This window comes from Pedobacter cryoconitis (assembly GCF_014207135.1).
Taxonomy (GTDB): Bacteria; Bacteroidota; Bacteroidia; order Sphingobacteriales; family Sphingobacteriaceae; genus Pedobacter; species Pedobacter cryoconitis_D.
On the sequence record NZ_JACHCC010000007.1, the window covers coordinates 230,687 to 288,357 of the forward strand.

The following is a 57,671-nucleotide window of genomic DNA, read 5'->3' on the forward strand; positions in this document are numbered from 1 at the left end:
GTACTGATCGCGATCTGGCTTAATGCATTTTTTAATTTAAAGCCTGAACCTACCCTGGTGGTATCTTCTTTTCTTAACCAGATATTTCCGGCATCAGCAAAAACGGCACCATATAATACACTGACAATTTTAAAGCGTAATTCGGTATTGATCATGGCTTTGATATCACCGCTCTGATCGGCAAACTGGACGCTATCAGGTACTTTGTAAGAGCCTGGCCCTAATGATCTTGCTGCAAATCCACGGATATCATTGGTCCCTCCTGCAAAGAATTGCTTAACGTATGGCATAGAAGTGGAGTTGCCATAAGCATAACCATAACCCAGATCCAGACGGTTGGCCCATATCAGGTTCTTGCCGATTTTATAGAAATCACGAAGATCTGTTTCTACCCTGACAAATTGGGTTAAAGGAACATTTAATATGGATTTGTCTCCATGACTGTCTTTGGGGACAAACAGGCCCCATACATTTCCGCCTGTTTGTAAGTTCCCGTTGAAATAGATATTATTTCTCCTGGCTTCTTCCATCTGATTGGTATAAGTGAAGTTATAACTACTACCAATAATGAATTGTTTTTCCAGGATGTTTCTTAAACCTGGGGTCGTGGCAAATAAAGTAGTCGAGTCACCTGTAATCTTTGGACGCACATAAGTGACCGAGATCGGGTTAAACGTATGCTCTTTATACTGATTTTCTTTCCACTGATAGCCATATTCTGCTTTAAATGAACTTAAATCATAATAAGATCCCCTGCTTATCAATTCGTAGGAAAGGGAAGCAATGGTCTTTGGAATAAAGGCATTGGTACTTTGGGGTTTGATGAAAGGGACGATAAACCTTGGAAAAGTTAATTTACCCTGAGCAGTAAACGAATAAGAATTCAGACCTTGTGATTGTCCGCTGACCTGGCTTTCAAATCCGCCACTCAAACTCACATCAAGCTGTTCAGCTCCTCTGAATAAATTCCGGGTGGTTTGGGTAATTTTAACCTCCGAACCGACGAAGTTGTTTGATTTACTGGTTCCTGTTACTGAAAAGGATAATGAGTTTTTCTTGAGCGGAGTCAGGTAGATATTGAGGTTCAGTTCATTGTTTTTAAAGCTGTCTATAGGTAAGAACTCGGCTTTGACAGCCTGAAAAGCATTGATGTTTACCATCCTGTTTAGCGACTGATTGTGATCCTTTCTGTTATAGGTTTCGCCTTTTTTAAAGAAAACCAGCCTGTCAAATAAACGGGGTTTAAAAGTTTTCTTGTCATCATAAATATTGAAATCACTGTACTCGATGGGTGTTAGTTTTCTCAATACAGAATCCCTTCTCAGGGAATAATTAGGGTAGATGTTAATGTTCTTGATGGTATAAGGTTTCAAACCTGCATCGGGCGCAATATCTTTTACTTTGACCGTGATATTAACGAGGTTCTTTCCGATAGTACTGTCTACCTGTAATATCAGATAATCAGGACTGAAATAGAAATAACCATTCTCTTTTAAATCATTGTCTATGCGGACGCGTTCATTTTTAAAGACTTCAAGATTGTAGAAGTTTCCTTTTTTCAGCAGGCTCTTTTCTTTATTCAGGTTGATCACATGTGTCAGATTTCCTGAATCCTTAGGGAAGGTAATGTTATTGATTTTGTACCTGCTTCCGGTTCTTGCGGTGTAAATAGCTTTGCCCACGCGGTTTTTAACTACAGTATCACCCACAACCACAGACTGAAGATATCCCTGGCTAATCAGATAACTGGTTAAAACGGCATTGTTATATTTTAATTTAACATCACTTAATAATACGGGTGGTTCACCAACCTTTGTTTTTAACCAGTGGCGTATCCCTTTTGATTTCTTAGGCTGCCCCGCCAGATTATAGATATATAATTTTGGTCTTAAGCCAATGATTTTTTTATTTGGTGCAGGCCTGGTTTTGCTTTCCAGATCACTTTTAATGTTTTTTTCATTGGCAATTTTTGTCGCGGAATCGGGATTGATTTTTACTTCAGCCCCAGCATATAGGGTCTGTCCCGGTTTCAGGTATTTAGTATTACTGCAGGCAGTGTACACTAAACATGAAAATATGAATAAGGCAGGTTTAATTAGTCTTTTCATCTTTAGGTTTCTGTTCTGTTTTTATTTGATTTCTCTTTTTTCTTTTCTGGAATATCTCTCTGAACTTATTATAGTCCACAACAAGGGCAAATCCAAGTCCCGTCTCGACGATCTGTCCTTCAATGACTCCTTCATTCTGATTTCGTCTGTAGGCTCTTAAACGATATCTGCCATCAGCAGAAAGGGCATATTCAACATTGACATTACCGGCAATATTAGTCGAATTCTGACCTGGGGCCTGTGGACCTTCCAAACCAAATGAACTTCCAACAGTAACCGTTAGTCTGTCATTGAGCAGTTTTTTAGAGAGTCCTACTTCCAGGTCTGTCTTTTGCTGCATAGAACCAGTAGAGTAATCTTCAGATGAATTCAGCCCAAAATTGACATCTACTCCCTTAATCAGATCCGAAGCCAGGTTGTTCAGCTGATCTGTTAACAGATTACTTACACTTGAACGGGCAAGGGTAGATACACTACCTCCGCCAGCCAGACTTTCAAAAGGATTATTGGCAATGAATCTTCCCAGAGCAAGTAAGGCGAATACCTGTTTGTTCAATTGTCCTTCATCTCTGTTTACGTTCTGTATCTGGGTGTAAACTATTCCGCCTAAAGCCCCCTGTTCATTTGCCGGCATATCTAATTTGAAAGAAATGCTTGGTTTCATCAGCTGGTCTTTCATCATCAGATAAACCTGGAATGGTAATTTTGTCTTGGCCTGAACATTATCAGGCTGATTAATAAGGTCAATAGGAGCGGCCGAAACTTCGTACATTGCTGTCAGGTCAACATTAGCTTCTGTAGGCTCGCCGGTCCAGATAATACTGCTTCCTTTAACCAGTTTAAAGGATTTTTTAGCCAATCCTCCGATAGATAAATTGTATGATCCTTCGTTCAGGTCATAACGTCCGGTTAAACTGGTTTTTCCGCTGGGGTCCATCGTCGCAATCAGGTTAGCAGTACCTTTTACTTTTAAAGCATCGCCATTGGCAGGGTCTACAATGACATTTAATTCTGCATCCGGATCAATTTTAATATTGGCACTCAGGTTAAAACCACTAATGGGTGCCTTACTGATACTGTCGGCCTTTAATGTCTTGTGGCTGCTAGCTGCACTGGCATCAATAAACTGCACTATTCCTTCCTGGCTAATGACTGAAGGATCATCAGGGGGCATTGCAAAGAAGAATTTAGTGCCTTTATCTACATTGACAGTCATGTTTACATCAGGCTGGTTCAGGTCTCCTCTTACCTTAATCAGACTGGTCAGGAAAACGGTTCCGTAAATCATTTCATTATCGGCCGCAGTAGAGTGTATGGCCCTGAAATTAGTAGTCTTGATATCCATGTTGAACTTAAAGTTCCTGTAATCTTTAGTCAGGATGCCACCATTAATGATAGCTTTTTTATCGAGCGAATCAACGATAGTGAAATCATTGAATTTAAGGCCTTCTTCTGTAAAACTGATAGTTTCATCAGGCATTCTGAAATAAGAATTGACATAGGTCGCATTGAATGCTGCCTGATTAAATTTAACGTCTCCCAGGATTTTTGGTGCAGCTATAGCCCCTTTAATGGAAAGTTGTCCACTAATTGTTCCTGAACCTTGTTTGATCTGACCCATAGAAAGATTATTTAAGGATTTAAGGTCGATTTTGTCAATGTTCAGGGTAAGGTCCAGTGCATTGTCTGAATTGGTATAGTAGAAGCCGTTTACTCTTAGTTCATGGACTCCTGTGAGTGCAATATTTGTTTCATAGGCATTCTCAGTATTGTTATTTACAGCAATACGTAAAGTTCCTAACGGATCTTTCTGGTAACGCAGATGTTCGACAGTCAGGTTTGCTTCAAATTTAGGGTTGGTCAACAGCTCTTTGGCATCTATAGTACCATTAATGGAGCCACCAACTAGTGAACTATCTTGTTCAGCAAATTTGGTCAGTGTCTCGATTTTGAAATCTTTAAACTCTACTTTAAGCGGTGAGTTAGGGGTTGCATTCAGACTGTTAATGCTCAGTAACTGGCTACCCCTGCTCAGGTTAAACTGGTTAGCCAGGATACCTGACTCTCCAAACTGGATAAAGTTCTCAGGTGAAATAGCCCATTTTTCGTAGTTTAATAAGACTTTAGCAGGATCAAAACTAAACTGGAAGTTCTTGTTAATCGACTTGAAAGTCCCTCCAAGCATATATTTGTCTTTCAGTTTACTGTCCCTCAGAAAAATGTTAACGCCGAGTATGTTATTGGCTGCCTCACCACTCAGTTCCGTATTATATAATGCAATCGATTTGCTTTGTACGCTTCTGACAAGCAATTTGTAATTAAGTTTCTGGTTGGTATTGTCAATGGTGAGACGGGTGCTATCAACCTTATAATCACCATATACAACCCGTGGAACCCATGCATTCATCACCAAGCTGTCTTTTTGTGTATCCAGCAGGCCACTTATCCTGGAAGGGGAAAAGGTGGTTAATGCGGGTACAAAGTTTTTGATAAACTTTGGATTATAAATATTCATGCTGAACCTGAAACGCTGATCGGGGATTTTAGTAACCTGTCCGAATGCATAATATTTATTAATCTGATTAATGACTGCGGCCCCAAGGTTGGTCAATTGGTATTTACCATCTACACGCGCACTCAGCAATTCTGATTTCAGGGTAAGCAACGTATGTGCCGCGGTGGCTTCAGCATGCAGGTTAATGGTATCTACATTAAATTTCTGGCCATCTTTAACTACCTGTAATGACCTGATGTTTACATCCCCATTCAGGTAATCAGGGTCGGCGGTTTGAATATCCGCTTTAACTAATCCTGCCATTGTTAATGGGGTAGCCATAAAATTCAGTTTTTGCAGATCAACCTGTTTCAGGTCAAGGTCGGCTTTGATGGCTGGGTATTTACCGGCGATATTGATAAGGGCGGTCAGATTGAAGTTGACATTGGTATCGGCCATCTGACTTTTAATACTCATTTTCTGTCCGGAATAGGTGCCGCTCAGTAACAGGTTTTTGTAAGTGTATTTATTATAGTAAGCACTCAGTAGTTGTGCATTAATCTTTGCATTTGCTGTTTTGGCATCCAGACCGGTACCATCGACTGTTGCTTTCACACTGATGCGGCCTAACTGAGGCTGCATTTTGATCAGTTTCCCAACATTGAAGTTGTTCAGGCTGAGGTTAGCGGTATAACTTTCTTTTCCTTTAGGACCTTTCATACCAGCCAGTAGTTTCGCAGACCCCATATCGGTATTGATATTCAGATCGGTATTAAAGCTGTTCATTGAACCCTTGAATTTACCATTGGCTACAATCGTATTAGGCAGCTCAATATTGGCAGGCAACGATTTTTTAGGGATCACAACCAGCAGGTCACTTTTTGTTAAAGAGAAGCGCTTAATGTTCAAATCGGCAAACAGCTTATTGACATCAGGCAATCCTTTTATCGTACCGTTTACATCTATGTGTGTATTCTTCAATCCGTCTGCCTGGAATTGCGGGATAGTCAGGTTATTCAGGTAACCATTTACCTTTGCGTTCACCTTAATTTTTTCATTACGATAATTTGCAGGAATGGCATCACTGAAATAGGCCGCATCTTTTAAACCTAAAACGGAATTTCTGAATTGCAGTGCGAGTTTAACTCTTTCCGGATGTTTGGTCAGGTCGTCAAGAGAAGTGTAATTCAGGGTTGTATTATTCTCAATATTAGTATTAGGGGTTTTCAGGATAAGGTTTTTAAGATTGATCATCCGGTCACTGTAAACAGCATCGCCCTGTAACCGGGTAAGTTCAAAGCCACTTTTCTCTTTAAATACCCCACTTTTAACATTTACCTTAATCCCTGTATTGTTATAGGTCAGAGCCTGAGCAGCAAGGCCAAGTCCGCTGATTTTTAAATGGTTATAATCCAGACCTTTTGGTGCTGGTTTCACAGCCAGGTTATCATACTGGATATTGTTCCCCGTCAGATTAAGCTTGTTGACCAAAACGGCCATTGCAGAGGGCTTCGACTGTACTGTATCTGTTGTTTTTGTACCTTTCGCTACCGATGCAGGTTTAAATGCAAATAAGACATTGGATTTATTTAATGTGGCTTCATCCAGCTTATAATTGCTTTTTGTCAGATCGGCAAAAAGCTTTTTCAGGTTCAGTTCGTTGATATTCAGATCTGCACGGGTGTCAGATAACATATCGTCGAAATTGATTTTTACGTTATTGAGCGCAGCATCCTGTACTTCTACCAGGGGAAGTTTTCCGGTAGCTGTGTTGGCAGTATCTATGCTTTTTTCGAGATGAGCAGCGAGTTGGGTTAGTGGTTTCTGCTGCAGATATTTTACAGTTGTGTTTTTTAAGATCAGGTTTTTAATCACATAGTGTTGATTATCCAGGTCAAAATTTTTGATATCTGTCCGGAATTCTCCAAGATTTAAACTGACGTCGTTCCCGGCAACATCATCCCGGTAAGTAATACCTATATCCTTTAAGCTAATTTGACTAACCGAAAACTTCATGGTAGAAGCAGTATCTTTTTTGACTTCTGCTTCCGGTTTTTTTTGTTCGGACATAAAAGCATCGACGAGAAAAGAAAAGTTGAAAGTAGAATCCGGATTGATACGTTTTACATTGGCCCTGACTTTTTCGAGCTCAATATTATTGATTTCGACTTTTTTATCGAGCAATTTAAAAAGACTGATGTCGACGGCCAGTTTCCCGGCATAGAGTAAAGTGTCCCCTTTTTTATCTTCTAAATAGAATTTGTTGAGTACGATGTCTTTTGGAAAAGCAATGCTGATACTTTCGAGGCTTACCTCAGTATGGGTTTTGTCTTTCAGATAGGCTATAGCTTTATCTTTGACAAAGTTCTGAACACCAGGGATGTTTAAGGAGACTGCAATTCCGACCACCAGTAAAATGATACTGGCGATTACCCAAAGAACAACCTTTAAACTTTTACGTACGTATTTATTCAATTCAAATGGATTTTGAGAGATTTATAATTGCTGATTTTTAACTAAAACCATGCCATGGCGATGGTTTTGGTTACAGTATACTACAAATAAACCAAAACTTTGTTTAAATAAAGATTATAAGAGATTGACAAAATCTGTTTCAGCCTCTGATTTTACAGCGTGTTATAAATTGCAGGTTTTACAATAGTTTAAAATTATATAGGATCTGTTGAAATTAACAACGTATATTGTAAGCCCTTAATTTTTGGGGGACAGGGACTATCAGAAATATGGTCCGTCATTTTTAATTTTCTTGAACTCTTTATGAATAAATTAAATTTTTCCATTGCTTATGAATCCTATGATCAGTTAGAGGAACTCAATACGGCCGATCAGTCCTTGTGTATTCAGGCAAAGGATGCCTTGAATACTTCTTACTCACCTTATTCCAATTTTAAAGTAGCCACTGCAGTAAGACTAAGTGATGGTGTGGTTGTTTCGGGAAGTAACCAGGAAAATCTGGCTTATCCTTCAGGACTTTGTGCTGAACGGGTAGCACTTTTTACTATCGGGGCAGCTTACCCGGATGCGATCATTGAAAGTATGGCTATTACTGCACATACAGAGAATTTTAAAATTGAACAGCCTATTACTTGTTGCGGAGCTTGTTTACAGGTAATGGCCGAGTTTGAACGTAAACAGAAAAAAGAGATAGAAGTGCTTTTTTACTGTCTTGGAGGCCGGATATTGAAAGTAAAAGGGATAAAAAGTTTAATGCCTTTTGTGTTTGTGGAAGACCGTCTGATCGGATAACCGGAGAAAACCTGATCTAAATAAAGATATTTTAAAACTGTTGGGAAATTGTGTTCCCGAAATTTGACGGGATGCCTTATCTTTACGCCATCCAAACCCTTTTTTAATGAGCGACGAGTTAGATAATAACGTAAACGAAGAGACAAAACATACCGTAATACCTATTAACGGACTTTACGAAAACTGGTTTCTCGATTATGCCTCTTATGTAATTTTAGACCGGGCTGTACCCCATATCAATGATGGTTTAAAGCCAGTTCAGCGCAGGATTATGCACTCGCTGAAAGAGATGGATGACGGACGTTTTAATAAAGCAGCCAATGTAATCGGAAATACGATGAAGTATCACCCTCATGGTGACGCTTCTATCGGTGATGCGATGGTTCAGATCGGGCAGAAAGACCTGCTGATTGATTGTCAGGGTAACTGGGGTGACCCGATTACCGGAGACAGTGCTGCTGCACCGCGTTATATTGAGGCGCGTTTATCCAAATTTGCCAATGAAGTAGTGTTTAATGCGGATACTACGATCTGGCAGTTAAGTTATGATGGCAGAAATAATGAACCACTTACTTTACCTGTAAAATTCCCTTTATTGTTAGCGCAGGGTGCCGAAGGTATCGCTGTAGGTCTGGCAACGAAAGTCATGCCGCATAATTTTATTGAGCTGCTGGATGCTTCTATCTCCATTTTACAGGGAGAGAAACCTAATATCCTTCCTGATTTCTTTACCGGTGGTATGGCAGATTTCTCTGCTTATAATGAAGGAATGCGTGGTGGTAAAATACGTGTGCGCGCCAAAATCACTGAAAAAGATAAGAAGACTTTGGTCATTACGGAGATTCCTTACAGTACGACAACGGGATCAGTGATCGACAGTATTCTGTCTGCCAATGACAAAGGAAAGATCAAGATCAAGAAGATTGAAGACAATACAGCCGCGCATGTGGAAATTGTTATTCAGCTTGCGCCGGGGATCTCACCGGATGTAACGATAGATGCCTTATATGCGTTTACTTCGTGTGAAGTTTCTATTTCACCGAATACCTGTATCATTAAGGATGATAAACCTCAGTTCCTGAGTGTAAATGATATTCTGGAAGAGAATACACAGAATACCAAAAACCTGTTAAAACAGGAGCTGGAGATCAAATTGCATGAGCTTCAGGAGAAAATTTTCTTTAGTTCATTATTGAAGATCTTCATTCAGGAAGGAATGTACAAACATCCTGACTACGAGAACTCGAATAATTTTGATACTGTCGTAGGTGTATTGAATACTTTGTTTGCTCCTTTCCGCGAACAGTTATACAGGGATATTTTACCAGAGGATTTCAAGAAGCTGATTGATAAACCAATGAGCAGTATTACCCGCTTTGATGTGAAGAAAGCGGATGATCAGATGAAAGCACTTTCGGATGAAATCAAGGTCGTAAAAAACCACCTGCGTCATCTGACGGATTATGCAATTGCCTGGTATCAGCGGTTAAAAGATAAATATGGCAAAGGCAGGGAACGTAAAACAGAAATCCGCCTGTTCGACAGGGTAGAGGCTTCTAAAGTAGCGCTGGCCAATGTGAAATTATATATGAACCGGGAAGATGGTTTTATCGGAACGGGACTGAAAAAAGACGAATTTATTGCTGACTGTTCGGATCTGGACGAGATTATTGTCTTTAGGGAAGATGGTAAATGCACAATCACGAAAGTTGCCGATAAAACGTTTGTAGGAAAAGGGATCATTTATGCTCAGGTATTCAAAAAGAATGATGACCGTACAATTTATAACCTGATCTATAAAGACGGGGCAAGCGGGATCTCTTATATCAAGCGTTTTGCAGTGATGGGGGTTACCCGTGATAAGGAATACGACCTGACTAAGGGTAGCAAAGGCTCAAAAATGTTATATTTCACGCCTAATCCTAATGGGGAAGCTGAAATTGTTACAGTCATGCTGAAACCACATACCAAACTGAAAAAGTTACAGTTTGATATTGATTTCGCTGATATCGCGATCAAAGGACGTGCTTCTCAGGGAAATATTGTTTCCAAGTATCCGATTAAAAAAGTATTACTGAAAAGTAAAGGAGTATCTACCTTATCAGGACTGAAAATCTGGTATGATGATTTACTGAGAAGACTGAATGTCGATGGCAGAGGTAAATATCTTGGTGAATTTGATGGTGATGACAGAATTCTGCAGGTACACAAAGAGGGCTGGTATGAACTGAGTTCTTTTGAACTGAGTAATCATTTTGATGCTGATCTTTTACTGATCCAGAAGTTTGATCCGGAGCGCGCTTTCGCAGTTGTACAATATGAAGGCAAAGCCAAAAATTATTTTATCAAACGTTTTGTCTTTGAATCTATCGCTATTGGTAAAAAACAAAGCCTGATCAGTGAAGAAACAGGATCGAAATTCCTGCATCTGACCAGTAACCCGGAAGCTGTTTTAACTGTAGATGTGCTAAAAGGTAAAACGCAGATTCCTGAAACACTGGAAATTGTGCTGGCAGATTTCATAGACTTAAAAGGTATTAAAGCTAATGGTAACCGTTTAACGCAGCACGAGGTGAAACATATCAGCATCAGTAATGATGAAGAAAATGAACCTGTACTGGAGGAAGAGGTTAAAGAGGAAGTCACTGTAGTTGCTGAAGAGGGGGAGGATACAACGGAGAAGCCGGAGACTGAAGCAGTGATTGCTGAAGAAGAAACTACTGAGTTTGAAGAAACTGAAGAAGAAGTGGTTGAAGAATCTCCTGTTGAAGAGGTACTCGTTGAGGAACCAGTTATTGAAGTTGTTGCACCCGTAAAGGAAGTCAAAGCTAAAAAGGCAGAAGTAGTTGAAGAAAAACCTGTTGACGAACCTGTCGTTGAAGCTATTGTACCTGTAAAGGAAGTCAAAGCTGAAAAGGTGGAAGTAGTTGAGGAAAAACCTGCAGATGAACCTGTCGTTGAAGCTGTTGCACCTGTAAAGGAGGTCAAGGCTAAAAAGGTGGAAGTAGTTGAAGAGAAGCCTGCTGAGGAGACGCTACTGCCTGCGCCTGAGCCATTGGTATTGATTTCGGAGTCTGATCGGCCTAAAACTGAGAAGCCAGCTCAGAAAGCCGTAAAACCAAAGAAGTCCTTAGATGCAAAAAGTAAAGTGACGAGAGAAGGAACAATCAATAAGAACGTCAGACTGGAGATTACTAACCCTGATGATCTGGATATAGATGATAAAGGACAGCTAGGCTTATTCTAACGGAATAAGCCAGGCCATCTTTCTGCTGCCATAATAAAGGAAATTCCAAATATCGCAGAAGAAAGAAAGAAGTTCCAGTCCCACTTTTTGACTTTAAATATATTCACCAGGATAAATGAAATCAGTAGTATACCGGTTACAATAATAACCTGGCCAAATTCTAGCCCAATATTGAAAGCAAACAACTCTGCTACAATATTGGTGCTTTTTCCCAGCAGACTGTTCAGATAATTGGAAAAACCCATTCCATGGATCAGGCCGAAAAATAAAGCTAGCAGATATTTTAACCTTACGCCTTTAGGTCTTGATGATTTCCCGGAAAGAATATTGGAGGCTGCGGTAATCAGTATGGTTACAGGAATCAGAAACTCGATCAGGTCGGTTCTGATCGTAATGATCTTCAGTACGCTTAATGCCAGTGTAATGCTATGGCCTATGGTGAAAGCAGTAACCAGAAATAATACTCTTTTCCAGTCGGTCAGGGTATAAGCTCCGCATAATACGATGACGAAAAGTATATGGTCATAGCCTTTCCAGTTTAAGATGTGTTGCCAGCCCAGTTCAAAGTATAGAGAGAAATCCTGCATGCACCAAACTTATCAATTTTTAATTAGGTATGAAAATATAATCCAGGCCCAATAATAATTTTACAGTATGATCGTTTTAGCCGCCGTTTCAGGCTATAAACAAAAAGCGCGCTGTCATTTCTTGACAGCGCGCTTTTTGTTTATGATTGATACCTGTTATTGGTACTGGATGTAAACAGGTATAGGTGTAAGTTTCATTAACTCATCAGGAGTCATCATTCTGTTTGGTGCTTTCTTGATGTCATTTTTATAGAATAATTTGAAACCCGTGAATTCTACAGGCTCACTATAGATAAAGTGACGATAAGTACCTTTTTTTAATTCTGGTTCACCCCATCCGTCCATGTGCATAACCAGTTGAACTTCGGGACGCAATTTGATGTTTTTGTAATTCGTTACCATCCTGTTGGTGAAACGGTGAACAGTAAATACCTTTGGAGGCAGGTTATATTTTTTAACAAGGTTAGCCAGGTACTGTGAGCAGTAATTGATATCAGCAGCATCATATGTACCTATTTTTTTACCTGGTTTTACCCCATTTTTCATCGAGAACTCAGGGTCAATACCTAAATGTACATTTGGCATTTTCAGGTATTTCTCCAATAATGGTAATTCAGTTCTGATGTCACTTAATGATACCTGGATATCAAGAAATACGATCATATCTTTACGCATTCTTGAGATTGCCAGTACCGAGTCAATCTGTTTGTCCGGCATTCTGAACCTGTATTTACCATCTTTACCACCATCGCCCTGCGCAACAACAGCTATATAGTGAAGTGCAGGCTGTACAGGAGTGGAGGGATCAGCTTTTTCCCATTTCTTAACTTCTGCATCCAGTTTAGACAGCATTACTTTAGGTGCAAACTCTCCTAATACACCCATTCTTTTGGAATAGATATTTCCATAATAAGCTACAATCCTTTTGAAAGGTAAAATAGCACCTGGCAATGGATAAGGCTGTGGTTTAACCGGCCATTTTCCAGTAGTATCTCCATGTGCAAGTTTCAGCATTAAAGCATTATATTTTGCAGTATCAATAGGTTTACGTGTGGTATCGGTAATAGCAACTTTGGAAGAATCCCCTGTTGCATTTAAAGTCATTTTTGTTTTTCCGTCTTTCTGGGTTGTGCTTGAGGTACAGTTAGCAAATAGGGCAACGGTTGTAAATGCAATTAGTATAGTTCCTGCGAATTGGGGTAATTTCATAGATGATAGAATGATTTTAAATATGAATTGGCTTAAGCTGCAAAACTACACATTAAGACGACAAAAAGCTAATCTGCCTGGTTTGGTTTGAATTTATATCAAATTCAGGTACAGGAGTATTATCTTTACGATTCTTAGCGTTTTAGAGAATAACAAATCATTTGTATGAATAAATTTCAATTAATCATTGTTTGCTGCACCGCAGTTGTTGCTTTTGCCAGTTGTAAAAAAGATCAGGTTGTCTACAGGTTTCCTCAACCAAATACAGGTCAGGTGGTTGGTTTACCTGGAATTGCTGGAAGTGAACTCGGAATTAATGCAGCTAATAGTGTATTTGTTGATTTTAGTAGGGGCACAGTAGTTACTGCAGGCAGGACAGGCTGGGACCTTGGATTTTATCCGGGGGATGATTTTAAAGTTATTTTGAACCATTCGACAGGTGCTACAGCTATTCAGCTGAATAAAACGGATCTCACCCAGGTGGGAACACAGGATTCGATAGCAAACACTTCGGTATTACAATTGGGAACAGCTGGGAGTTCTGCACTGATTGATCCTGTTACAGGGAACGCAACGACTTATCTGGCAAATATATTAATCAAAAATATAGCTGCAACAGAAGCAGAGGCAAAGGTATATCTGGTAAACCCCGGTGTTGCGGGTGTACAGGGAGTTATCCCGACAGGTGGTACCATAGTAGCTCCTCCTATACGACCATGGTACAAGGTGAAGATTTTTAAAGGAGTAAATTCATATCAGGTACAAGCTGGCAGGTTGGGGGCCACTCAGTTTAACACCGTTACCATTCAGAAAAATACCTCTTTCAATTTTAACTTCTTTAGTTTCGTGACACTGGCATCATCAGCTGAGCCAGCAAAACCATTATGGGATATAGAATGGACCTGGACAACCTATCAAAATGCGGCAGGTCTGCCTGTAGGTGTAAATGATTTTGTACTGATTAATTTTCTGAGTGGGGTAACCGTCGCGCAAGTTAAGTTTGATCCGAATGGTGATCAGAAAGTGGTGAAAAACTATGTTAATTTTGCTGCGGCTGATCTGAATTCAATTCCGGCTGCTAGTTATCTGGCTACCCGTGACGCTATTGGGGTGAACTGGAGAAATATTGATCCAACAACGAGTTTAACAAGCGTATACAATGATCGTTTTTATATCATTAAGGATACCGACGGGAATATTTATAAACTGAGATTTAACAATTCAAGTAATAATGATGGCGGGAGTCAGGGGAGACCTGTTATTGAGTATAGCCTGTTGCAGGCAACAGTACCGGTTGTTCCAACTTCTTAAGAATACTTTCTCTTCTTAAGAAGAGAAAGTATTGAATTTTCCAAATACACCCAGGGGTAGTTTTATCCCTGAAGTTGCCTGAAGATATAATTCACCTGTTTCGAGGTTTTGTACCTGTGGAAATGAGGTTTTAATCAGGTTCTCTACGATTACGGAAGAAAAACCTAATGAATAAGTATTTAAGATCAGGAAGTGTTCCTTTTCGTCAAGTAATTTTACTACATCCTGCATCATTTCCTGGATGTGATCTTCCAGTTTCCATTTTTCGCCATTTGGACCATGTCCGAATGCTGGCGGATCTAAAATGATACCATTGTATTTTTTACCGCGTTTTAACTCACGCTGAACAAACTTTAAAGCATCTTCTACAACCCATCTTACATCTTTCAACTGAGAAAGCTCCTGGTTTTCGTTAGCCCAGTTAACCACTTGTTTGATCGAATCTACGTGTGTGGTATCAGCACCGGCTGCTTTTGCAATTAAGGAAGCTGCCCCTGTATAAGCAAACAGATTAAGTACTTTAGGTGTCGGGGTTTTGAATTTTCTGATTGAAGAAGAGATATAATCCCAGTTTACGGCTTGTTCAGGAAAAACCCCTACGTGCTTGAATGAGGTTAAACCCAGGCGAAGATTGATTTTTACATCATCATTCCTGTATTCTACATTCCATCGGTCAGGTATATTTCCTGCGGCTTTTACCCATTCGCCGGATGTTGCCGAGCGTCCTTTAAACCTGATATTGGTTAGTTTTTTCCATTCTTGCTCAGAAAGCATTTTTTTCCATACCGCCTGAGGTTCAGGTCTGCAAAGGATAAGATTGCCAAAGCGCTCTAGTTTTTCAAAATCTCCACAGTCAATCAACTCATAATCTTTCCAGTGCGTGGGGGTTAGTAGGCTTATCATAAAATATTTTTGTACGTTGTTATTAAAAGTTTTTCTTGGCAGCTTTCATAAAACGGCTGGCAAAAACGAAGTCATTTAGCTCTTCGATATCAGTATGGGCGATTTCTTTATTGGAACCTTCCCAGAATTTTTTTCCTTCATGAAGGAAGAGGATATAATCGCCGATTCCCATTACTGAGTTCATATCATGGGTAACTACAATAGTGGTCGTATTATATTCTTCAGTAATTTCCTTAATCAGTTCATCGATTACAATGGATGTCTTTGGATCAAGTCCTGAATTGGGCTCATCGACAAAAAGATATTTCGGGTTCATGGCTATAGCACGGGCAATCCCTACCCGTTTTTTCATCCCACCTGAAAGTTCTGCAGGAAAGAGTTTATTTTTACCTTCCAGGTTGACCCTTTCCAGACAAAAGTTTACGCGTTCCAGTTTTTCTTTGAAAGAATGATCTGTAAACATATTCAGAGGGAACATAATATTTTCTTCCACAGTCATGGAGTCGAAAAGAGCAGAACCCTGAAAAAGCATACCAATCTCTTTACGGATCTCGATACGCTGCTCAAAATTCATATCAATGAATTCCCGGCCATCATAAAGTACACTTCCCTTTTCAGGAGTATGTAAACCAATCATACATTTCAGTAAGGTGGTTTTTCCTGAGCCGGAACCTCCGATAATCAAATTAGTCAGACCTTCTTTAAATATACCTGAGATACCTTTCAGGACAGTATTGGACCCGAAAGATTTTTCAATGTCTTTGATTTCGATCATAATAATAATTGGGTTACAATGTAATCACAGGCCAGGATACTGATACAGCTTACGACTACTGCTCTTGTACTTGCCTGGGCTACTTCTAATGCACCACCTTTGACATAAAATCCTTCATATGCAGGAACGGTAGTTATAATAAAGCCAAATACAAATGCTTTAACGAGAGCTACAGTTATCGTATAAGGGTTGAAATCTGTTGTAATACCCTGGATATATTCGGCAGGGGTAACTGCTCCGGATAAAGTACCGCCTAAATATCCACCAGCTATACTTAGTACCATTGCGAAAACAACCAGAACAGGTACCATGGTAACCCCGGCAATCAGTTTAGGGAGAATAAGGTAACCAGGTGAGTTGATCCCCATGATCTCGAGTGCATCAATCTGCTCACTAACCCTCATGGTACCGATTTCGGATGAAATGGCCGAGCCAATTTTACCAGCAAGTACTATAGCTGTAATAGTTGGGCTTAATTCCAATATACTTGAATCGCGGGTTACCGAACCAATAATTGTTTTAGGAATAAAATCACTCACTAGCTGGAAAGCAATCTGTAAAGTCATAACAGCCCCGATAAAAGTCGAGATGATAGCAATCAGACCCAGAGAGCCAACACCAACAAAGTCCATTTGCTGAAAGATAGCCTTAAGGTATATTTTAAATTTTTCGGGCTTTCTGAAAACTGCTTTCAGCAGCAACAGGTATTTACCAAAATTGGTGAAATTCATTCTTTAGAAATTAGCTAACGTATTATACTATAAGAGTCTGCTTGGATTTTTAAACAGAACTAATTAATACAAAGAAACAATAAAAAATGTTGAGGCCTTCTTTATTTCTTAAAAATATTCTGCTATTTAATGAATAATTCGGTTTTTTGCAGGTCGTTTAAGACGGTAACATGAGTTGGCGCAGACAGGCTAGGTTTTAATAAATAGCCATTTAACGGTTTTTAAAGTGGGATTTGTTAGCTTGCGGAAAAATGCTTTTTCAGTTTTGTAACTAAACCGGCATTGTTAAGTCTTAATTGTGTATTAGCGGTTACGCTTAAGGTTCTTGAAGATTTAAACTTGTAAAGACCGCTGATAATTTATATTTAATATAGGAGAGTGATTTATGGAAAACAGATTATTAAGAAACGAGCATGACAAAGTAATTGCCGGCGTTTCATCAGGTTTAGCAGCATATATGCAGGTGGATGTGACCATCATCAGATTGTTATTCGTACTGTCAACCATATTTTTGGTAGGAACCGGTATACTGGTTTACCTGGTAATGTGGATTGTAGTACCTGTCAATAATGATCCGGCAGTGAAATTTTCAAAATTTAATGATTATTTTAAAAAACAAAGTGGTTTTCAGGGGTTCAATACTCCACCGCCATTTGGTCAGCAAGGCCCTTTTACCACCCCGGAAAATCCGGAAGTTAAAAGTACCACTGGTACCGACTGGCAGAATCCGGTAGATTTTAAATCGTTGCCGAAAAATAATGATACAGGAAGAACAATTGGTGGGTTATTCCTGCTGGTTATTGGTTTGTACTTTCTGATGAACGAGTTTAACATTATACCTTACTGGTTCAGATTAGGCAAATTATGGCCATTGGTTTTTGTAGCTATCGGTTTGAGTTTCATTCTGAAATCAAAACGTAAGGATAAATGGGAAGACTGGAAAAACCAGCAGCAGGAGGAAGAGGTGAAAACTGCCGAACCAAAACCTGCGGGTACTGAAGAAACTGATTCATCGGGTCAGACCCCGGATCATCAGGCGTAAGTTCAGGTTTTTAGACTGAGCTCAATATTTAAGGAAACAGGCTGCCTGTAAGGTATTACCTTCATCCGGCCACTAAAAAATAAACATATGAAACTGAATAGAGTAATGTGGGGTGTTGTACTCCTGTTTGTAGGTATAGTCATTCTGTTACAGAATTTTAATGTAATTGATTTTTACTGGAGAAATGTATGGAGTTTCTGGCCAGTATTCCTGATCATTGCAGGAGTAAACATCCTTTTCAACAAGAATAAATCCCAGGTCGGAAATATGATTTCGCTTGGTGTCCTGGTCCTGATGTTAGGTTTTATGTTCTATAGAGGGCAGCAACCGCCGGCTGACAGGAACTGGATAGGAGATAACATTTCGAAAAGTCTGGACATGGATCTGGATAGTGTAGAAGACGGAGATACTCAGAAATTGAATTTCACTGAACCGTTCATCGCTGCTGACAGTGCAAAAAAGACAGTGCTGAATATTTCTGGTGGTGGTACATCCTTCAATCTGAAAGGAGAAACTGCTGAACTGATTACAGCTGAGGTAGAACGTAGAAATGGTAATTTTATCCTGCAAAAAGAAAGTACTGATTCTGTGAATACAGTTACTTTTAAAATGAAAGATAAAAAAGGCAAATGGTCATTAGGAAATGGTGGAAACGATGTAGACCTGAAACTGAACAAGAAACCGGAATGGACAGTCAATATGAATATGGGAGCCGGAGCAGTTGATTTTGATTTCTCAGATTACAAGGTAAGAAGTTTTAGATTTGATGGTGGGGCTGCTTCTGTGGATATTAAAGTTGGCGCATTGATCCCGATTACAGATGTAACTGTAAAGACTGGAGTAGCTGACGTTAAAATTAATATTCCTGAAGGATCAGGCTGTAGAATCAGCACTAAAACAGGTCTTTCTTCAAAAGATTTCACAGGGTTTATCAAACTGGAAAATGGTAATTACGAAACTGCAAATTATAAAACATCAACCAAAAAGATTTTTATTAATCTGGATGGAGGATTGAGTAATTTTGAGGTGAACAGATATTAATTATCATTGGAACCTGAAAAAAAGACTGACTATATCATTGTTGTTAATGGAAAACCTGAAGGGCCATACAACTATGAACAATTAAAAAATATGGCAATTACAGCCGGTACCTTTGTCAGGAAACCGGGGATGGATGATTATAAAGAAGCGCACGAGTTCCCTGAACTGCGTGCGCTTTTTGGTTTCAATTATGAACAAACGGCACCACAATATTTTGCCTCCTTTGATCAGCGCCTGCTGGCTTCTATGATTGACTATTTTATACTCTTGTTACTTTATATCGCATTGATCCTGATCAGTTTTATTTTTATAAGTGATAAAGGTCAAAAAATTACAATTGCTCTTTTATTACTACCATTTGTTCCTCTGTTTAAATTTTTATATGGGGTTTTTGCAGATGCGTCGGTTAAACAGGGAACAATTGGTAAAAGATTGCTGAATATTAAAGTTACTGACAGCATGGGAAACAGGATCAGTCTGTCCAGGTCACTGATAAGAAACGGAGCTAAGATTTTGTCTGTTATTCCTTTGTTTTTTGGCTATCTGTATAGTTTTTTGAATAAAAAACAGCAGTGTTGGCATGATGTGGCGGCAGATACTTTAGTTATCAAAGACCGTTTGATTTAAACCATAATCTTTATCTTTGCAGCAGTATGGAAAACGTATCAGCACAAAAAACATTGGACGGAGGATATTGTAATCATTTAAATCAGTATTCCAGGTTTTTGACCAGGGAGGTTTCTATAGGTAATATTCCTATGGGTGGATTGAACCCAATCCGGATACAATCTATGACAACAACTGACACAATGGATACCAAAGGGACGGTTGAGCAGACTATCCGGATGGTGGAATCTGGTTGTGAATATGTAAGAATTACGGCCCCAAGTATGAAGGAGGCAGAAAACCTGGCCAATATTAAAAAGGAACTGCGATTCCGTGGTTATGAAGTGCCTTTAGTTGCTGATATACACTTTACGCCTAATGCAGCAGAAGCAGCTGCCCGTATTGTAGAAAAGGTAAGGGTAAATCCGGGTAATTATGCCGATAAAAAACGATTTGAAAATATAGAATATACACAGCAGGCCTATCAGGCAGAACTGGAGCGTATTTATAAGAAATTCTCGCCACTGGTGAAGATATGCAAAGAGTATGGTACTGCGATGCGTATTGGTACCAATCACGGGTCTTTATCTGACAGGATTATGAGTCAGTATGGGGATACACCGCGTGGGATGGTTGAGTCTGCCATGGAGTTCATGCGGATCTGTGAAGATCTTAATTATTATAATCTCGTGATCTCTATGAAAGCGAGTAATACACAGGTGATGGTTCAGGCCTATCGTTTGCTGGTAGAAACCATGGTCAGAGAGGGGATGAATTATCCGCTGCACCTTGGGGTAACTGAAGCTGGTGACGGTGAGGATGGAAGGATTAAATCTGCTGTAGGTATCGGTACTTTACTGGAAGACGGATTAGGTGATACAATCAGGGTTTCATTAACTGAAGATCCTGAATTTGAAGCTCCGGTAGCAAAGGCTCTGGCTGACCGCTATGTGAAAAGAGGACTGAACCAGGTTGAAACCGAAAGGATTGTGATCCAGGATTTACCATACAATCCTTATACTTATAACCGCAGGGTTACCCGCGCTGTACAGCATATTGGAGGACATCATCATCCTGTAGTTATGCTGGATGTCTCTTCGAAAAATTTAAAAGATCCTTATTTCTTAACTGAAGTCGGATACAAATATAGCGCAGGGCTTGATAAATATAATATGGCAGATCAGGCCTGTGACCTGGTCTATTTAGGAGATAAACTTCCTTCTTTCTCTTTCCCTGGTAATCTGAGACAGATATACAATTATGCTACCTGGCTGGAACTGAAAGAAAAAAACAACTGTCATCCGTTAATTAGTCTGGAAGAGTACGGAGCAGCTATTCAAAAAGATACTATACTTAACCTGGTTAGCGTAAATGCTAAAAATTACGATAGTGCCTTATTGAAAAATCTGGATCATACCGTAGTACTGATACTGGAAACATCTTCTGAACAGGGGATGATGGAACAGAGGGCATTTTTTATCGCACTGCTGAAAAATGAAAATCAGGTTCCGGTAATTATCAAAAGATCTTATGCCGCAATCAGCGCTGATGATCTTCAGTTATATGCAGCTACAGATCTGGGTGCATTGTTTACTGATGGATTCGGAGATGGTGTCTGGATTGATGCGCCGGAGCAGGTTGGTCTTCCAATTATGAACTCTACAAGTTTTGGGATTTTACAAGCGACCAGAACCCGGATCTCCAAGACCGAATATATTTCTTGTCCAAGCTGTGGAAGGACACTTTTTGATTTACAGGAAACCACCCAACTGATCCGTTCGAGAACAGACCATTTGAAAGGAATTAAAATTGGTATTATGGGCTGCATTGTAAATGGCCCTGGTGAAATGGCTGATGCTGATTATGGATACGTTGGTACCGGCCCGGACAAAATCACTTTGTACCGGGGTAAGGAAGTCGTGAAGAAGAATGTGAGTTCTGCTTCTGCACTTGACGATCTGATTGAGCTGATTAAGGAAGACGGCAACTGGACTGAGGTCAAATAATATTTTACTAATTGTCTTTTTGTAAAAAGGCCAGACTCTTATCGCATACTTCCTGCAGGTGGTCAGGAAGATCCTGTCCGGTATAGGGATGTGAAGCGCCGAATACATGATTAGCCCCCTGTATCTTCTGTAATTTAGCTTTAGGTTGTGATTGTGCAAGCTGCTGGGCTACACTGAACTTTACATTCACATCATCGTCACCATGGAGGATCAGCCATGGGATTTTAACTTTTGAGGCTGCATGGAGAATATCAAATTCATCCCTGTGGGCATTAAAATCTTCAAGTAATGTCTTGTTTAGGGGCATTTTTTCTTTGGTCCGCGCATTTTCCACAAAGATCTTTCCTTCGGTTAACCATTCTTCTTCCTGTTCCTTTTTCCAGAGAGAGCTGAAATCTGCGATAGCTGACCAGGTAATCACTTTATTTACCCGATCATCATTCGCTGCTTTCAGGATAGCGAGCGCACCGCCACGACTATGGCCAATCAGGTAAACAGGGTTTAAAGGATAAGTGTGTGCGATATAGTTCAATGCAGTGTCTACATCGAGAAGTTCCATGCTAACAGTATTTGAGGCAAATGCATCGAGGTCTGTTACTTCGCGGGGCTGCGCCTCTGTAACGCCGCTATGGCTCAGGTTAAATTTGAAATAACGGTATCCACTGGCAGCAAAAAAAGCAGCGACCTGATTATGTGCACCCCAATCTTTAAATCCTTTGAAGCCATGAATGAATAAAATACATGGCTGATTTGTATAATTGTCGTCATATGTCAGATCCCCGGAAATTGTTTTATCTTTAGATCCTGACAAAATAAATTGCTCTTTTTTTATCATATACTGTGTCTATAAGTTAACTAACACTATTAACAAACATAATGAACCCTTGTTTAGTCTTGGTAAGATTTAATTTAAAATCTTTCTAAATTAATCTTAATTACAGCATAATGACAGACACTAAGGGTGGGCTTACTACTTTTGTTCCCACTATAAAACAACACAAGCCAAATTGGAATATTTAAAGATACTTGCTTTCACTCACAAACACATTGACTTAAAATCTTTAGGGAAATTGGTTATCTGCGAGCAGACTCTGGATGACAGACTGAAGAATATCCAAAATGAACTGAATGTAAAAGAGATTTTTTACATTGGTACCTGTAATCGTGTTGAATTTGTCTTTACTACTGCCCATACTTTAGACCACGCATTTATTCTTCGTTTCCTGACAGTTCTTGATATGGGCCTGCCGGAACAATACATGGAAAAGTTTATCGAAAATGTTTCTGTTTATGAACAGGTTGAGGCTTTTAACCATTTACTGCGTACTTCGTGCTCACTGGAAAGTCTGGTAGTTGGAGAGAAGGAAATTCTTGCCCAGGTACGCCGGGCTTATGAAGCTTGCCGCGTTTCGGGTTTTACAGCCGATTATATGCGGATGATTATGAACCGGGTAGTTAAAACAGCCAAAGAGGTTTATACTAATACTAATATCTCTAAAAACCCAGTTTCGGTCGTTTCTCTGGCTTACCGCAAATTACGGGATCTGACTATAACTTCCAGCTCCAGGATTTTAATCATAGGAGCGGGGGAAACCAACAAAAACATAGCGCAATACCTCAAAAAACATAAGTATTCTGATTTTTCAGTTTTCAACAGAACTCTGGAGCATGCAGAATCGCTTGCAAAAGAATTGAATGGTAAAGCTTATCCACTATCAGCCCTGGAAGATTACAATCAGGGATTTGATGTAATTATTACCTGTACAGGAGCTACCGAGCCTATTATCACTGAAGAGATTTACCGTAAGTTGCTTATTGGTGAAACAGGAAAAAAAGTGATCGTAGATCTGGCTATCCCTAATGATACTGCTCCGGCTGTTATCCAGAATTTTCCAATACACTATATCGAAGTTGAATCTTTAAAAGAGATTGCACGTAAGAACATTCAGGAGCGTTATGATGAACTGATTAACGCTGAACAAATTATTGATCAGAATATTAAAGAGTTTGATCTGGATCTTCGTCAGCGCAAAATAGAAATTGCGATGAGTGAAGTTCCTCAAAAGATTAAAGCTATAAAAAGTAAAGCTATGGATATAGTTTTTGCTGATGAGATCAATACACTGGATGAAAACTCAAGACTGGTACTGGAACGGGTGATGGATTACATGGAAAAGAAGTACATCAGTGTACCGATGATTATGGCTAAAGAAATTCTGGTCAACAACAGCTAACCGTTCCGGGTAGATTAGTCAGCACAAATACATTATTTGTTTATTATTTACGACTATAACTCTTTTAGATTAAATTTGCGCCAATCTATAACGTGATAATCTAAATTAGCTATGAGCGAAATACTAACCAAAATGCTCATGCAGGCTGCTTGTTAAAATCATGATTGGACTGGAATACAAATAAAGGACAATATACACTTCGAAAAAAAATATGCTCTAATGAAAAAACTTATTATCGGGACAAGAGGTAGTGATCTAGCTTTATGGCAAGCCAATTTTACCAAAGACAAACTTGCTGAAATTGGAATAGAAGCCGAATTGAAGATCATTAAAACCCAGGGTGATAAAATACTGAACCTGAGGTTGGACAAATTGGAAGGAAAAGGTTTTTTTACTAAAGAGCTGGAAGAAGAATTATTAAATGGCAGTATTGATCTTGCCGTACACTCTCATAAAGATTTACCGACTACTAATCCTCCGGGATTAATAATTGCAGCTGTTTCTGAGCGTGAGGATCCCTCAGAATTATTATTGATTTTAAAGGATTGCGTAGATCTTACACAAAAACTTTCTTTAAAAACCGGTGCGCAGGTAGGTACCTCGTCAAACAGACGTAAAGCCCAGTTACTGGCTTTAAGGACTGATCTGAATATTGAGGATTTGCGTGGTAATGTAATTACACGTATTCAGAAACTGAGAGACGAAAGTTACGATGCTATTCTGTTGGCTAAAGCTGGAGTAAATCGTTTAGATCTTGATTTATCAGAATTTCATGTTGAGGTTATAGATACTACTGAGCTGATCCCTGCACCTGCACAAGGTGTACTGGCTATTCAGATCAGAGAAAACGACCAGGAATTATTTGATATCCTTCAGCAAATCAATGATCCGCTTACAGCCGAAGAGATAGCTGTAGAGCGTAAAGTGCTTAACCTTTTTGAAGGCGGTTGTCATATGCCTTTGGGTTGTTATTGTAAAAAAGAGAACGGGAAATATGAGGTGTGGACTTCAAAAGCATTATCTGCTGATGATTTCCCAAATCGTTTATTCTTCAGGGTGCCTGATCTTGAAGGTCTTGCTGAAAAGATTGTCGCTAAATTTTCTCCGGACAGAAAACTGCCTTCAAAAGTTTTTATCTCGAGAGAAATCGGTGAGCATAATTACTTCAGAAGAGCACTGGAAACAAACCATATAGAAATTGAAGGAAGATCACTGATCCGTACCTTTCCTATAGTGAACGTACTGGACCCTTTTTATCTGAAACATATCCACTGGATCTTTTTCAGTAGCCGTAACGGAGTAGAATTCTTCTTCAAACTAAAGCCTGTACTGCCTAAACATGTTAAGTTTGGGGTGGTAGGCAGAGGATCTGAAGATGCATTAAGGAAACACGGTCATAAAGCAGATTATGTTGGGGAAAGCGGTGATATCACTGAAGTTGCTGAACACTTTGCTTTACTGGTCAGAGAACAGACTGTTTTATTCCCAAGAGCGCAGGATTCATTATTGAGTATACAAAAATCTCTGGCAGAAGATACTAAGGTCGTTGATCTTCCTATCTATGAAACAGTGATTGAAGAAAATATAGACCGTACTTATGCTGATGTATTAATATTCACCAGTCCATCCAATGTGGAGGCTTATTTTAAGGACAATTTACTTGATCCGGGACAAAAGGTAATCGCCATTGGAAATTCTACCGGAAAGAAATTTGAGGAAATGGGCGTTGACTATGTTCTTCCTTATTCTCCGGATGAAATTGGCCTGGCAGAAGCTGTATTCGGAATTGATATTAAATAAAAAAAGAGAGGTTGATTATGTTGCACCGTCCGCGTAGATTAAGAAAGAATCCTGTAGTAAGAGAAATGATGGCAGAGACAAAACTGTCTAAAGACATGTTTGTTTATCCGTATTTTATTGTTCCTGGAACAGGTGTAAAACATGGTATTGATTCAATGCCTGGCGTAAACCACTTTTCTACTGATCTGTTAATCAGAGATGTTGAAAAAGGCCTGGAGCTGGGCGTGAATAAAATCATGCTGTTTGGTGTAGGAGATGAGAAATCTGAAGATGCACGTTCTGCTTATCATGATCATTCTCTGGTGCCTTCTGCTGTTCGTGAACTGAAGAAAAACTTTGGGGACGATTTATATATAGTTACAGATGTTTGCGTTTGTTCTTATACTACGCACGGACATTGTGGTATTTTGAAAGATGACTATGTACAAAATGATGAAACGGTAGAAGTGATTGCAAAGATGGCCCTAACCCATGTACAGGCCGGAGCTGATATGTTGGCTCCGTCAGATATGATGGACGGCCGTATTGGTGCGATGCGGAATTTACTGGATCAAAATGGTTACGTAAACGCAGCAATCATGTCGCATGCGACTAAATTTGCTTCGGCTTATTACGGGCCATTCAGAGAAGCTGCTGATTGTGCACCGGGTAAAGGTGACCGGAAGGCTTACCAGATGGATTTCAGAAACCCTGAAGAAGCTTTACGTGAAGCATTGCTTGACCAGAGTGAAGGGGCTGATATATTAATGGTAAAACCGGCATTGGCTTATATGGATGTGATCCATAACCTGAAGCAAAATACAGATTTGCCTATTGCCTGTTATAACGTATCGGGAGAATATGCCATGGTTAAGGCTGCAGCGCAAAAAGGCTGGATTGATGAACAAAAGATTGTAATGGAAACAATGTATGCTTTTGCACGTGCAGGAGCGAGCATTATTACCACTTATCATATAAGAGATATTGTAGAAAAGAACTGGATGTAATATGTTAGAATCGTTAAAAAAGATGTTTTCCGGCAACGAAGGAGATATGCCCGTGAATACTGGAAGTAAACCAGATATTTCAAGAGAGAAATCTAAAGAGCTGTACGAAAAAGCTAAAACCTATTTTCCTGGTGGCGTAAATTCACCGGTAAGAGCTTTTAAATCTGTTTATGGGACTCCATTATTCATTCAAAAAGGTGACGGATGTTTTGTCTGGGATGCTGATGGAAATCAGTTTATTGATTTCTGCGGTAGCTGGGGCCCATTAATCTTAGGTCATAATCCGGCTAAAGTAAGGGAAAAGGTAACCGAAGTCATGCAGAACGGAATGAGCTTTGGTGCGCCGACTGCACTGGAAAACGAACTGGCTGAAATCATTATTAAAAATAATAAACACGTAGAAAAAATACGTTTTACGAGTTCAGGTACAGAAGCGGTCATGTCGGCTATTCGCCTGGCACGTGGTTATACCCGGAGAGACAAAATTCTGAAATTTGAAGGTTGTTATCATGGACACAGTGATTCATTATTAGTTAAAGCAGGTTCAGGTCTGGTTACTTTTGGTGAGACTTCTTCGCTGGGAGTACCGAAGTCTTTTGCTGAAGAAACTATTGTCATCCCTTTAAATGACACGGAAGCTTTAACACAGGCTTTTGCCCAGTTTAAAGACCAGCTGGCAGCAGTGATCATCGAAGGTATTCCTGCGAACAATGGTCTGTTGATTCAGGATGAAGCTTATATAGAGTTCTTACAGAAAATCTGTAAGGAGAATGGTACACTACTGATCTTCGATGAGGTAATTACTGGTTTCCGTCTGGGTTTTGAAGGTGCAGCCGGATATTATAATGCTAAACCTGATATCGTTACTTACGGTAAAATATTAGGTGGTGGTTTACCTGTTGGTATGTATGGTGCTTCATCCGAAATCATGGGACATATTTCTCCTGATGGAGGTGTTTACCAGGCTGGTACTTTATCCGGAAATCCGGTAGCTATGGCAGCAGGTATTGCGCAGCTGACAGAACTATTGCGTTCAGGTTTTTATAAAGAACTGAATTCAAAGGCTAAAGAATTTGCAGAAGGTATTCAGCGTTTTGCGACAGCCAGAAATTATAAGTTTAAAGTATTTCATGTAGGTTCTATCTTCTGGTTTGCTTTTACGGATAAGGATAAAATACAATGTGCAGAAGATATTGATCCGGCAAGTATGGAGAAATTTAAAGTAATGCACCGCGAACTGTTAAACAGAGGCATTTATTTAGGCCCTTCTGGTTACGAAGTAGGATTCGTTTCTGCTGCCCATACAAAAATAGAACTTGAAAAGGCTAAAAGAGCTATCCTCGAAGCACTGGACATTGTTTTTAGGAATAAATAAATTAACAGTATATTTAAAGAGATTATAAAGATTTTGAAAAAATCAATCATCATATTCTATTTCATGCTGCTGTACTCACTGGTACAGCTGATTTCCTGGGGGACGCTTGTCGTTAAACTTCAGCCTTCCAGAATGGCTATGGTTATGGGAGAGGGATCTGTATTTTTATTTCTCTTGTGTGTTGGCGCTTATTTCCTGCATCAGTCGATTAAAAAGGAAGATTTATTAAGAGAACAGCAGCAGAATTTCCTTTTATCTGTTACCCATGAGTTGAAATCGCCTCTGGCAGCTATTAAATTATCATTACAGACTATCGTGAAACGTGATCTGGATAAAGCCCGTCAGACTTCACTGCTGAGTAATTCATTGAAAGATATTGAACGCCTGGATGACCTGGTGGAAAATATGCTGCTGGCTACAAAAATTGAAAACCGTTCGTATTCTTTCCCTAAGGAAGAGTTTGATTTTTCTGAACTGGTGACGAAAATCACCGACAGATTACAGATTCACTCCTGTGGTTGTGAGCAGGTGATTAATCCTGTGATCCAGCCAAATGTAAAGGTCGTGGGTGATCCGTTTACCCTTTCATCGGTAGTTACTAACCTGGTGGAGAATGCGGTGAAATATTCAGGACCCTGTGCTGAAGTTGGTGTTGAATTAAGAATGCGTGATGGACATCCTTTCCTGAGTGTTTCTGATAGAGGGCCTGGTATTCCGGATGCGGAGAAAATGCTCATATTTGATAAGTTTTACCGCGTTGGTGAAGAAAACACAAGGAAAGCGAAAGGAACTGGACTGGGATTGTTTATAGTCAAAGAAGTTTTGCAAAAACACGATGCTGATATCAGCGTCAGAGACAATGTACCACAGGGTACAATTTTTGAAATCACATTTAGTTGATCATTATGCAACAGAAATTAAGAATTTTATTGGTCGAAGATGAAGACCATTTATTAGATGCTATAAAATTAAACCTTGAACTGGAAGGTTACAAAGTCCATGCAGTAAAAGATGGTAAAACAGCTTTGAAGATTTTCAAGGAAGAGCGTTTTAACCTGATTATCCTGGATGTTATGCTTCCTGAAATGGATGGTTTCCAGGTATGTGAAACTATTCGTTTAGAGAATACTGAGGTTCCGATCTTATTTTTAACAGCTAAAAATACAAGCGAAGACCGTGTAATGGGTCTTAAAAAAGGTGCTGATGATTATCTGGTTAAACCTTTCAATCTGGAAGAACTGATCTTAAGAGTTGGTATCCTGGTTAAACGTAGCATGAAATCAGATGATTTAAAAGAATTGAATTCTTACAAAATCGGTGAGAAAACAATTTATTTCAACTCATTCGAACTGAAACAGGATGACGGAGTGATTGTTCCTTTAACTAAAAAAGAAACCATGCTGCTTAAATTACTGATCGAACGTAAAAACGAGGCCGTTTCAAGAGAGCAGATCCTGGAAACTGTATGGAATTATGATGTTTATCCTTCAACACGTACGATTGATAACTTCATTCTGACTTTCCGTAAGTATTTCGAACCAGATCAGAAAAACCCTGTTTATTTCCACTCTATACGTGGTGTAGGCTATAAATTTACGGATATTCATAACTAATGTATAACGCAAAAGGCAGGTATGCCCTGATGGCAATTTTTGTTGTCGCCGCTGGGGTATGCCTTTTTTATGATCAGATCCAACTGGCTGTAATTTCGGGCCTACTGATTGCATTCGTAATCTGGAGCCACTTTAAAAGCAGCTCCATCCTGATTGCTTCCAAATATTTTAAAAACGGGGATTATGACAAAGCTGCCAGTTTACTGGCGGAAGTGCCTAATCCTGACCGTCTGGCTAAAAACAGACGCGGGTATTATGAGTTTATGATCGCCAATATTGCGCTTAAAAAAGAGGACTATCAGGCTGCCGAATACCATTTTCAGGTGGCCAGCCGTTTCCCTCTGGGCACAAGAAGTGACAAGTCTTTTGTATTGATACATCTGGCTAATCTTGCCCTGCGTAAAAAAGATAAAGTAAGGGCCCTTGCTTATGCTGAAAAAGCAAAAGAACTGGCGAATACGGAAAGAACGAAAGAGATAATTAATAAAATAGAAAAAGAAGCAAATAGCTTACCAACAAATTAAGATTAGATGAACACTTTATTTTTAGATGCAGCATGGTCCAAACAAACTGAACGTCCACCGGTGTGGATGATGCGCCAGGCTGGTCGTTTTATGCCAGAATATTGGGAAATTAAAAACAAGTATTCATTCTTAGAGATGTGCAAAACACCTGAAATTGCTGCTGATGTAACGATGTTGCCAGTAGATTTATTGGGTATTGATGCGGCTATTTTGTTTTGTGATATATTGGTTACCGGTGAAGCCATGGGTGGTGATCTGAGCTTTACCCAGGGTATAGGTCCGCGTTTTGCGAACCCGGTACGTACTTTAAAAGATGTAGAAAACCTGAATGTGGATTGTCTGGATCAGCTGGAATATGTAGCTGATGCAATTAAAGTAATTCAGCAGCGCTTAAATGGCAGCATTCCTTTAATCGGTTTTGCTGGTGCACCGTTTACAGTAATGAGTTATCTTGTTGAAGGTGCCTCGTCAAAAGATTTCAAGCTGACTAAATTGCTGATGCATAATCATCCTGAGGTTGCACATAAATTATTGGCTAAAATAGCTAAAGTAACTGCTGAATATCTGAACCTGCAAATTGCAGCAGGTGTAAATGCTATCCAGATCTTTGATAGCTGGGCATTGGCTTTATCATGGAATGATTACCAGGAATTCTCTCACCGTTATATTCAGGAGATCATTGCTAATCTGAACAGAAAAGATATCCCTGTAATTTCATTCTGTAAAGGAAGTTCTGTATTCGCACCTATCATGGCTACTGCGAAACCAGATGTGATTTCTGTAGACTGGAATGCAGATTTATTAAATATTAAACAGAGCTTACCTGCAGGTATTGCCGTTCAGGGAAACCTTGATCCGCATATCTTATATGCAGATAAACCTGTGATTAAGAAACATATTTTGCAGTTGTTTGAACGCATGCGCGGAGAGAATGGCTTTATCTTTAACCTGGGTCATGGTATCATGCCTGATATCCCATTTGATAACGTGAAATATGCGATTGACTTTATTAAAGAATTCCGCTATTAATGGATCAGTATTATCTATATATCCTGTCTGTCCATATCATCTTTGTGGTGAGCTGGATGGCTGGGTTGTTTTATAGTGTAAGGCTGTTTATTTATCATACGGAGGCAAATGACCGTCCTGAAAATGAACGTGAGATCCTGCAGAAGGAATTTATCAAAATAGAGCATAAACTCTGGCATATCATTACTAACCCGGCGATGACACTGGCTGTACTTGCCGGAATAGCGATGATTTGTATCCGCCCGGGTTTATTAAGTACACCCTGGCTACCTGTTAAATTAGGTTTTGTATTCCTGCTGATCGTTTATCATTTTATATGTCAGCGTATCATGCACCAATTGAAAAGAGGAATTTTTAAACTGACTTCCTTTCAGCTGAGATTATGGAATGAAGTAGCTACGATTTTACTGGTTGCAATCGTGTTTACTGTTATCCTGAAAAGTGCGGTAGACTGGATCTACGGGCTGGTCGGATTAATCATCTTTTCGGTGGTTATTATGATCGCAGTGAAGTGGTATAAGCACTACAGACAGAAACGAGGGGAGTAATCTCTGTTGTTATAAAAAAAAGACGCTGTTCTTTTCGGTCATGACTGAAAAGAACAGCGTCTTTTTTTATTTATTTTCGTTTGCTTGCAACTTTTAACGGGGTTCGTGCATCTACTAGATATCAACCAAACAAAACTTGACGCAAACTTACAAAATAACCGATTTGCTGGAAGGCTGTAAAGCTGGCAACAGAAAGATGCAGGAAATGCTTTACCGCCAGACTGCATCCGGAATGTTGACGGTTTGTATGCGCTATAGCCGTGACCGGATGGAAGCAGAAGATGTGCTCCAACTGGGATATATTAAGGTTTTCCAGAAGATTAATGAATTCAGGGGAGACGGTTCCTTTGAAGGATGGATCAGAAGGGTAATGGTGAATACCGCCATTGAAAACTATAGAAAGAATTTAAGGGCACTGCGTGTGGTTGCCTATGAAGAGATCAGTGAGCAGCCGTATACTGACTTTGACTTTAGCAGAATGGGGATGCAGGATCTGTTAGGTCTGATTCAGCAGCTGGCGGATGGATACCGGATTGTATTTAATATGTATGTGATGGAAGGATATTCACACCAGGAGATTGCTAAAACACTAGGGATCTCGGAAGGAACAAGTAAATCACAGTTGTTCAGGGCAAGGGCAATTTTAAGGGAGGAGATTATTAAAATGGAGGGCACAAATTATGCAACATATGCAGGATAAAGAGTTCGATCAGCTGATGAGACAAAAATTTGAAGATGCGTTTATTGAACCATCTGCAGATTTATGGAAGGGAATTGAACAAAAAATTGAGCCTAAGCGTAAACGGGTTTTTCCTTTTTACTATGCGGCAGCGGCGGCAGTTGGTATGGCATTAACTGTTGGGGTGTTGTTCCATAAAACTGAAAAAGTTCAGATGCATTTACCTGAGCTTACTGGCCTTAAGGTTAAGGCTGATACTGCTGAAAACAAAAATGCTGTTGTAGCAGTCGAACCGGTAAAGACCTTGGATAAGGTCAAAGAATTGCAGGTAGCAGAATTATCTCCGGTTAGGAAAAAAATGCAGTCAGTTGAAAAAAATATGCTGGTCATGCAACCTTTAGAGAAGATTACTCATCTTGATCATAAAGACGTTCAGGTAAAACTGGAGAAAGCGGCTTTACCTAAAGCCAGTTTTGAAACTCAGGAAGAACCTGTTGTACTGGCTAATGTAGCTGATGCGTCTGCAGGTAAAGATGAAGTGATCAATGAGAACGATCACGCCGAACGGAAAGGAATAAGAAATGTTGGCGATCTGATTAATTATGTCGTTGATAAGGTTGATAAAAGAGAGGAGAAGTTTCTTCAGTTTAAAACGGAAGATGATAACTCTTCACTGATAGCGGTGAATATAGGGATGATTAAATTTAATCGTAAAAGACAAAAATAAGACACACAAATAACCTGAATATATGAAGATTAACCAACTAATGACCGTAATGCTGACCGGAATGGTCGGCCTGTCCGCACTCACGGCGAACGCACAAAGTGACTCAACCAAAGTTATCAAACACAAAAAGATCAATGTCAGTTTATCTTTCGGAGATAAGGAAGACAGTGTGAAAAAAGCAGAAGCCCCTAAGGGTCGCTTTATGGGAGGGATTACTTTCACCAGACTGGACCTAGGTTTTTCCAGACTGATTGATAATGGCAGTTTTTCACTTTCCCCGAAAAACAAATTCCTGGATTACCGGGGAATAAAGACTAGTACGGTTTCTTTTGATGTACTCTATTTTGGATACCGTTTTAACCCAAAATTCAAGGTTTATATTGCAGGAGGTTTCGACTGGACGTTGATCAGGTTGAAAAATAATATTACTATACAGCGGAATACACCGGACCTGACTTATGTAGAGGACCCTGTGAACTTCAGTAAAAATAGATTTTCAAGTAGTTATGTTCATATTCCACTGAATTTTGAATTCCGTACCAAAGAAAATGATAAGGGTAAGAGATTCTATCTGGTGTTAGGCCCAGAAGTGAGTTTCCTGCTGAACGGGATGGTTAAACAGATCAGCAGCGAGCGCGGTAAACAGAAATTCCGTGACGATTATGATTTTCAACCCGTACGTGTAGGTGGTACAGTTCGTATAGGCTACGGTGGTATTGGTTTGTTTACCAAGTATTACTTCAACGATATGTTTGACAGTGTTTCACAGAAAGGACTTAAAAATATGTCGTTCGGGATTACTTTTGGCCTGAATTAAAATATATATACACACATTGAAATTAACCTCAGGGATATGTTATCTCTGAGGTTTTTTTGTGGGCATATCTATTCAATGACCATTTTTATACTATGAATTTTCCCTCCTAACTGTATCTTTACGCTGTGGACGAAAATATCATCAGTGTCAGGCAGCTAACTAAACAATACCAGACTGAACAGGCTTCAGGAATCAGAAATATCAGTTTTGATATTAAACGCGGAGATATTATCGCAGTTATCGGTGAAAGCGGAAGTGGGAAATCTACTTTGTTAAAATCTATCTTCGGTTTATTGAAAGTTGACGAAGGAGAAGTCTTATTTAACGGTAAACGTGTCTTAGGTCCACACGAGCAGCTTATTCCAGGGCATAAGGAGATGAAAATTGTAACCCAGGATTTCTCTTTGAATATTTATGCCAAGGTCTATGATAATATTGCCTCAGTTCTCTCTAACAGGGATGTGAAATCCAAAGAGGAGAAAACTGTTAAGATGATGCAGCATCTGCATATCGATCATCTCAGAAATAAAAAGATTACGGAACTAAGCGGGGGAGAACAGCAGCGGGTGGCTATTGCAAAGGCATTGGTGACGGATACAAGCGTGTTGTTACTGGATGAACCTTTTAGCCAGGTCGATGCGCTGTTAAAGAATCAATTGCGAGCCGATATTAAACGCATAGCGGCAGAAACAGGAGTTACTGTGATCATTGTGTCACACGATCCTGCGGATGGCTTATTTCTGGCGGATGAGTTATTGCTGATGAAAGATGGTCAGTTGATTCAGAAAGGTCAGCCTGCTTATGTATATAATCATCCGGAACATATTTATACTGCCCAACTTTTAGGTAACGCAGTTGTATTGAAACCGGAAGATGGTCTGAAGTTAGGTCTCCATGGAAAACATGAAGGGACTGTTGTATTTTATCCGGAATGGGTAGAGTTAAAAGGCGGATGGAATAGTAAACGTTATGAAGTGAAAGACGTTTATTATAAAGGTTTTTATGAAGAACTGTTGCTGGAAAGGAACGGCGTAACGATCCGGGCAATACAGCTGAACAGGGGAGAGCATAAAAAAAACGACCACGTTCAGGCGAACATTGGTCGTTTTCTAGAGTTTTAAGTTATTTGCTTATGGAATCAGATAGGAGTCTATTAGCGTTATTTTCACGTTTGAGTCAAAGGTTGGTGCTCCAATTGCAATACCATTAGGATCACTGAAATATATATTTACATAGCCTATACCAGAGTCAAAGTTATAAGAAATTTTATTATAAGTCTGAGGAATGGCTTCATAAACATTTGGATCATCAATTGACATCGCAACTACGATATGACCATTTTTATTAAAATAAGCATCGTTTTCCTGAACATTAATAGTTGTGAACCATGATTTACCGTCGTTGGTTACCTTCCAGTTTGCTTTTGGAACAGTGACTAAAATAGTTCTGTTCGTAGTCTGGTTATTAGGTGCAATGACTTCCTTCTTACATGAAGACAATCCAATTGCCGTAATGCTTAAGAGTAATAGTAGGTATTTTTTCATATTTGTGTGTTTGTTTCAATCTAGCAAGAATATTGCCAGTTTTTAAAATCTTTGCTAATTTAACTAAAATTAAATTTAGAGTGTTTCTAAACTTTTAACAAATAAATATAATTAATTAAGATTAAACATCATAGCAGGTAATTTAAAATTTTGCTGCTATGATGTTCAGAAGTTGAAAGGCAAATTATAAAGCAGGTTACTTTTTTTCTTTATATAAAACACTAAAGTCTATATCTATCGACGGTGGCGTACCATCACTATTTTTTGATTTGATAATTAAATCACCATCAATAACTTCATAAGTTAAATTATTGTTTTTGAATGTAGTTGGCAAGTTAAATCTTTCTCGATTTGAACTTCTACCAGAATTTACCAAAGCCCCCAAGACTGTACAATTACTTATGTCTAAAATATTCAAATTAGAAATTATAAAAGTCGATTCACCGTTAGTTGTATTCCATTGATATGGTGGGATAGTGAAATTTGTTGCAATATTTGAATTATCTCCCCCGGGCCTTGGATTACTTCCCCTATCTGGTGAAGTAGGTGGTACTTCTATGTCATAACCTGGGGTTCCCCTTGGAGGTCTTGGCGCATTAGTATAAGATGCAATTATCCTTGATTGTTCTTCTTCATATGGTAATTCGGTAATTTTAACAGTTGAAAATCTGAAAGTAGCATCATAACGTAACGAAGGATCGGCAGGAGAGGGATCAAGTGTTATTTTAAGAGCGCTTTTTGCCTCTAATGGAGAGAATTTTAATATGTATGATTTGCCTGGTGTATTTCGGCTGTTATCCGCAATCAGTTTAGCATATCTGTCTACTTTTTTTTCGACAGGACTAAGTGACTCATTACATTTATCCTGAACATTGGTGATAATCTCCGGAGTATTATCGAGTTTAACCCAAAGAACCGGATTAATATAATCAGCTGGTTTTGTATTCCCGTCTGTAGTATAATCAGCACCCTGGCCTAGTATCTGGATTTGATAGGTTTTATTAGCTTTAAACGGGTATTCTATAGAAAGAACAGAGTTGGAATAATCAGAACCTGAATTGACATTTCCTTTAGCAAATAAGGCCAATGAGGGAAATCCAGAACTAATAGAATAGATCTTTGTTTTACCTACAACTCTGATACGACTGCCCCAAAGGGTAGTAGGATTCGGCCCGAATCCATTTACTTGACAACCTGAATTTTCAAAATTATCACCAGGATTAGTCCTTAAGGAACTTGCAGTTATAAAACTTATTTCTGTTGTTTGCGCAATTGCAGAGTAACAAAAAGAGAGAAAGCAGCAGCTTATGATTAGAGTTTTGAGTGATCTCATTTGTTTATGCCTTTTGTAAAGTAATCTCTATAGATTCTTGTTTTATCTTTCTCTGAAGTAGAATCAATGTATTCCAGAGCGAATGACTGACTGTTTATTTGATACAGCTTAGGCATCATAGCCTTGCCATAAATGGCATATTTAAGAAACTGTTCTTCTTTGATTTTAACTATTTCATACTGAACCAGAGTGCCGTATGATACAAAGCCATTGGAGTTGAAAACGGAGTCATCGTTATAACCTTTTACCGTTTTTGCACTATCTGTAAATAATAGCTGACCGTTTTTATCAAAAGCTGTCATTTTTGTGTTGGATAAAAACCAATTTCCTTCAATTTTAGCGGGTTGATTATCCTTTGGACGTTTTACGTCATCTTTTTTACATGATTGCCAGATAAGTGGCAGGAAGAAGAGCGTAATTATAAACCTCTTCAAATGTAAGTATTTCATAGTTATTTTAATTTTGGTCAAATATATTGTTAAAATGCTGTGTTTTGTTTCTTTACAAGGAATTTAATTATGTTGGTTTGCTATTTTTTTTTGTTTTGTAATATTTATTGGCTTTTCGTCTTTAATAGTTAATTTTTAATACAATCCATTACCGTTTCTATACCATCGATGCATAGTATTCTGGAATATTCCTATTTTATTGGAAACCTAATCCTATCACTATTACCTAAACCCTATGAAAAACAAAGCGTTATTAGTTGCTGCTGCCCTTATGGCACTCAGTAGCGCATGCAAAAAACAAAACAATCAGGAAAATCAACTGACTGATTCGAAAAACAAAGATTGTAATTGTACCATTGAACAAGCCTCACCAGACTCCAAAGCCGAGATCATTACCTTTGGGAAAGGCAGTAAACAGTTTAAAATCGAAAAAAAGGATGGTCAATACATTCTTGGAGGCGATATGGTACTGAATGAACAGCAGGTTGCTTTCCTTAAACGTAAGTATGATCAGACTGGCACAGTCACCGAAAGTACATTCGTAGATGAATTTAAAAAGAGATGGCCTGGTGGAGTAGTGTATTATGCCATAGACCCGGCTTTGCCAGCTAACAAACAAGCCTGGGTGACCGGGGCCATCAGTCATTGGGAAACCAACACGAAGTTAACTTTCGTAGCAAGAACCACTCAGGCCAATTATGTGTATTTCACTCCAGGCAGTGGATGTTCCTCTTCTGTAGGGATGACTGGGAAACGCCAGAACATCACTCTTGGAAATTGTTCCCTGGGTAGTACCATCCATGAAATCGGGCATGCCATCGGATTATTACATGAGCAAAGCCGCGCTGACAGAGATGATTATATCATTATTAACACAGATAATATTGAAGATGGAAAGGAACACAATTTCCAAACCTATGTAGAACGTGGTCTGACCGGAGGTGAAACCGGTGCGCTTGATTTCGGATCCATCATGATGTATCCTTCCAGTGCTTTTTCAAGCAATGGAAAACCTACAATCACCAAACTGGACGGAACCACTTTCACTGCACAAAGGAATGGTCTTTCAGCAGGTGATTTAACAGGCATTAAATATTTATATCCTGATTCTGTATTCCAGGCTAATTAATCATTTGATAATATAATAATGGCGGCTGATACTGCCATTATTATATTATCAATGATTTTGTGATATTTACATTGTAATTCGTTCTCATCGGATTACAAAACGCTTTATGGAAATTCAACGAAAGTCCGATATCAGTTACAAAGAATTCATGGAAGAACATCACAATCCAGGTATTCCGGTAATTCTGACTGGCGCAACAAAAGCTTGGAAAGCTAACGGACTTTTCACACCTGACTGGTTCCGCAAAAATTATCCTGATAAGGAAAGTGATGTGATTAACAAGGAAACAGGTAAAGCTTATAAAATGGCTGAGGTAATGGACCTGGTTGAACAAAGCTCAGTGGAGAACCCGGCGCCTTATCCGCTTACTTTTAATATCAGCAAAGAAATTCCCGAAATGCTGGATATGATGCTGCCGCTGAACCTGGGGTATGCAAAACCAAACTGGTTAGATGATAAGGCTTTTCAACGTGGAAACTGGGGTGGTATTGTCGAGCTCTTTGTAGGTGGTCCGGGTGGTAAATTCCCTTATGTACATAAAGATTATTACCATTTGAGTGCCTGGATTAATCAGCTATACGGAGAAAAAAGATTCACTGTCTTTCCAAGAGGACAGGAGAAGTATTTATACGTTACCGGGAAAAACCAATGGCGTTCAGAAGTAAATGTATTTGAACCGGATTTTGAAAAACATCCTGAATTTAAAAATGCAACACCGATCAGCTTTACAGTAGGGCCAGGAGAAACTTTATATATCCCATTTGGGATATGGCATACAGCCTATTCCTTATCACCAACTATCTCAGTTGCTTTTGATCAGCTGAATGCGAAGAATTTTCCTTTATTTATGAACGATGTCTGGAATTTTAAGAAGGAATACAGCAAACCCAAGGCTGTAGCTGCTTACCTCTATGCACTAGCCGCAGGAGCAGGTTGCAGGATAAAAGAAAACTTTAAGGATTAAATAAAGAGGCTGGATCCAGATTCAGCCTCTTTATTGCAAAATGTTAATTTTTATATTGTATGTAAAAGTCAGTGTTGCTTTGTGGGGCAGTATGAGAATTATTATTCGAAATAATAATAAGATCATTATTAACTACTTCATAACTGAAATTATTTCCCTGAAACGAACCGGGTAAACTGATTAGCTCTCTCGGTGGGCGGCTAAGGCCGGTTGCATTGCCATATATTACGCAATTTAAGAACTCTGAAAAGTGCAAATCAGGAATAATACTGCTTAGATTAACAGAATAACTTGTCCCATTATAATCTAAAGCCCATTGATTAGCAGTGATTGTAAAATCCTTTGTTGTAGGTCTTGTTTGGTCGGGACGACGAATAGGGGGCTCGTCGGGATAAGACGCGATTTCGTAGCCAGGTGTTCCTCTTGGGGGTCTGGTAGTATTAGGATATTGTGCGATACTTCGTGTTTCCTCTTCAAATGGGAGTTCTGTGATTCGAATGTCATGAATGTTAATATATGCGTCAAATATCAGAGCGGGGTTTGCTGGAGAAGGGTCAAGTATTATTTTTAGTGAACTCTTATCTTCTAAAACGGAGAATGAAACACTCCATTTATCTTCGTCCGGATAAGAAAGAGGGATACTCCTGCCAAGTAATTTGGAATACCTACTAACGCTTCTTTCGACTTCATACATCATAGGACCGCAGGGGTTTTCGTAATGTTTAAAATCAGGTGCATTATCTAACTTTATCCACATAACCGGAAAGGTTCTTGCTTTCTTTGTGGGGGTAACATCATAATGCCTTAGCCAAGCGTTCAAATCTATTCTATATGTTTTATTAGCTTTGAAAGGGAACTCAACTGAGATTGAACTGTTTTGATCAGGACGTTCTGCATAGCGTGTTGCAGACAATTCTGCACCTCCATAACCACTTAAGTAATCACGAAGATAAATTCGTCCTAGAGATCGAATGTTATAACCTGTAATGGGAGTTGGGTTAGGGCCAAGTCCGTATATGTTGCATCCAGCGTTCGCCACTAAATTCTTATCAATCCAATGTGGAAAAAAGATATGAGTTGTGACTTGAGAATATGAAGAAAGGGAGCTAATGGTGAGAAAAAAAGCATAGAATATTGTTTTAGATACTTTCATTATTTTGCTTTTTTAAGATAGGCACTATATATTGTCCTGGTTTCCAAGTTTGTTTCTAAGTCTTCTAGAGAAATAGTTTCCTTATTAATTTTTACTACTTTATAGTTGTGTAATATGCTACTTGTGTAATATTTTAAAAATACTTCGTTCTTTAAGGAAATGATGCTATACTCGTATGAGGAGTCATCCAGTTTGATTAACTTGTCATCAAAACTTAGTGTTTTTTTATTGGCCAAGGCTGAATTGGTGCTGTCAGAAGATAGAATTGAGCCTTTCGAATCATATCTGGTAGTTTTTGTTTTAATGATTGACCAATCTCCAATAATTTCTGATTTTAATGATTGACCATTGGAAATGGTTGGAGTTAAAGGGGGGCTTTCTGTTTTTTTACATGAGCAACAGATCGTAATAGTTAATAACGAAGCAGTCATGATTTTTGATAGATAGTAATGTTTTTTCATTTATTATAATATTTTTTTTTAAAAATAGCATAATATTTTTTTATTTTGATATTTAGTAATCTCTTTTGCTTTATTTTATGTCAAATTAATTATGTGTGTTAATGTCTTGGCGGTTCAATATGTAAAAAAAAGGGACACTAAATCAAGAGTATCCCTTTTTGATAGTTGTTTATTAACTTATACTAAATATTCAAATAAAGTCTGGTCATCATTTAAATCGATCACCTCGAATTTAAACTCTGCCATCCGCTCTTTTAAAGACGCGTAATCCGTACTTTCCTGTAATTCGATACCAACCAATGCCGGTCCGTTTTCCCTGTTTGTCTTTTTGATAAATTCAAAACGGGTAATATCGTCATGCGGTCCCAGTACATTATTTACAAAAGATTTTAATGCACCTGGTCTCTGAGGAAAACGAACAATGAAATAATGCTTCAGTCCTTCGAAAAGTAAAGACTTCTCTTTGATCTCCTGCATCCTTTCAATATCATTATTACCACCACTAACTATACACACTACGGTCTTACCTGCAATAGTTGATTTAAGCTGATCCAGTGCAGCCACAGCTAATGCTCCTGCTGGTTCCACAACAATCGCATCTTCATTGTATAGTTTCAAAATGGTCGTACAGATTTTCCCCTCCGGGATCAGTAACATCTGATCCAGCAGATCACTACAGTATTCGAAAGTCAGGTTCCCCACACGTTTCACTGCTGCACCATCCACAAAACGATCGATATAATCGAGCGTAACCGGACTGCCATTTTTTAAAGCCTGGTTCATGGAAGGCGCACCTTCAGGTTCTACACCGATCAGGGTGATCGCAGGATTAATATTTTTAAAATAACTGCCTACACCTGAAGCCAGTCCACCGCCACCAATGGGCATAACTACTACTTCAGTTTCCGGCAGGTCTTCATAGATTTCAACACCTACTGTTCCCTGACCTTCAATAATTTTAATATTGTCGAAAGGAGGAACAAAGACCATTTGATGCTCAGCAGTATAAGCCAGTGCTTCTTTCATGCAATCATCAAAAGTATCCCCGACAAGGACAATTTTGATGTTATTGCCACCAAACATTTCGGTTTGTTTGATCTTTTGTCTCGGTGTAATTTCCGGCATAAAAATCACCCCTTGTATGTTCAATTTTTTGCAGGAATAAGCTACACCCTGTGCATGATTTCCAGCACTTGCACAAACCACACCACGACTGATCTGCTCCTTATCCAGCGTACTGATCATATTGTAAGCTCCACGTAACTTGTAAGAACGTACCACTTGCAAATCTTCTCTTTTCAGATAAATTTTGGCGTTATATTTCAGGGAAAGTCCTTCGTTATACTCTAGCTGTGTGCGCTTTATGGTATCTGCTATACGGGTTGCCGCTGCTTCAAAATCCAGTTCTACTTCTTTCTCCAGGTTCATGTTATAAGAATTTATTTAGTGCATCCAGATAAGCATCGGCCGAAGCTTTAACAATATCTGTACTGAATCCATATCCTAAGTAAGATTTCTCTTCATAAGAGACTCTCATATTAACTTTACTTGTATCATCACTACCACCATGCATAGCCTGAATGGTAAACTCTTTCAATTGGATATCCTTACCAATAATGCTTTCTATAGCCTTTATGGTCGCATTTACCGGGCCGTTACCTTCTGCTTTTGCTTCCTGCTCGACACCTTCATATTCCAGTTTTACTGTCGCAGTTGGTAATTGTAAATCGCCACAGACAACCTGCAGAGAGTTTAATTTATAACCATTTTTATAAGTGTGTTCTTCGCCGTCGCTCATTAATGAAAGCAAATCATCATCAGTAATTTCTTTTTTCGCATCAGCAAGCAACAGGAATTGCTCATATACCTGGTCAAGATTGATCTTTTCAATCACATAACCCAATCTTTCCAGATGATGTTTTAAGGCATGACGGCCACTTCTGGCAGTCAGGATAATATCTGATGAGTTGATTCCAACATCTTCAGGATTGATAATCTCATAATTCTCCCTGTGTTTCAGGAAACCATCCTGGTGAATACCAGAGCTATGCGCGAAAGCATTCTGACCAATAATTGCCTTATTTGGTTGTACAGGCATTCTCATCATACGGCTTACTTTAGCACTGATCTCACTAAAGTGTTTGGTATTGATATTGGTTTTCAGGTTCAGGGCATGATGTGTTTTCAGCACCATGGTCACTTCTTCCAGTGCTGTATTTCCTGCACGTTCACCGATACCGTTAATTGTACATTCTATCTGACGGGCGCCGTTAATTACCCCAGCTAAACTATTTGCAGTAGCTAAACCTAAATCATTATGACAGTGTACTGAAATGATGGCCTGATCAATATTTTGTACATGCTGTTTCAGATACAGGATTTTTGAACCGTATTGTTCAGGAAGACAATATCCGTTAGTATCCGGAATATTTACTACTGTTGCACCAGCAGCGATTACCGCTTCGATCATCTGTGCCAGAAAGGCGTTATCAGCACGGCCGGCATCTTCTGCAAAGAACTCAATATCTTCTACAAATTGTTTGGCATATTTTACAGCTTCAACAGCACGTTGCAAAATCTCTTCGCGGGTACTGTTGAATTTGTATTTGATATGCATATCGGACGATCCTATCCCGGTATGTATTCTTGGGCGTTTGGCATATTGCAAAGCAGCAACTGCCGAATCGATATCTTTTCTGTTTGCCCTGGTCAGTGCGCAGATAATGGGTTCACGCACAGCCTTGGATAGTTCTACTACACTCTGGAAATCACCAGGACTTGAAATCGGGAAACCAGCTTCAATTACATCGACACCCAGAGCCTCCAGTGCTTTTGCAATTTCTATCTTTTCAGGTGTAGAAAGCTGGCAACCTGGTACCTGTTCTCCGTCACGAAGGGTAGTGTCAAATATGTAAACTCTATTAGGATCGTGTAGCATTGTCATATCTAGTTAGTGTAAGTTTGTTGTGTGATAAATTTTAAGACGAGCTTACCCATATCCTCAGTACCTAATACTTTATATGGGCTGGTGGTATCATCTGCGATGTCATTAGTTCTGTAGCCGTCTTTAAGAACCCTGTCAATAGCCGAAATAATCAGTTGTGCTTCTTCTTTCAGACCAAAGCTGATCTCTAGCATAAGCGCTACCGATAGGATAGAAGCCAGTGGGTTAGCCAGGTCTTTACCTGTAATATCATGCGCTGAACCATGTATTGGCTCAAAGAACCCTGTTCCATCACCAACCGAAGCTGAAGCCAGCATACCCATTGAACCAGCAATCTGCGAAGCTTCATCTGTTAAAATATCGCCAAAAAGATTTGCTGTTAAAACAACATCAAATTGTTTAGGATCTTTAATCAGCTGCATCGCTGCATTATCGACAAACAGGTGCTGTGTTTCTACTTCAGGATATTGTTTAGCAATTTCCTGTACCGTCTCTCTCCATAACCTCGAACTTTCCAGTACATTGGCTTTATCCACAGAGCATAATTTTCTGCCGCGCTGCATCGCTGCTTCATAAGCTTTATGAGCGATTCTTTCTACTTCATATTTGTGGTAAATCATCAAATCGGAAGCCGTGTTTTTATCTTCAGATCTGTGTTTCTCTCCAAAATAAACATCACCTGTCAGCTCTCTGAAAAAAAGAATGTCTGTCCCTCTCAGAATATGTGCTTTGATACTTGACGCATTCAATAACTCGTCAAATAACAGGATCGGACGTAGATTGGCATATAATCCCAGTTCTTTACGGATTTTCAGTAATCCCTGTTCTGGACGTACTTTTAAAGAAGGGTCATTGTCGTATTTTGCATGACCTACTGCACCAAAGAGAATAGCATCACTTTTTTTTGCTTTCTCCAGTGTTTCATCAGGTAGCGGGTTACCTGTAGCTTCAATAGCCGCATGACCCATTAAAGCCTCATCAAAAGTAAATTCATGATCAAAACTCTCAGCAATCTGTACTAATACGGATTTTCCCCATTTGGTAACTTCTGGTCCTATACCATCTCCTGGTATTACTAAAATATGTTTTTTCATCAGTATGTGGTTTGGTTTTTAAACTCGACGGATTTTACTTCGCCGTTTTCCAATAAAATTCTTTTCTCGATGCAGGCAGGTAGTTGTGATTCAAAATGACCAACATAGATCAGTGTGGTACCATTTTTACATAACTCATCTACCAGCCTGTTAAAGTTTTGTGTTTGTTGCTGATCTAAACCCTGACAAGGTTCATCCAGAATCAATAGTTCCGGGTTTTTAATAATTGTACGTGCCAGAAAAGCCAGTCTTTGCTTACCTAGCGGAAGTTGGTTTAGCAGCGTGTGCTGCTCATCTACTAGCCCGAAATAGCTAATAAGCTCATCCGCCTGAGTTTTCTTGGTATAGTCTGGTTCACAGAACAAACCAGAGCTGTCAAAGAACCCGGAGATTACGCTTTGCTTAACGGTTGCCGAAGGATCAAAATACCAGTGCAGTTCGGGCGAAATCAGACCGATACGTTTCTTGATATCCCAGATACTTTCACCACTGCCTCTTTGGTAGCCAAACAGCTGGAAATTATTGGCATAAGCCTGGGGATGATCACCAGTTACCAAGCTTAATAAAGTTGATTTACCAGATCCATTATGACCTTGCAAAAGCCATTTCTCTCCAGCGTTAACCTCCCAGTTGATATTTTTCAATACCTGTTTGTCACCATAGCTGATATTCACACCGCTCATGCTGATGACACTGCCTGTTGAAGAAACCGGCGCCTGATTTAAAAACTCAGGAATTTGTTTACCCGTTACCTGATCTGTTTCCAGTAAATGGTCATCTACCTTGATTTCTACCAGTTTACCGGTATCAATCTTTGCAAAGCGATGAATAGCAGCGGGTAGTTCCTTATCATTGCTGATTAAGATCAACTGAGTACCAGCGGCCGAAATACTTTCAAACAAACCGTTGAGATTCTGACGGGAAAGTTTATCCAGTCCATTATACGGTTGATCTATAATCAGCAATTGCGGTTTAAGCCATAAGGCTTTGATCAACTGTAGTTTTTTATGTTCTCCGCTTGATAACTGGATCAGCGTAGAGTCTTTTAAGTCCGAGAACCCTAAGGCTTCCAGAAGTATTTCAACTTCAGTAAACTGAAGCTGATGTTTTTTGCCATATTCTTCTAGTTCGGCCTTTACTGTCGCTGTAGTTTCTACTGCCTGTTTATTGTAGCGTTGCTGATAATAGAAGTTAGACTGACCCTCCAGATCTTTAAACTGGTACCAGTTAGCTACGTAATGTACAATCGGAGGAAGGCTGGATTCCGGATTAAAATTAATTGTAATATCACCCTGGTATCTGACCTGGCCTGCAATTGCTTTAGCCAGTGAAGTTTTGCCGCTTCCACTGATACCGCGTAATAACCAGTTCTCCCCGGGATTGATAGTCCAGTTCAAATCCTGTAACACCAGTGTGTGGTGATACTTCAGATTTAAGTGAGTGATATGTACGACGGGTTGCGACATTATTTTGCTTGTTCGAATTCTTCTATTAAATGTTTTTGATTTAAGATGAAATCTATATCATCATAACCGTTTATCAGGCATGACTTCTTATAGGCATTGATCTCGAAATCTGCTTTTTCGCCAGTTGAGACAATCGTTACTGTCTGCTTTTCCAAATCAACATCCAGTTGTGCCTTGTGGTCTTTATCAACAGCAGCATAGATCGCAGATAAAAAGTCTTCACTAACCTGAATAGGCAACAGACCATTGTTTAAAGCATTTCCTTTGAAGATGTCTGCAAAGAAACTGCTGATGACTATATCAAAACCAGCATCCTGTATGGCCCATGCAGCATGTTCACGGCTACTGCCGCAACCAAAGTTTTTTCCTGCAACCAGGATCTGACCGCTATAAGCAGGATCATTCAGTACAAAATCAGTTTTTATTGTATTATCGCCATTATAACGCCAGTCACGGAACAGGTTCTCACCAAAACCTTCGCGGGTCGTAGCTTTTAAAAATCTGGCCGGAATGATCTGATCAGTATCTATGTTTTCTATATTTAAAGGCACTGTTGCCGATAAGGTTCTCTCGAATTTCTTCATGATAATTTGTTCTTAAGCTTTAGCCAGCATTTCTCTTACATCTGTGATTTTTCCGGTAACAGCAGCAGCAGCGGCAGTTAAAGGGCTTACCAGTAATGTCCTTGCATCAGGGCCCTGGCGGCCTTCAAAATTTCTGTTAGAAGTAGAAACACAATATTTTCCTGCCGGGATTTTATCCTCATTCATACCCAGACATGCGCTGCATCCAGGTTCACGAAGCTGGAATCCAGCCTGTTCAAATATCCGGTCAAGACCTTCGTTTTTAGCTTGCTGTTCTACTTGTTTTGAACCAGGAACAATCCATACAGTTACATTTTCTGCTTTTTGTTTACCCTTTACAAATTCGGCTACTTCACGTAAATCCTCAATACGGGAATTGGTACAGCTTCCAATAAATACATAATCCACTGGTTTGCCAATTAAAGAAGAGTCATCATCAAAGCCCATATAGTCGAGCGCTTTTTGATAAGATAACTGCTCTTTACCTGGTTGTGAACTGGTAGAAGGTATGTTTTCCTGAATGCCCATACCCATACCCGGGTTTGTTCCATAGGTAATCATCGGACTAATGTCCTCGGCTTTGAAAGTTAAGACACTATCAAATTTTGCATCCGCATCACTGTATAAGGTTTTCCAGTAAGCAAGCGCTTTATCCCATTCTGCACCAGCAGGGGCAAACTCTCTGCCTTTGATATAATCGAAAGTGATCTGATCAGGAGCAATTAATCCGCCTCTGGCACCCATTTCTATACTCATATTACAAATCGTCATCCGGGCTTCCATACTTAAAGCTTCAATGGCCGAACCTGCATATTCAATAAAGTAACCAGTACCACCGGCAGCAGAAATCTTAGAGATGATGTATAAAATAATATCCTTAGCAGATACGCCTTTTCCTAAAGTTCCGTTAACCTCAATTTTCATAGTCTTCGGTTTTTGCTGCAATAAACATTGTGTCGCAAAAACCTGTTCTACCTGTGAAGTACCTATTCCGAATGCAATCGCACCAAAAGCGCCATGGGTCGAAGTGTGACTATCCCCACATACCATTGTTTTTCCTGGCAAAGTAATTCCCAGCTCAGGGCCAATTACGTGTACGATACCTTGAAAAGGGTGTCCCAGGCCATATAACTCAATACCGAATTCGGCACAGTTCTTTGTCAGCATATCTACCTGGTAGCGGGAAAGCTCTTCTTTGATAGGCTTCAGCTGATCAATAGTCGGTACATTGTGATCGGCTGTGGCCACAGTTTGCTGCGGACGGAAAACGGGCAGACCTCTTTTGCGTAAACCATCAAAAGCCTGCGGTGAGGTTACCTCGTGAATTAAATGCGTATCAATATATAGGATATCAGGAAATCCTGTTTCGCTTTTTACAACGTGTGCGTCCCATATTTTTTCTACTAATGTTTTAGACATCTTATAATTGTTTTGTAAACCTCTCAGCTTTAAAGCTGAGAGGTTTATATTATTTTTATACTGTTTTAATAGATTTCATTGCGGTCATTGCTTTTCTCAGTTCGGCACCGATAGTTTCAACCTGATGAGAACGGATCACTTCGTTGATGGCAATCAGGGTTCTGTTATCTACAGCACCATCTTTACCCTCGTTAAAGTTTTTACCAATCAGATCGGCCTCCACGTGTTTCATGAAATCTGCCAGTAATGGCTTACAGGCGTGATCAAATAAGTAACAGCCATATTCTGCTGTATCAGAGATCACTCTGTTCATTTCAAATAATTTTTTACGGGCAATTGTATTCGCAATCAGCGGGGTCTCATGTAATGATTCATAGTAAGCAGACTCAGGTTTAATTCCGGCTTCTACCATAGTTTCAAAAGCCAGCTCAACACCTGCTCTGATAAAGGCAACCATTAACAAAGCATTGTCAAAATATTCTTGTTCGCCAATTTTAACGTTACCAGCTGGTGTTTTTTCAAACGCAGTTTCGCCAGTAGCAGCACGCCATGCCAATAAGTTTTTATCTCCGGCAGCCCAGTCTTCCATCATGGTACGGCTAAATTCACCGCTCATGATATCATCCTGATGTTTCTGGAACAATGGACGCATAATAGTTTTTAATTCTTCTGAGATTTCAAAAGCTTTGATTTTAGCTACATTGCTTAATCTGTCCATCATAGCAGTGATTCCACCTTGTTTTAAAGCTTCAGTAATCACTTCAACACCATATTGAACCAGTCTTGAAGCGTAACCAGCATCAATCCCTTTTTCAACCATTTTATCGAAAGAAAGGATAGAGCCAGTTTGCAATAAACCACAAAGTATGGTTTGCTCGCCCATCAGATCCGATTTTACTTCTGCAACAAATGATGATTTTAATACACCGGCCCGGTGACCACCTGTTCCAACACAATAAGCTTTTGCCTGTGCCAGACCTTTTCCTTCCGGATCGTTTTCAGGGTGTACAGCGATTAAAGTCGGTACGCCAAAACCTCTCACGTATTCTGCTCTTACTTCACTTCCAGGACATTTTGGAGCGACCATGATTACCGTAATATCTTTACGGATCTGCATGCCTTCTTCTACAATGTTAAAACCATGAGAGTATAATAAAGTAGCGCCTTTTTTCATTAATGGCATAATCGCATTAACTACCGAAGTATGCTGTTTATCTGGGGTAAGGTTAATTACTACATCAGCTTCAGGGATTAATTCTTCATAAGTACCTACGGCAAAGTTGTTTTCAGTAGCATTTTTCCAGGAATCTCTTTTACCTTCAATAGCTTCTTTACGCAGCGTATAAGAAACATTTAAACCACTATCTCTTAAGTTTAAACCCTGGTTTAATCCTTGTGCACCACAGCCCACAATAACTAATTTCTTTCCTTTTAATGCGCTTACACCATCCAGGAATTCAGAGCTGTCCATGAAATCACAAACGCCCAGCTGGTTTAATTTTTCTCTTAGAGGTAGTGTGTTAAAATAATTTGACATCGTTTTTGTTTTTTGATTTTTAAGGTTCTTTTTAATTATATGTTAGGCGGTTACATAGTAAACACATTCTTTTCCTGATCCAGGAATTCATTTTCAATGACATCCTGACCTGGATCAAGGCGTTCGAATTCTCTCAGTTTACTGTTAAAGCCTTCGCTGTCTTTGATAATAGCTACGCGCGCACTGCGGACAAATTCGATTAATCCGTAAGGTTGTAATACCTCGATGAGTTTATCGGTTTCGGTACGGTGACCAGTAGTCTCAAATACAGTATAATCTTTACGGATCACTACTGCTCTTGCGCCGTTTTCACGCAGTAAACGTTCAACCAATACTTTTTCTACAATAGTATCAGTCGGTACTTTGTATAAAGCAAGTTCCTGCCAGATAATATCCTCATTCGTATTAAAGTACACTTTAAGAACGTCTATCTGTTTTTCAATCTGCCTTGCCAGTTTCCGTACTACTTCTTCTGTTTCTGTAATTAAGATATTGAAACGGTGAATGTGCTCAATTTCAGAAGGAGAGACATTTAAACTTTCAATGTTGATCTTCCGTCTTGAAAATATAATCGCAATACGATTAAGTATACCGATCTGATTTTCAGTATATACCGTAATGGTAAATTCCTGTTGTTTAGCATTTGCTAATTCTAAATCCTGAGAATTGCTCATAATCGTTAATTATTTAAGTCTGATTTCACTTACGCTACAGCCTTGCGGAACCATAGGGAATACATTATGTTCTTTACTAACCATTACCTCTAAAAGGAATGATCCCGGATGCTGAAGCATTTGTTCCAGTGATCCAACCAGATCAGCACGTTCAGTAACTTTTTTACCGGCGATATAATAGGATTCGGCCAGTTTGACAAAATCAGGGCTGGTGATATCTACAAATGAATAACGTTTCTCATTGAATAACTGCTGCCACTGACGAACCATGCCTAAGAACTGGTTATTGAGGATCAGTATTTTAACATCTACACCAAACTGCATAATAGTGCCCAGTTCCTGTAAAGTCATCTGAAATCCTCCATCGCCGATTACGGCAACAACAGTACGGTTTGGTGCACCGAATTTGGCTCCGATAGCTGCGGGAAGACCAAAACCCATCGTGCCTAATCCACCACTGGTTACACTCAGGCGGGTCGTGTTTAGTTTTCCATAACGACAGGCTACCATCTGATGCTGACCAACGTCACTTACAATTATCGCTTCGCCTTTAGTCAGGATATTCAGTTGATTGATCACTTCACCCATAGTCAGTTCTCCGCTTTGGGGATTCAGCTCTTTTTCAATCAGCTCTTCCTTTTCAATTTTTTCAAACTGTTTAAATTCAGCTAACCATTCAGGATGGGTTTTTTCTGTAACGAGTTTGGTTAACAATGGAAGGGTTTCCTTACAGTCTCCCCAGACAGGTACATCTGCTTTTACATTTTTATCGATCTCCGCCGGATCAATATCCAGGTGGATCACTTTAGCTTGTTTTGCGTATTTATCTAAACGTCCGGTCACCCGGTCATCAAAACGCATTCCTATGGCAATCAGTACATCACAGGAATTGGTCTGAACGTTAGGCCCATAGTTTCCGTGCATGCCAAGCATACCCACATTTAAAGGGTGATCGGTAGGAATAGCTCCGGCACCTAAAATAGTCCAGGCTGCGGGAATACCACTTTTCTCTACAAAAGCTTTGAATTCTGCTTCTGCGCTGCCTAATAATATACCCTGCCCAAACAGAATAAATGGTTTTTTTGCGCTGTTGATTAAAGCAGCTGCCTGCTCTATATATTCATTTCTGACAAATGGTCTGGGACGATAGCTACGAATATGATTACAAGGCGTATATCCTTCGTAATCAAATAGCTGCATCTGTGCGTTTTTGGTAATATCAATTAATACAGGGCCTGGTCTGCCGCTTCTGGCAATGTAAAAAGCTTTTGCCAGGGCTGCAGGAATTTCATTGGCATCAGTCACCTGGTAGTTCCATTTGGTTACAGGTGTAGTGATGTTGATGACATCAGTTTCCTGAAAAGCATCTGTTCCCAGCAAGTGTGCAAATACTTGTCCGGTAATACAAACAAGGGGGGTACTGTCAATTTGTGCATCAGCTAAGCCGGTCACCAGGTTGGTTGCACCCGGACCGCTGGTAGCGAAAACAACCCCAACTTTGCCTGAAGTACGGGCAAAACCCTGAGCTGCGTGTGTAGCGCCTTGTTCATGTCTGACCAAAATGTGGTTCAGCTTTTCTTTGTAGTCATAAATAGCATCATAGATAGGCATGATGGCTCCGCCGGGATAACCAAAGATAGTATCTGTTCCTTCGGCAATTAATCCTTCCAGCAGTGCAACTGAACCCGTTACCGACGTGGTCTTTTTAGGTTCTGTTAAAGCGGTTGTTACCTCTTGTAAAGTGTCCATTTGAATAGTTTTAATTTGGGACCTTGGTTAATTAATCAGTGTAGGCATCTGTAACACAACCTTCACTCGCATTACTTACTTGTTTCAGATATTTATAAAGGACGCCGCTTTTGACGGGTGGTGGTAACTGTTTCCATTCGGATCTTCTTTGTGCAAGTTCTTCGTCCGAAATATTTAATTGTAAAGTGTTGTTAACCGCATCTATAGTGATAATATCGTTATCTCTGACTAAGCCAATATTTCCGCCATCCCAGGCTTCCGGAGTAATGTGGCCCACAACGAAACCGTGTGTTCCACCCGAAAAACGACCATCTGTAATCAATGCCACTGATTTTCCAAGACCCGCACCAATGATGGCAGATGTTGGTTTCAACATTTCGGGCATACCAGGTGCACCTTTTGGCCCTACCTGGATGATCACCACAACATCACCTTTTTGTACTTTTCCGCTTTGAATACCTGCAATTAATTTCTGCTCGCCTTCAAATACGCGGGCAGGGCCTTCAAATCTTTCGCCTTCTTTACCGCTGATTTTTGCAACTGCTCCTTTTTCAGCCAGGTTACCATATAACATTTGCAGGTGACCAGTACTTTTCAATGGGTGGGTTACAGGATAGATAACTTTCTGAGTGTCAAAATCAAGATCTATTGCTCCTGCTACATTTTCGGCCAGGGTTTTTCCAGTAACTGTCATACAGTCTCCGTGAACCAGGCCAACTTTTAAGAGGTATTTCAGTATCGCAGGAACACCGCCGATGTGATGCACATCTTCCATCAGATACTGACCGCTAGGTTTAAGATCTGCCAGTACAGGTGTCTGGTCACTTATATTTTGAAAGTCTTCTAATCTTAAGGTTAAGCCTACAGATTTTGCCATAGCAATTAAATGCAGTACGGCATTGGTTGATCCTCCCAGTACCATGACAGTAACAATCGCATTGCGAAATGCTTTCTCTGTCATTATATCTGTAGGAAGAATATTCTTTTCAAGCAATACACGAATGGCTTTTCCAGCATCCAGGCATTCTTGTTTTTTCTCGTCACTCAGCGCCGGGTAAGAAGAACTGTAAGGTAAACTCATACCCAGTGCTTCAATAGCAGAAGCCATTGTATTGGCAGTGTACATTCCGCCGCAGGCACCTGCACCGGGGCATGTATGACGGATGATACCCTGATAATCTTCTTCGGATAAATTACCGGCTAATTTTTCGCCCAGTGCCTCAAATGCCGAGACAATATTTAAAGATTTTCCTTTATATTTTCCTGAGTGGATACTACCTCCGTAAACCATAATTGAAGGTCTGTTCAACCGTCCCATTGCCATAATTGAACCTGGCATGTTTTTATCACATCCAGGAATAGTAATCAGGCCGTCGTAATATTGTCCGCCACAAATGGTTTCAATAGAGTCTGCGATTACATCTCTGGATACCAATGAATAACGCATGCCGTCTGTACCGTTGGACATACCATCACTGACACCAATGGTGCCAAAGGTTAAACCAACCATTTCATTTTTCCATACGCCGTCTTTAACGATTTTTGCCAGATCATTTAAGTGCATATTACAGGTGTTTCCATCATAACCCATGCTGGCAATTCCCACCTGTGCTTTTTGCATATCTTCAGTGGTCAGACCAATACCGTATAACATAGCCTGTGCGCCTGGCTGTGTTGGGTCCTGGGTGAAAACTTTGCTGTAGCGGTTCAATTCTGGTGTTTGTGACATCTTCTTGTTTTAGGATTTTATATGATTACTTCGTAGTTCTGTTTTTCTAATACTAATGCTTTATAAGTGCGTTGTATGGTTGCACCCAGACTTTCTGTCCAAAGTGTCGGGAAAGTCACTTCATCTACAGAGGCGATACCTGCAATTTCTGCCGCTGTTCCACAGAAAAAGGCACTGTCTGCATTTTTTAAATCATCTACTGATAAATGTCTTTCAATGCATTCAATATCAAGTGTTTTACATAAGCGAAGAACTGTAGCCCTGGTAATTCCAGCCAGAATATTTCCAAGTGGCGGAGTATATAATTTGCCGTTTTTTTCAATGAAAATATTTGCGCCTGGTGCTTCAGCGATATGGTTATTCATATCCAGCAGGATGGCTTCATCAAAACCTTTGCTTTTAGCTTCGGTAGTAGCCAGTATAGAATTCACATAGTGTCCGCTGGCTTTAGCTTCTACATGTGTGGATTTAGGGTTTGGTCTCTGATAACTGGAAACACAAACTTTCTGTAGTTTGTTACCCAGGTAGGCACCCCATTCCCAGGCACAGATCATAATCGAAACTTCTGTTGCCGGAGTTAATGACATATTCGGTGCGCAATACACTAAAGGACGGATATACGCGTCTTTTAAATTATTCTTCTCCAGTAATTTATAGGTTTGTTTAATCAGTTCGTTGACATCGAAAGGAAAAGGGATATGCATCAGCTCAGCAGAACGTTTCAGCCTTGTGTAATGCTCTTTTGCTTTAAATACCCTCGTGCCATTGTGGGTATTGTACGCTCTGATGCCTTCAAAAACGCCATAACCATAATGTAATGATTGACTGTATAAATCTGTCTTGGCTTCGGCGGCTTTAATAAACTTCCCGTTTAAATAAAGGACTGTGGTTGAATCGTAGTATTGCATTTTGGTCTTGTTTCGGTGTCTGGTTTTGCTTTTATTAAAAAAGCGCCTCTTTCGGAGGCGCTTCAGGATATTTTTGTAGGTTAAATATTCATTTACAGCGCCTTAGTCTTCTGAATAATCAGTAGAAGTACCAGGTTAATAATGACATTAAGTTGTGCTGTGAATAAACCTTGCATTTTGCTGTGTTTTTTTGTTTGCTTTATATAAATCCAATTTAGTTTTTGGTTTACAGACTGTCAATAGCAGAATGAAAATAAATGAAAAAAAAATATAAAGTATTTATTTGTTAATAATTCGATATAATATTTTGCTTAAAATACATTTTACCTTTGTATAACTGGTGTCTACTATACCAAATATGATATTGGTATTCGGTATAGGTGTTATGCTTGCATTACAATTTGGAGGTATTTCTTCTTAAAATGGTAAAATGTCTGAAAAATTTAAAAAAAAGCAGCCAGAAAATCAGGAATGAAAAACGGACGTTTTAGTAGCTATTTTTCGTCCGGTTAGCAACTATAAAAAGGAAGAAGGGTAGTTATGCTGTTCATGTTCGGACAATTTTTTGTCCGATAACGTACGATAGTTTATTTATACAAACTAAAACATTGTCTGTCAGGTGCTTTTTTGCGTATTTTGGATGTGGCACAGACTTAGCGGACGCCTTTTTAAAAATTGTAGCCTCATGTATAAACTCAGTCTGAAAATTGCATTGCGGAATCTTTGGAAAAACAAAGTCTTTTCCATGATCAATATTGGCGGGCTGGCTATAGGTCTGGCAAGTTGTTTGCTTTTACTGCTATATGTGAATTATGAGTGGAGTTATGATAAGCAGTTTAAAAACATAGACAGAATCTATGCTGTTTATGATAACGATATAATGAGCGATAAGATTACAACTAATCGCGCTTACTGTACACCAAGTCAGCTTGCTGGAACTGCTTTACAAACAATGCCGGGAATAGAATACGTGACTCGTATGGTTCAGGGAGGAGGGCTCTTTAAATACAAAGAGAATAATTTCAACAAAAATATTATTTATGCAGATCCTTCTTTCCTTAAGATCTTTGATTATAATTTTATTAAAGGTGATCCTGCGACTGCGCTTGCAACTCCTGATGCTGTAGTGATTACCGCAGAAACGGCTAAGGTTTTCTTTGGTGATGAAGAACCTATAGGTAAAACCCTCAGTTTTGATAATCGCAGAACATTGGTCGTTACTGCCGTGATTAAAGATTTACCCTATAATCAGAGTTATCGTTTTGATATGCTGATGAGCTGGTCTTTTCTGGAAAAAGAACAGCCTTATCTCAAACGGATGGACTGGTCGGATGGGGCCTTGAATACGATTATTCAGCTTAAGAAGGGGAGTTCCTTTGCTATCGCTGATGCACAGATGAGGGAAATATTCAGTCAGCATCAAAATGGAAATAACTACATAGAGTTTTTCCTTTTTCCGTTTAAAAAGAATCACCTATATAATTACTTTGAAAATGGGAAGCTGGCGGGAGGGGATATTGATCTGATCAAACTGTATTTAACGCTTGCTGTTTGTGTCTTGTTTATCGCGTGTATCAACTATATGAATCTTTCTACAGCACGTTCCGAAAAGAGGTTTAAAGAAGTTGGTATCCGGAAAACGCTGGGATCTACCCGGTGGTCGATCGGCAGGCAGTTTTTAATAGAATCACTGCTATTGTCATTTTTGGCTATGTTATTTGCCTTTATGCTGGTAGAAGTGTTTTTGCCATATTTCAATAATCTGCTGGGCATTCAAATGGGTATCAATTACCTGTCTTATCAATTCTGGACTATAATTTTTCTTTTAATTTTAGCTACTGGTTTACTTGCCGGCAGTTATCCGTCTTTTTATCTTTCTTCATTTATCCCTGTCAAAGTTTTAAAAGGCTTTAGAGGAATAGGTAAAAATTCATTGCCTGTCAGAAAAATATTGGTAATTGTTCAATTCTGTTTTTCAATCTGTATGATTATTTGCGCAATTATCATTCACCGGCAAATCCAGTTTATGAATACTAAACCTCTGGGTTTCGACCAGAATAATCTGGTCCAGATATGGAGGCCAGGTGTTTTAAAGGATGCACATAAGCTGGAAGTTTTTAAAGCAGAACTTATCAGATCAGGTGCTGTTGTCTCTGCAACCGAAACCAGTAACGGGGTTACAAATAATTCAGTCAGTACAGAAAAAATCAGATGGCCCGGAAGACAAAAAAATGAGCAGATCAGTATGCAGCTTCATTTTTCAGGATATGATTTTATGCAGACTATTGGTGCGAAGATGTTAACCGGGCGTGATTTCAGCCGTAGTTTCGGTTCTGATTCTTTGGCTGTTGTACTCAATGAGACTGCAGTAAAACGGATGAACCTTAAAGATCCTATTGGTAAACAGATCCGGAATGATGACTGGGGTAAAACTTTTAAGGTTATAGGAGTAGTAAAAGACTATAACTACGCAACCTTAGGTCATAAAGTTGATCCTGGTTTATACTTTTACAGGAATGATGAGGTGTCAAATGTCATTGTGATGCGGCTGAACCCTGATCAGAATATAACAGCCTCTGTAGAAAAAATTAAAATGCTAAGCCAGAAGCTGAATCCGGATTATCCTTTTGAAATCACATTTGTCAGCCAGAAGATGGCAGAAAAATTGAATAATGAAAGGATCTTAAGTATCCTGTCCAATGTATCTGGTGGGTTCGCTATCTTCATCTCCTGTCTTGGTCTTTTAGGTCTGGCACTCTATATGGCTGAGCAGCGAAGTAAAGAAATCAGCATTCGTAAAGTATTAGGGGCTGATCTGAAAAGTATTCTTATCCTTTTGAATAAAGATTTCATCAAACTGGTTTTGATTTCCAAT

47 protein-coding genes (2 of these 47 running past the window's edge) are annotated in these 57,671 nt (G+C 39.4%); 23 read left to right on the top strand and 24 right to left on the bottom strand.

Annotation, left to right across the window (positions count from 1 at the left end; genetic code table 11):
* Together HDF25_RS14455 and HDF25_RS14460 are read right to left on the bottom strand one after the other, a co-directional pair.
* A protein-coding gene (locus HDF25_RS14455) for a BamA/TamA family outer membrane protein (RefSeq protein ID WP_184625900.1) crosses the window boundary here: on the bottom strand, positions 1 to 2,108 show its 5' portion. The gene continues 181 nt to the left of window position 1, outside the view; only the first 2,108 of its 2,289 coding nucleotides appear in the window; the start codon lies at positions 2,106 to 2,108; the stop codon falls past the left edge of the window.
* Positions 2,092 to 7,077 carry a translocation/assembly module TamB gene (locus HDF25_RS14460; protein WP_184625902.1) on the bottom strand — a complete coding sequence of 1,662 codons (4,986 nt, stop codon included), beginning with the start codon at positions 7,075 to 7,077 and terminating at the stop codon, positions 2,092 to 2,094. The genes HDF25_RS14455 and HDF25_RS14460 overlap by 17 nt, the downstream gene beginning before the upstream one ends.
* Before the next feature lie 303 nt (positions 7,078 to 7,380).
* Here HDF25_RS14460 and HDF25_RS14465 point away from each other — a divergent pair, with 303 nt between their 5' ends.
* Together HDF25_RS14465 and HDF25_RS14470 are read left to right on the top strand one after the other, a co-directional pair.
* On the top strand, positions 7,381 to 7,869 hold the full coding sequence (locus tag HDF25_RS14465) for a cytidine deaminase (protein ID WP_184625904.1): 489 nt from the start codon (positions 7,381 to 7,383) through the stop codon (positions 7,867 to 7,869).
* A gap of 106 nt (positions 7,870 to 7,975) precedes the next feature.
* Entirely contained in the window at positions 7,976 to 11,116 is a 3,141-nt protein-coding gene (locus HDF25_RS14470) for a DNA gyrase/topoisomerase IV subunit A (protein WP_184625906.1), read from the top strand.
* Here HDF25_RS14470 and HDF25_RS14475 read toward each other — a convergent pair.
* Both HDF25_RS14475 and HDF25_RS14480 read right to left on the bottom strand, forming a co-directional pair.
* Positions 11,113 to 11,703: a HupE/UreJ family protein gene (locus HDF25_RS14475; protein WP_184625908.1), complete on the bottom strand. Its 591-nt coding sequence runs from the start codon at positions 11,701 to 11,703 to the stop codon at positions 11,113 to 11,115. The genes HDF25_RS14470 and HDF25_RS14475 overlap by 4 nt on opposite strands.
* Before the next feature lie 156 nt (positions 11,704 to 11,859).
* Entirely contained in the window at positions 11,860 to 12,912 is a 1,053-nt protein-coding gene (locus HDF25_RS14480) for a hypothetical protein (protein WP_184625910.1), read from the bottom strand.
* A gap of 165 nt (positions 12,913 to 13,077) precedes the next feature.
* Here HDF25_RS14480 and HDF25_RS14485 point away from each other — a divergent pair, with 165 nt between their 5' ends.
* Positions 13,078 to 14,223, top strand: a complete 1,146-nt coding sequence (locus tag HDF25_RS14485) for an HmuY family protein (RefSeq protein ID WP_184625912.1) — start codon at positions 13,078 to 13,080, stop codon at positions 14,221 to 14,223.
* A gap of 15 nt (positions 14,224 to 14,238) precedes the next feature.
* Here the strand turns inward: HDF25_RS14485 and HDF25_RS14490 are convergent, their stop codons facing one another.
* Genes HDF25_RS14490 through HDF25_RS14500 form a run of 3 tightly spaced genes read right to left on the bottom strand, consistent with a single transcriptional unit; the run spans position 14,239 to position 16,632 of the window.
* Positions 14,239 to 15,126: a class I SAM-dependent methyltransferase gene (locus HDF25_RS14490; protein WP_184625914.1), complete on the bottom strand. Its 888-nt coding sequence runs from the start codon at positions 15,124 to 15,126 to the stop codon at positions 14,239 to 14,241.
* Positions 15,127 to 15,148: 22 nt separating this feature from the next.
* Positions 15,149 to 15,901: an ABC transporter ATP-binding protein gene (locus tag HDF25_RS14495; RefSeq protein WP_184625916.1), complete on the bottom strand. Its 753-nt coding sequence runs from the start codon at positions 15,899 to 15,901 to the stop codon at positions 15,149 to 15,151.
* Complete coding sequence (locus tag HDF25_RS14500; RefSeq protein WP_184625918.1) at positions 15,898 to 16,632, bottom strand: MlaE family ABC transporter permease; 735 nt, start codon at positions 16,630 to 16,632, stop codon at positions 15,898 to 15,900. Before HDF25_RS14500 ends, HDF25_RS14495 begins: the two co-directional genes overlap by 4 nt.
* A 385-nt stretch (positions 16,633 to 17,017) precedes the next feature.
* Between HDF25_RS14500 and HDF25_RS14505 the strand changes: the two genes are divergently transcribed.
* The 4 genes from HDF25_RS14505 to ispG all read left to right on the top strand — a co-directional run bounded on the left by HDF25_RS14505 (position 17,018) and on the right by ispG (position 21,327).
* Positions 17,018 to 17,674 carry a PspC domain-containing protein gene (locus HDF25_RS14505; protein ID WP_184625920.1) on the top strand — a complete coding sequence of 219 codons (657 nt, stop codon included), beginning with the start codon at positions 17,018 to 17,020 and terminating at the stop codon, positions 17,672 to 17,674.
* Between the two features lie 87 nt (positions 17,675 to 17,761).
* A complete protein-coding gene (locus tag HDF25_RS14510; protein WP_184625922.1) occupies positions 17,762 to 18,715 on the top strand; it encodes a LiaF transmembrane domain-containing protein in 954 nt (317 codons plus the stop codon).
* Positions 18,716 to 18,721: 6 nt separating this feature from the next.
* A complete protein-coding gene (locus HDF25_RS14515) occupies positions 18,722 to 19,342 on the top strand; it encodes an RDD family protein (protein WP_184625924.1) in 621 nt (206 codons plus the stop codon).
* Between the two features lie 26 nt (positions 19,343 to 19,368).
* Positions 19,369 to 21,327 carry a (E)-4-hydroxy-3-methylbut-2-enyl-diphosphate synthase gene (ispG, locus tag HDF25_RS14520; protein WP_184625926.1) on the top strand — a complete coding sequence of 653 codons (1,959 nt, stop codon included), beginning with the start codon at positions 19,369 to 19,371 and terminating at the stop codon, positions 21,325 to 21,327.
* Positions 21,328 to 21,334: 7 nt separating this feature from the next.
* On the opposite strand, the gene HDF25_RS14525 is transcribed toward ispG, so the two are convergent.
* The gene (locus HDF25_RS14525) at positions 21,335 to 22,162 is read right to left on the bottom strand and encodes an alpha/beta hydrolase family protein (RefSeq protein WP_184625928.1); all 828 of its coding nucleotides are present in this window, start codon (positions 22,160 to 22,162) and stop codon (positions 21,335 to 21,337) included.
* A gap of 172 nt (positions 22,163 to 22,334) precedes the next feature.
* Between HDF25_RS14525 and hemA the strand changes: the two genes are divergently transcribed.
* The 13 genes from hemA to HDF25_RS14590 all read left to right on the top strand — a co-directional run bounded on the left by hemA (position 22,335) and on the right by HDF25_RS14590 (position 34,780).
* Entirely contained in the window at positions 22,335 to 23,561 is a 1,227-nt protein-coding gene (gene hemA, locus HDF25_RS14530) for a glutamyl-tRNA reductase (RefSeq protein ID WP_184625930.1), read from the top strand.
* A 219-nt stretch (positions 23,562 to 23,780) separates the two neighbouring features.
* The gene (gene hemC, locus HDF25_RS14535; protein WP_184625932.1) at positions 23,781 to 25,361 is read left to right on the top strand and encodes a hydroxymethylbilane synthase; all 1,581 of its coding nucleotides are present in this window, start codon (positions 23,781 to 23,783) and stop codon (positions 25,359 to 25,361) included.
* Between the two features lie 17 nt (positions 25,362 to 25,378).
* Positions 25,379 to 26,347 carry a porphobilinogen synthase gene (hemB, locus tag HDF25_RS14540; RefSeq protein WP_184625934.1) on the top strand — a complete coding sequence of 323 codons (969 nt, stop codon included), beginning with the start codon at positions 25,379 to 25,381 and terminating at the stop codon, positions 26,345 to 26,347.
* A gap of 1 nt (position 26,348) precedes the next feature.
* Entirely contained in the window at positions 26,349 to 27,722 is a 1,374-nt protein-coding gene (hemL, locus tag HDF25_RS14545; protein ID WP_184625936.1) for a glutamate-1-semialdehyde 2,1-aminomutase, read from the top strand.
* Between the two features lie 63 nt (positions 27,723 to 27,785).
* A complete protein-coding gene (locus tag HDF25_RS14550; RefSeq protein ID WP_260409375.1) occupies positions 27,786 to 28,622 on the top strand; it encodes a sensor histidine kinase in 837 nt (278 codons plus the stop codon).
* 5 nt (positions 28,623 to 28,627) lie between these two features.
* Complete coding sequence (locus HDF25_RS14555; protein WP_041887337.1) at positions 28,628 to 29,335, top strand: response regulator transcription factor; 708 nt, start codon at positions 28,628 to 28,630, stop codon at positions 29,333 to 29,335.
* The gene (locus HDF25_RS14560) at positions 29,335 to 29,859 is read left to right on the top strand and encodes a tetratricopeptide repeat protein (RefSeq protein ID WP_184625940.1); all 525 of its coding nucleotides are present in this window, start codon (positions 29,335 to 29,337) and stop codon (positions 29,857 to 29,859) included. Before HDF25_RS14555 ends, HDF25_RS14560 begins: the two co-directional genes overlap by 1 nt.
* A gap of 6 nt (positions 29,860 to 29,865) precedes the next feature.
* Positions 29,866 to 30,888, top strand: a complete 1,023-nt coding sequence (hemE, locus tag HDF25_RS14565) for a uroporphyrinogen decarboxylase (RefSeq protein ID WP_184625942.1) — start codon at positions 29,866 to 29,868, stop codon at positions 30,886 to 30,888.
* Entirely contained in the window at positions 30,888 to 31,436 is a 549-nt protein-coding gene (locus tag HDF25_RS14570) for a CopD family protein (RefSeq protein WP_184625943.1), read from the top strand. Before hemE ends, HDF25_RS14570 begins: the two co-directional genes overlap by 1 nt.
* A 136-nt stretch (positions 31,437 to 31,572) precedes the next feature.
* Positions 31,573 to 32,136, top strand: a complete 564-nt coding sequence (locus tag HDF25_RS14575) for an RNA polymerase sigma factor (protein WP_184625945.1) — start codon at positions 31,573 to 31,575, stop codon at positions 32,134 to 32,136.
* A complete protein-coding gene (locus HDF25_RS14580) occupies positions 32,117 to 32,842 on the top strand; it encodes a hypothetical protein (RefSeq protein ID WP_221450912.1) in 726 nt (241 codons plus the stop codon). The genes HDF25_RS14575 and HDF25_RS14580 overlap by 20 nt, the downstream gene beginning before the upstream one ends.
* Before the next feature lie 22 nt (positions 32,843 to 32,864).
* Complete coding sequence (locus tag HDF25_RS14585) at positions 32,865 to 33,659, top strand: outer membrane beta-barrel protein (protein ID WP_184625950.1); 795 nt, start codon at positions 32,865 to 32,867, stop codon at positions 33,657 to 33,659.
* A 125-nt stretch (positions 33,660 to 33,784) separates the two neighbouring features.
* Positions 33,785 to 34,780: an ABC transporter ATP-binding protein gene (locus HDF25_RS14590; RefSeq protein ID WP_184625952.1), complete on the top strand. Its 996-nt coding sequence runs from the start codon at positions 33,785 to 33,787 to the stop codon at positions 34,778 to 34,780.
* A gap of 9 nt (positions 34,781 to 34,789) precedes the next feature.
* Here HDF25_RS14590 and HDF25_RS14595 read toward each other — a convergent pair whose 3' ends face one another.
* The 3 genes from HDF25_RS14595 to HDF25_RS14605 form a co-directional block, all read right to left on the bottom strand.
* Positions 34,790 to 35,203: a hypothetical protein gene (locus HDF25_RS14595; RefSeq protein ID WP_184625954.1), complete on the bottom strand. Its 414-nt coding sequence runs from the start codon at positions 35,201 to 35,203 to the stop codon at positions 34,790 to 34,792.
* A 196-nt stretch (positions 35,204 to 35,399) separates the two neighbouring features.
* Positions 35,400 to 36,536: a hypothetical protein gene (locus tag HDF25_RS14600; RefSeq protein WP_184625956.1), complete on the bottom strand. Its 1,137-nt coding sequence runs from the start codon at positions 36,534 to 36,536 to the stop codon at positions 35,400 to 35,402.
* Positions 36,533 to 36,985 carry a hypothetical protein gene (locus tag HDF25_RS14605; RefSeq protein WP_184625959.1) on the bottom strand — a complete coding sequence of 151 codons (453 nt, stop codon included), beginning with the start codon at positions 36,983 to 36,985 and terminating at the stop codon, positions 36,533 to 36,535. Before HDF25_RS14605 ends, HDF25_RS14600 begins: the two co-directional genes overlap by 4 nt.
* 235 nt (positions 36,986 to 37,220) lie before the next feature.
* On the opposite strand from HDF25_RS14605, the gene HDF25_RS14610 reads away from it, so the two are divergent.
* Together HDF25_RS14610 and HDF25_RS14615 are read left to right on the top strand one after the other, a co-directional pair.
* Positions 37,221 to 38,114, top strand: coding sequence for a M12 family metallopeptidase (locus HDF25_RS14610; protein ID WP_184625961.1), 894 nt, complete (start codon positions 37,221 to 37,223; stop codon positions 38,112 to 38,114).
* Between the two features lie 106 nt (positions 38,115 to 38,220).
* Positions 38,221 to 39,078, top strand: coding sequence for a cupin-like domain-containing protein (locus HDF25_RS14615; RefSeq protein ID WP_184625963.1), 858 nt, complete (start codon positions 38,221 to 38,223; stop codon positions 39,076 to 39,078).
* Positions 39,079 to 39,121: 43 nt separating this feature from the next.
* Here the strand turns inward: HDF25_RS14615 and HDF25_RS14620 are convergent, their stop codons facing one another.
* The 13 genes from HDF25_RS14620 to HDF25_RS14680 all read right to left on the bottom strand — a co-directional run bounded on the left by HDF25_RS14620 (position 39,122) and on the right by HDF25_RS14680 (position 54,796).
* Complete coding sequence (locus tag HDF25_RS14620) at positions 39,122 to 40,231, bottom strand: hypothetical protein (protein WP_184625965.1); 1,110 nt, start codon at positions 40,229 to 40,231, stop codon at positions 39,122 to 39,124.
* The gene (locus HDF25_RS14625) at positions 40,231 to 40,692 is read right to left on the bottom strand and encodes a hypothetical protein (protein ID WP_184625967.1); all 462 of its coding nucleotides are present in this window, start codon (positions 40,690 to 40,692) and stop codon (positions 40,231 to 40,233) included. The genes HDF25_RS14620 and HDF25_RS14625 overlap by 1 nt, the downstream gene beginning before the upstream one ends.
* Before the next feature lie 177 nt (positions 40,693 to 40,869).
* Positions 40,870 to 42,120, bottom strand: coding sequence for a threonine ammonia-lyase IlvA (gene ilvA / locus HDF25_RS14630; protein ID WP_184625969.1), 1,251 nt, complete (start codon positions 42,118 to 42,120; stop codon positions 40,870 to 40,872).
* Between the two features lies 1 nt (position 42,121).
* Positions 42,122 to 43,630 carry a 2-isopropylmalate synthase gene (locus tag HDF25_RS14635; RefSeq protein WP_184625971.1) on the bottom strand — a complete coding sequence of 503 codons (1,509 nt, stop codon included), beginning with the start codon at positions 43,628 to 43,630 and terminating at the stop codon, positions 42,122 to 42,124.
* 8 nt (positions 43,631 to 43,638) lie between these two features.
* Positions 43,639 to 44,730, bottom strand: coding sequence for a 3-isopropylmalate dehydrogenase (gene leuB, locus HDF25_RS14640; protein ID WP_184625973.1), 1,092 nt, complete (start codon positions 44,728 to 44,730; stop codon positions 43,639 to 43,641).
* Positions 44,730 to 46,196, bottom strand: coding sequence for an ATP-binding cassette domain-containing protein (locus HDF25_RS14645; protein WP_184625975.1), 1,467 nt, complete (start codon positions 46,194 to 46,196; stop codon positions 44,730 to 44,732). The genes leuB and HDF25_RS14645 overlap by 1 nt, the downstream gene beginning before the upstream one ends.
* Entirely contained in the window at positions 46,196 to 46,780 is a 585-nt protein-coding gene (gene leuD / locus HDF25_RS14650) for a 3-isopropylmalate dehydratase small subunit (RefSeq protein ID WP_184625977.1), read from the bottom strand. Before leuD ends, HDF25_RS14645 begins: the two co-directional genes overlap by 1 nt.
* A 12-nt stretch (positions 46,781 to 46,792) precedes the next feature.
* Complete coding sequence (gene leuC / locus HDF25_RS14655) at positions 46,793 to 48,199, bottom strand: 3-isopropylmalate dehydratase large subunit (RefSeq protein WP_184625979.1); 1,407 nt, start codon at positions 48,197 to 48,199, stop codon at positions 46,793 to 46,795.
* 55 nt (positions 48,200 to 48,254) lie between these two features.
* Positions 48,255 to 49,736, bottom strand: coding sequence for a ketol-acid reductoisomerase (gene ilvC, locus HDF25_RS14660; RefSeq protein ID WP_184625981.1), 1,482 nt, complete (start codon positions 49,734 to 49,736; stop codon positions 48,255 to 48,257).
* Between the two features lie 50 nt (positions 49,737 to 49,786).
* Positions 49,787 to 50,410, bottom strand: a complete 624-nt coding sequence (gene ilvN, locus HDF25_RS14665; protein ID WP_184625983.1) for an acetolactate synthase small subunit — start codon at positions 50,408 to 50,410, stop codon at positions 49,787 to 49,789.
* A gap of 9 nt (positions 50,411 to 50,419) precedes the next feature.
* Positions 50,420 to 52,159: a biosynthetic-type acetolactate synthase large subunit gene (ilvB, locus tag HDF25_RS14670; RefSeq protein WP_184625985.1), complete on the bottom strand. Its 1,740-nt coding sequence runs from the start codon at positions 52,157 to 52,159 to the stop codon at positions 50,420 to 50,422.
* Between the two features lie 31 nt (positions 52,160 to 52,190).
* The gene (ilvD, locus tag HDF25_RS14675; protein ID WP_184625987.1) at positions 52,191 to 53,888 is read right to left on the bottom strand and encodes a dihydroxy-acid dehydratase; all 1,698 of its coding nucleotides are present in this window, start codon (positions 53,886 to 53,888) and stop codon (positions 52,191 to 52,193) included.
* Between the two features lie 17 nt (positions 53,889 to 53,905).
* Positions 53,906 to 54,796, bottom strand: coding sequence for a branched-chain amino acid transaminase (locus tag HDF25_RS14680; RefSeq protein WP_184625989.1), 891 nt, complete (start codon positions 54,794 to 54,796; stop codon positions 53,906 to 53,908).
* Between the two features lie 685 nt (positions 54,797 to 55,481).
* Here HDF25_RS14680 and HDF25_RS14685 point away from each other — a divergent pair.
* Positions 55,482 to 57,671, top strand: partial view of an ABC transporter permease gene (locus HDF25_RS14685; RefSeq protein ID WP_184625991.1) — the 5' portion only. The gene runs 192 nt beyond the window's last position; 2,190 of the gene's 2,382 nt are visible here — the first part of the coding sequence; the start codon lies at positions 55,482 to 55,484; the stop codon falls past the right edge of the window.

Bases quoted from the DNA above. Each gene is read 5' to 3' on its own strand.
- HDF25_RS14550 (WP_260409375.1), top strand. From the start codon at position 27,786: ATGCTGCTGTACTCACTGGTACAGCTGATTTCCTGGGGGACGCTTGTC.
- hemL (WP_184625936.1), top strand. From the start codon at position 26,349: ATGTTAGAATCGTTAAAAAAGATGTTTTCCGGCAACGAAGGAGATATG.
- HDF25_RS14580 (WP_221450912.1), top strand. From the start codon at position 32,117: ATGCAACATATGCAGGATAAAGAGTTCGATCAGCTGATGAGACAAAAA.
- HDF25_RS14570 (WP_184625943.1), top strand. From the start codon at position 30,888: ATGGATCAGTATTATCTATATATCCTGTCTGTCCATATCATCTTTGTG.
- HDF25_RS14485 (WP_184625912.1), top strand. From the start codon at position 13,078: ATGAATAAATTTCAATTAATCATTGTTTGCTGCACCGCAGTTGTTGCT.
- hemC (WP_184625932.1), top strand. From the start codon at position 23,781: ATGAAAAAACTTATTATCGGGACAAGAGGTAGTGATCTAGCTTTATGG.
- leuD (WP_184625977.1), bottom strand. From the start codon at position 46,780: ATGAAGAAATTCGAGAGAACCTTATCGGCAACAGTGCCTTTAAATATA.
- ilvB (WP_184625985.1), bottom strand. From the start codon at position 52,159: ATGGACACTTTACAAGAGGTAACAACCGCTTTAACAGAACCTAAAAAG.
- ilvA (WP_184625969.1), bottom strand. From the start codon at position 42,120: ATGAACCTGGAGAAAGAAGTAGAACTGGATTTTGAAGCAGCGGCAACC.
- HDF25_RS14525 (WP_184625928.1), bottom strand. From the start codon at position 22,162: ATGATAAAAAAAGAGCAATTTATTTTGTCAGGATCTAAAGATAAAACA.
- ilvN (WP_184625983.1), bottom strand. From the start codon at position 50,410: ATGAGCAATTCTCAGGATTTAGAATTAGCAAATGCTAAACAACAGGAA.
- leuC (WP_184625979.1), bottom strand. From the start codon at position 48,199: ATGTCTAAAACATTAGTAGAAAAAATATGGGACGCACACGTTGTAAAA.
- HDF25_RS14555 (WP_041887337.1), top strand. From the start codon at position 28,628: ATGCAACAGAAATTAAGAATTTTATTGGTCGAAGATGAAGACCATTTA.
- ispG (WP_184625926.1), top strand. From the start codon at position 19,369: ATGGAAAACGTATCAGCACAAAAAACATTGGACGGAGGATATTGTAAT.
- HDF25_RS14560 (WP_184625940.1), top strand. From the start codon at position 29,335: ATGTATAACGCAAAAGGCAGGTATGCCCTGATGGCAATTTTTGTTGTC.
- HDF25_RS14510 (WP_184625922.1), top strand. From the start codon at position 17,762: ATGAAACTGAATAGAGTAATGTGGGGTGTTGTACTCCTGTTTGTAGGT.
- HDF25_RS14620 (WP_184625965.1), bottom strand. From the start codon at position 40,231: ATGAAAGTATCTAAAACAATATTCTATGCTTTTTTTCTCACCATTAGC.
- HDF25_RS14615 (WP_184625963.1), top strand. From the start codon at position 38,221: ATGGAAATTCAACGAAAGTCCGATATCAGTTACAAAGAATTCATGGAA.
- HDF25_RS14465 (WP_184625904.1), top strand. From the start codon at position 7,381: ATGAATAAATTAAATTTTTCCATTGCTTATGAATCCTATGATCAGTTA.
- HDF25_RS14645 (WP_184625975.1), bottom strand. From the start codon at position 46,196: ATGTCGCAACCCGTCGTACATATCACTCACTTAAATCTGAAGTATCAC.
- HDF25_RS14635 (WP_184625971.1), bottom strand. From the start codon at position 43,630: ATGCTACACGATCCTAATAGAGTTTACATATTTGACACTACCCTTCGT.
- HDF25_RS14500 (WP_184625918.1), bottom strand. From the start codon at position 16,632: ATGAATTTCACCAATTTTGGTAAATACCTGTTGCTGCTGAAAGCAGTT.
- HDF25_RS14610 (WP_184625961.1), top strand. From the start codon at position 37,221: ATGAAAAACAAAGCGTTATTAGTTGCTGCTGCCCTTATGGCACTCAGT.
- hemB (WP_184625934.1), top strand. From the start codon at position 25,379: ATGTTGCACCGTCCGCGTAGATTAAGAAAGAATCCTGTAGTAAGAGAA.
- ilvD (WP_184625987.1), bottom strand. From the start codon at position 53,888: ATGTCACAAACACCAGAATTGAACCGCTACAGCAAAGTTTTCACCCAG.
- HDF25_RS14475 (WP_184625908.1), bottom strand. From the start codon at position 11,703: ATGCAGGATTTCTCTCTATACTTTGAACTGGGCTGGCAACACATCTTA.
- HDF25_RS14595 (WP_184625954.1), bottom strand. From the start codon at position 35,203: ATGAAAAAATACCTACTATTACTCTTAAGCATTACGGCAATTGGATTG.
- HDF25_RS14600 (WP_184625956.1), bottom strand. From the start codon at position 36,536: ATGAGATCACTCAAAACTCTAATCATAAGCTGCTGCTTTCTCTCTTTT.
- HDF25_RS14490 (WP_184625914.1), bottom strand. From the start codon at position 15,126: ATGATAAGCCTACTAACCCCCACGCACTGGAAAGATTATGAGTTGATT.
- HDF25_RS14505 (WP_184625920.1), top strand. From the start codon at position 17,018: ATGGAAAACAGATTATTAAGAAACGAGCATGACAAAGTAATTGCCGGC.
- HDF25_RS14605 (WP_184625959.1), bottom strand. From the start codon at position 36,985: ATGAAATACTTACATTTGAAGAGGTTTATAATTACGCTCTTCTTCCTG.
- HDF25_RS14680 (WP_184625989.1), bottom strand. From the start codon at position 54,796: ATGCAATACTACGATTCAACCACAGTCCTTTATTTAAACGGGAAGTTT.
- HDF25_RS14585 (WP_184625950.1), top strand. From the start codon at position 32,865: ATGAAGATTAACCAACTAATGACCGTAATGCTGACCGGAATGGTCGGC.
- hemE (WP_184625942.1), top strand. From the start codon at position 29,866: ATGAACACTTTATTTTTAGATGCAGCATGGTCCAAACAAACTGAACGT.
- ilvC (WP_184625981.1), bottom strand. From the start codon at position 49,736: ATGTCAAATTATTTTAACACACTACCTCTAAGAGAAAAATTAAACCAG.
- HDF25_RS14495 (WP_184625916.1), bottom strand. From the start codon at position 15,901: ATGATCGAAATCAAAGACATTGAAAAATCTTTCGGGTCCAATACTGTC.
- HDF25_RS14470 (WP_184625906.1), top strand. From the start codon at position 7,976: ATGAGCGACGAGTTAGATAATAACGTAAACGAAGAGACAAAACATACC.
- HDF25_RS14625 (WP_184625967.1), bottom strand. From the start codon at position 40,692: ATGAAAAAACATTACTATCTATCAAAAATCATGACTGCTTCGTTATTA.
- HDF25_RS14480 (WP_184625910.1), bottom strand. From the start codon at position 12,912: ATGAAATTACCCCAATTCGCAGGAACTATACTAATTGCATTTACAACC.
- leuB (WP_184625973.1), bottom strand. From the start codon at position 44,730: ATGAAAAAACATATTTTAGTAATACCAGGAGATGGTATAGGACCAGAA.